Source organism: Microcoleus sp. S13_B4 (genome assembly GCF_036700885.1).
Classification (GTDB): domain Bacteria; phylum Cyanobacteriota; class Cyanobacteriia; order Cyanobacteriales; family Microcoleaceae; genus Microcoleus.
Genome location: NZ_JAUBPU010000020.1, coordinates 1 through 50602, shown reverse-complemented (window position 1 = coordinate 50602; position 50602 = coordinate 1). Strand labels below are relative to the sequence as shown.

Here is a 50602-nt window from a genome sequence, read left to right as displayed (position 1 = left end):
CGATCGCCTACCTATTTTCACAGCTTGCAAATACAGCGGTTCCGCTTCCGAGTACCTTCCTTGGGATTGATAAAGTTTGGCTAAATTGTTGAGGTAAATAGCTAAATCGGGATGGTCTTGAGGAAGCGATCGCCTACCTATTTTCACAGCTTGCAAATACAGCGGTTCCGCTTCCGAGTACCTTCCTTGGGATTGATAAAGTTGGGCTAAATTGTTGAGGTGATCAGCTAAATCGGGATGGTCTTGAGGAAGCGAGCGCCTGTCTATTTCCACAGCTTGCAAATACAGCGGTTCCGCTTCCGAGTACCTTCCTTGGGATTCATAAAGTCCGGCGAGGTAATTCAAGCTACTTGATAATTCCGCTTCCACATCTAACTCTTGTTGAAAGGCGATCGCCTTTTTAAAATAGTCGATGGCCAATTCATACTCTTGCTGAAAATTTTCGCACTCTCCCGACTCTATCCTTCTGTCATAAATCTTCCCCATACTGGCATAAAGACTTGCCAAACTGGGGTCTTGGAGTCCTTTTTTCTGTTCCGTTCGCGCGATTAAATCTTGCAAATCTTCCAGCGGAATCAAACTCGGCGGTTCGCGATCGTCCTCTTCAACTAGGGATCGAAACGGTTCAAATTCAGTTTTGGGAACAGCCGCAGTTTTTTTAGTATCAAAGCGAAACACACCTTTCCGCCAACTCCAAAAATCAGGAGACTCATTACTAATCAGAATTTCAATTTGTCGCGTCACCCACAAGACAATCGAAAACGGAAACTCCCGCAATGCTTCCCGCGTCCATTGCAAATAGCCAAAAAACACTTCTTGTTCCGATCGACTTTCGCCCAATTGTTTAAAAAACCGCAGTTTCTCCACACCCGTCACCGTGATAACGGCTTTTCCCCCCTGCTGCAAATATGCTTCTTGTTCGACTAAATTGGCGATCGCCGATCGCAAACTCGGTTCACCCCTCGCCAATTCTACGCGATAGCGGCGGATATCCGGTTCGAGTTGTGCTTCATAATCCGAAATCAGGCGATCGCGACAGTCGCTATCATCGCAAACTGCGATTAGCAAGTTGAGAATATCTTTACCCGCTTCAATTGACACGAGTAAATCTTCATAATTATCTTGGTTTTGAATGTTGAGATTCGACATAATTAATTGTCATTTGTATCGAAGTCTCGATCCCCCTAAATCCCCCTTAATAAGGGGGACTTTGAGAATACTCTTGTCCCCCCCTTATTAAGGGGGACTTTGAGAACACTCTTGTCCCCCCCTTATTAAGGGGGGTTAGGGGGGATCGACTTTGGACTCAGACATTACCTTAGTCGGCGTAGCCCGACTTTGTTTGTGTTCTCGCGTTGCTAAGGGTTTCAACCGCCCTTTTAACGCCGAGTTTAATTGTTGAGTATAAAAGAAATTATTCACGCGGAAAATCATCTCGCTGCTTTAACAATTCTAGCACGATCGGGTGAATGTCGTACCACAAAACAGCATTGCGATATTCCAAAACATATAACCCATGCAGCAAGTCCAAAAAGCCTTGTGCTTTCGGGTCAGCAGGTTTAAAATCTCTGTAAGTTGCTATCAACATCTCATAATCAGTTGTTCCTAAACGGGTATCAAAATCGATCCGCAATTTATTAATCGCTTCCTCAAACACCTCGGCATTAATTGTAATCGCAGCTTCTGGATTCCGTCGCACCAACCGCAAACAAATGCGGCAGCATTCGTTCGCAATTCTAATCAATTCTCGCAATACTCCACCGCTGTATGCAACAAGGCGATCGAGTGTTTCCGGTTCGATCAATTCGCTTCCCAAGCGTTTAGCTAAAATCTCTTTCAATCTCGCCGCCGGTTCCGCCATTGCAACAGCATCAGCATTCCGGCTTTCCCCGCGTTTAAACAGCTTTGTGACTGGCATGAACACGATTTGATCGTTAGTTTCCGTTTCCACGGTAGCGGCCAAAGAGACATCTCGCAGCGCGGAAATAGGAGTTGTTAAAATCATCCTAAAATTCGGCAAAAACAGCGCTTTGATATGTTCTTGATAAACTTGGCGAACGACACCTAAATCCAACTTGTCCAGGTCATCAATGACTACAATTACGTCTTTTTTCGCGCCTTCTCGAACTACGGCAGCAATCTCGTTAATTGTCGCCACCAAATCAGAAACTTTGCGAATAAATTCTTGTTTTATTTCTTCACGAATCGTTGCATCAGCTTTTAACTTGCCTGTAATCATCTTAAACAAGTTAAAACCGACCGATCCGCTGGCGCCCAATTCGTCAATTTTTGTTTTAGTTTTAGTGGCAAACCAGTTATAAAATGATTCTTTAATTGATTGTTTGATGGGAATTTCCTGTTTTTCTGCTGCATCCATCAACTGAACTGCGATCGCAAACAAGATATTGATATGATTGACATCCGACATTTCAATCAAGTCGGAAATCGAGAAAAAGACTGTAAAATAACGATCGTCCATCTGGCGGCAAAATTCCGCCAACAGTGTAGACTTGCCGCAACCGCGATGTCCGCTAAAAATAATTTTACCCCTACCGGAAGGGTCATCTTCTACTAATTGCTCTAATTGTTCGAGGACTTCCGTCCCGTATTCTACTCGGAAGTTCTCGACTTCTTTCGGAGTGATCAACGGCGATAACTCCATATTTGCATAGGCTGTCCGAAAGGATTCTAGTAATATTTTGGACATGGCACTCTGAGGCTATTATTTAATGTTCTTCATGATTATAAGCTGTCTAGCATCTAAATAGTAGATTTTTGACCCGGCTTTGGAACCCACCCCACAAGAGTTTTTAAAGCCGGAGAAGCGCCCTAGCCCCTCTTAACAAGAGGGGGACAAGATTACTCAAAGTCGGTCTTTTTAAGGGAGATTTAGGGGGCTCTGAATTTGAGGTGAAATGTTTAAGGTTTAATTAATTCCTACTTCCAGCCTAACCACCTTAACAAAGGCACAACTAAATAATGACTAACTCCCAAACAAAGCCCGATCGCACTTCCCAACAAACCAAAAAACACAATTGAGCCCCAAACTTGCAGCCAGCCGAAGGTAACGTTAGATAGTGACAAAATCCCAAAGAAACTCCCCGGAAAAATGTTCCAAGCATTCAGCAACAGAAACATTCCCGTAGAAAAAACAGCGACTACCAAAGCGTGAACTAATTGATGGCTCCGCAAACCCATTCCCACCGTCAGAGAGGCGATCGCAAAAGCTCCCAAAATAACCCCCTGCACACCACTAGAAGCTGTGGCTTCCATCCAGCACAAACCCGCCAACAAATAACCCTGAGCTCCCATCAATCCAGACAGCCAATACTGTTTTTGCTGGCGAAAACTCCCTGCATCCGTCAAACCGATCGCAGTTCCGAACCCCGCCAACCCAAACAGCAGCACTTCCGGCCCGACAGCGAAAGTCATGTTAGGCATTAATTGGTGCAAACCTTCATTCAGAAAACTGGCAATTTCCGGGCCAATAGGCGAAGCATAAGCCAAAACCAAACCGCCGATCGCCCCCGCAGTTCCTCCAACGCCACCGAGTACCATTTCCCAGCCCGTATCCAGAGAAGCTACCACGATTTGGGCGATCGCGCCGAACACAACACCAGTCAGGCTGACAGTTTTTTGCGCCCCTACCACCACTACTTGCCTGCAGAATTCTAAAATAGCTTGACCCATTGGGGCGATCGCGATTTTGCCCTTACTCCTAGCATAAATCTCCTGCAAACGCGCCCGAACATCCCCAGCCGTCGCCGGACGTTCCCGCACATTCGATCGCACCATATCGTCCAACAAATTAGCCAAAGCCGGACTCACAGATACAATGTGACGCCACCGCAACTCTCCCGTCATCGGATCTTCAATTTCCGCCGGATACTTCCCCGTCAGCAAATGAATACAAGTCCGCCCCAGGGCATAAAAATCCGTTGCCGGCACCACACCGCCTCCAACAATTTGTTCCGGCGGACTGTACCCGGGCGAAATCAACCGCGTCGAACTCCGAGAATCTTTCCCCACGGATTCGACACCGCCCATCTGTTTAACTCCCCCAAAGTCGATCGTCACCAATTGCAGTCCCCCCAAACCCTTGCTCAGCAATACTTGGGGCGATTCCGGGTCTCGCAGCATCAAATTTGAGGGTTTAATGTCGCGGTGAATAATCTGACACCTGTGCAACTCCTCTAAAATTTCCACAGCTTGACTCAGCCAACTAAACACCCATTCCTGCGGACATCCTTGAGGGTGCTCGTTGAGAACCTCTTCTAAAGTTTTGCCGTGAATCTTTTCCATTACCAAACAAGGCAGCCGCTTCGCAGCAGGATTTCCCTCGCCGCCTGCAAAATTTTGCGTTTGGACGTGAAAATAACCGTCAGGCTCGACTCTAGGGACGCCCGGGTGCCGCAAAAGTGCCAAAACCCAAGCTTCTTGCTCGAAGAGTTTCAGCGCTTTCGGGGCAGTTTCCAGCAACACTTTCAGGACGCGCTCGGTTTCAGTTTCTGTGTCCCAAACTGTGAAAATCGCTGCAAAACCCCCGGAACCGAGGCTTTCTAGAGGCACGTAGCGATTTTTTAGTCGCAGGGGAGCCCCGCAACTATGACAAAAATTGTTGCCCCAAGTCTGAGGGTAGGGCCTTGGGCAATCTGGATTGATGCAGTGAACGGCTTTTGAAGGGGGGTGAGGCACAACCAGAGTAAAAATGGGGCTAAATATCCATAGTAGACTTACGCGCAGCTAACGCAGAAACCCGGTTTTCAGCGAGGTTAAATGGCTGTAACGACGGATTTGGTTTGAGAGCACAAGTCCTGTCCATATTATGTGGTATGCTGTCGATTTTTGAGTTGACGGTCTGGAAGTCACGGGATTTTAGATTTTAGATTTTGGATTTTGGATTTTAGATTGCATACTGGATTGCAGTTGAGATCGATCTCAACTGCAATCGACAACTTTAGGTATTTCTAACTACTTAGCCCTGGCCGATTACCCATTACCAATTCTGATTTTTAAGTATTAAATTCTTTACATAAACCGTGTTGATCCGCTGTTCGGCTCGCTGCACAATATCTTTCGCTCGCTCGAAATTCCTCCCCACTCTGCGATCCCCAGCCTTTCGTCCTGCATCCTTCGCCGCTGGCATTTCATAAGATATGTTACAAATAATTGCCTAATGTAAAGCAAAATAAATAATACTTATGATGATTAAAAGAATATTAAAATTTGAGAGTGACACTTTGTTGATATATTTTTAACAGCCTGCGATCGGGCAAAAAAATTAAGCGAATACTAGGAAGCGAGATATGGCTTACGCGCAAACCCAAACTCAATCAAAGGCTGGGTATAAAGCCGGAGTTCAAGACTATAAACTAACGTATTACACGCCGGACTACACGCCGAAAGATACAGATATTTTGGCTGCCTTCCGCGTCACACCGCAGCCGGGAGTTCCCCCAGAAGAAGCAGGCGCTGCTGTGGCTGCTGAATCTTCTACAGGTACATGGACGACTGTTTGGACTGACCTCCTGACCGACCTCGACCGCTACAAAGGTCGCTGCTACGACATCGAGCCAGTTCCCGGTGAAGACAACCAATACATCTGCTTCATTGCTTATCCTTTGGATTTGTTTGAAGAAGGTTCCGTCACCAACTTGCTGACCTCTTTGGTCGGTAACGTGTTCGGTTTCAAAGCTCTGCGCGCTCTGCGGTTGGAAGACTTGCGGATTCCCATTGCTTACCTGAAAACCTTCCAAGGCCCTCCTCACGGTATTACCGTTGAGCGGGACAAATTGAACAAGTACGGCCGTCCTTTGCTGGGTTGTACAATTAAGCCCAAATTGGGTCTGTCTGCTAAGAACTACGGTCGTGCCGTTTACGAAGTTCTGCGCGGCGGTTTGGACTTCACCAAAGACGACGAAAACATCAACTCGCAACCGTTCATGCGCTGGCGCGATCGTTTCTTGTTCGTTCAAGAAGCTATTGAAAAAGCCCAAGCAGAAACCGGCGAAGTCAAGGGTCACTACCTCAACGTAACTGCCCCCACCTGCGAAGAAATGATGGAGCGGGCTGAGTTCGCTAAGGAAATCAAAACCCCCATCATCATGCACGACTACCTGACAGGTGGTTTCACTGCTAACACCACCTTGGCTAAATGGTGCCGCCGCAACGGTATCTTGCTGCACATTCACCGCGCTATGCACGCCGTGATTGACCGTCAGAAAAACCACGGTATCCACTTCCGCGTGCTTGCCAAGTGCTTGCGGATGTCCGGTGGCGACCACCTGCACTCCGGTACAGTTGTGGGTAAACTCGAAGGCGAAAAAGGCATCACGATGGGCTTCGTAGACTTGATGCGCGAAGACCACATCGAAGAAGATCGCAGCCGCGGTATTTACTTCACCCAAGATTGGGCCTCCATGCCCGGTGTCATGCCGGTTGCTTCTGGTGGTATCCACATCTGGCACATGCCGGCTTTGGTGGAAATCTTCGGCGACGACTCCTGCTTGCAGTTCGGCGGCGGCACCTTGGGCCACCCTTGGGGTAACGCACCTGGTGCAACTGCTAACCGCGTTGCTTTGGAAGCTTGCGTCCAAGCTCGTAACGAAGGCCGCAACTTGATGCGCGAAGGCGGCGACGTAATTCGCGAAGCTTGCAAATGGTCTCCTGAACTGGCTGTTGCTTGCGAACTCTGGAAAGAAATCAAGTTTGAGTTCGAGGCAATGGATACCGTTTGATGATTTTGGGTTGGAGATTTTAGGTTTTAGGTAGCAAACTTGCTGTGGAGTCTTTATCTTTGAAGAAGATTTACAAGTAAGTTTGCATCCAAAATCTAAAATCCAAAATCTAAAATTTGAGGGGGCTGGGGTCAAAATGGATCTCAAACAAGTTGCGAAAGACACCGCTAAGGTGCTGGCAAGTTACCTAACCTATCAATCCGTGCGGATGGTGGTCGCTCAGTTGAGCGAAACCAATCCTCCTTTGGCAATCTGGTTGAATGATTTTTCCACTAAGGGCAAAATCCAAGATGGAGAAGCTTACATTCAACAGTTGCTTTTGGAAAATCAAGATTTAGGATTTCGGATCATGACTGTGCGAGAGTATCTGGCTCACGATGTGACGGAATTTTTGCCAGAAATGGTTTGTACTGGCATTCAACAGGCGAATATGGAACACAGACGCCAGCATTTAGAGCGAACTACGCAACTTAATTGGTCTGTTCCTAGCAGTAATCCTGAAACATCAATAGATTCTGAACCGAATCTGGATAATTTGTCGAGTTAATCGATCGACAAGTGCGATCGAACACACACCTTAGAGATACAAAAAATGAAGACTTTACCTAAAGAGCGTCGTTACGAAACTCTGTCCTATTTGCCCCCGCTGACAGACGCCCAAATTGCCAAACAACTCCAGTACATCCTGGATCAAGGCTACATTCCCGGCGTAGAATTCAACGAAACCTCTGCTGCTGAAATGCGCTACTGGACTTTGTGGAAGTTGCCTTTGTTTGGTGCTCGCAGCGTCCAAGAAATCATGGCTGAAGTTCAAGCTTGCCGTCAGGAAAATCCTAGCTGCTACATCCGCGTCATGGGTTTTGACAACGTGAAGCAATGCCAAGTGCTGAGCTTCATCGTGCACAAGCCTAACACCAGAGGCTACTAAAAAGTATTGGCTGACTAATCTAAATTTTAGGTTAACAGTCATTACAGATTGGAGGCGGGGAATTTTCCCTGCTTCTTTTTTTATAGTTTGCAAATAGCTTTTAACACTTGCAGCAACAAAATTGAAGAGTCGGACTCCATCAGGTTTAGCAAAGGCATTAACTGATAGGTTGGGTTATTGCCCCCCACAATATTGACGAACTGATAGTGCATTCCGTTTGTTGTCAAGCCCCAGATTGTGTCCTGATATTTTAAGTTTTGATAAGCATAGGTTAGCAATTGGGATAAACCCATCAATGCGTTGATTCCAGAATTTTTACTTTCAATCACCAAAACCCAAAAATATGTATCGCTTCTGATGGGTTTTATCCTGTTGACAGCCAAGATATCAAACCGTCCTTTAACGATTGTATCTTCATCTTCAATGCTAATTTCAGCGATGTCTTGTTCTAAACTAATTTAGATCGGGCGGCGGTAAAAGCCAGCCAATCGCATTAGGGGAAAGGTAGTCAGAGCTTTTACCAGTCCTTCAGAAACTCGATCAGTTGAAATGTAGTCATCGAAGTCATCCCTAATTTGTGTAACTTCCTGCTGTTCGTGTTCTGTTATATCTTCAAGGGATAACAGAGAGGTAAATGAGTTAGTGTAGTGCTTTTCAAAGCCGAACAGACGGTGTACTTCTGCTAACGTTAGGTTTTTGGCATTAATAGTTGTCATAGTTGGATAGTTATTTAAGTTTTAGTTAGAATTCTAACATATAGCAATCATTGCATCATTTGTGAATTTCTTACTCCCGAGCGGGTTCGGGGAGGGTTGGGGTGGGGTAAAAAATTTACGACTCCTGCAAGGATTGCTATAGAGATTGCGGTAGTCAACTTGCACAAGTACCGGAATGATAAGTAGCACAAGTACCGGAATGATCAGGAGGACACCGCGCCTGGCCATTTCCCTACTCCATAATCATCAATCTTCCTTTTCTGATGTTAACCATCGCGCGATTAATTGTAGGGAAAGGGCCAGGCGCGGTGTCCAGAGTTTGGGTAATCTCTAATCTATCCTTTCCCTTTCCATCACCATCCCATCAACTATTTCATAACCCCAATAAAACTGTCGATTGGCCAACTGCTGGGCCATGTCATATTCGCCCAAATCGCAGAGTTCAACTAATGTTTGATATCCTTCATCTCTTTCTCGCTGCAACCTTTGCTGCTGGAGCTTTTCTCTTTCGATTTGTGAAGGATTCGGTCGCTCGACCCCCAGGGGATTGATATCGCTAATTGGTTGCATAGTTGTCTTATTAAAAAGGGATAGATTCTACTATTTCACCGTCAACTATTTCGTAACCCCAGTCTGGGTTAGCAGCGATTTGTTTTTCAACTATACTTCGACCGAGGGGGGTTTTGTAAGCTTTTTGCAAAGAAGAAATACTGGGAATTTCCCCCGGCGTTGGCGATTCTTTTTCTTCAATTTTTGGCGCTTCTGGAATCGGATCGTATGTGGATTGATTCAGGGCAAATTGCGGCGCGATCGCCCCTAACTTCCGCATAACGCTATCCTTGGTGATTTGCGGTTTTTCGTTGAAGGAAGACGGCAGATATGGTGTGTCAACGCCCTGGTTTTTGGCTTTGAGCGCATCGTCGGCTATGCGATCGCACTTTCGCAAAAATCCCTCCCACAAATCTTTGCCCAACACAGGGTTTCTCAAATCAGCACGGGCTTTAGAGACTGCTGCTTCTAGCGGTTCGCCTTTGTGCACGTAATACTGAATTCGCTCTTCTTCAAAAGCAGGATAAGGCACTTCCGGTTCGATTTCCCAATCTCGCTTAACTTTCTGACTTTCTCCTAAAGGAATTCCGGCGATAAATTCCTCCCAAAAAGTCGAGGTTAAGCCTTTTGTCATGCTGTCAATAATTTTAAATGCCCATCCAGAAGGATTGCCAAATCCTAAGCTGCGTTCTTGAGCATATGCTTCTAAAGCTCGCTGAAAGTTGTGCAGTTGTTCTTGAGAATTCCAAGGGCCGCTAAATCGGTAATTCGGGGTGACAGCAACGGCTATTTGCTGGCGAGGTTGCCCGAAATATTTGTCGGTTTTAACTGCCTGATTTGGGGGTGATGTTTCGCAGAAGATTTCTACAGGGGGAGTGTGAGTTTCGTGGCTTATCTGTGTTATGATATCTGGCGGATTCGGTGTCCAAAAGTTATTGAATTTTTCCTCTAAAGCGTCAATGTCCGCCCAGAGTTGTATGGTGTCCGTGTTGGGATTTGTTAATTTTTCTTTCAGGAGCGATCGCACTTTTAGCAGGCGTCTCGCGAGTTCTTGTTCTTCGTGATTCAAACCAGTGGCTTTTTCTATTTCGCTGCTGTTAGTTTTCACCCATTCGCCGGAGTTGGACTGTTGTGATTGCCATTGCAATAATTGGCAAAGAAAAATGCTGGCCGCGACTCCGCCGGTAATTGTGGCGAGTTTGGGATAGTAGATGGCGGGATTTCCTAGATTTCCTAAAAATATTCCTATTTTCATTTTGTATATTCCTAAGTCTCGTAATAGTAGGGTGCGCCGAAGAGCATCTTACCTCGACTAAACTAGCATTGAGAAACTTAAGATTTTCTTTAAGCTTCTGTCTATTCCCGACTGAATGGAGTTCCTAGAGTAAAAACGGGGATCGCTTATTCGATCGCCTGATTGACATGGCTGAGTTAAACGTAATAATAAATTATTTACTGTATCCTCCCAAAATGAATCCAGAACGCCAAGAGGCTTATTTGAACTTAATCGAGCGAGTGCTTACGTGTCCCAACGGTCAAGAACCAGAGGTTTTGAGTTCGTATTCCGATTTAATTGATGCGGGATTTGTGCAAATGCTCATCCAGATATCGGCTTCAATGGCCCGCGAAGGTGACGAAGATACTGCCAATTTTTTAGTGCAACTTGCTCGTTTGCTGGGGAAATCTTTGGGTTTGTCGCCGGATTTGAGGTCGGCTGGGTACAGTAGTGCAAAGGGGTAGAGAAGAGTAAGAGTTGCGATCGCCTCGGTATATCCTGTTTTATAGCAAATCCGCGCTAAAAATTTCTAACAGGGGGCGATTGAAATCGCTCAAGAGTCCAACTTTCGTCCAAGCGCTGGCGCGCAGCCACGCGCCTTCGCGGACTGACAATAAAGGAGATTTTTTAACCCAGATTTAGTAGGATGTTTTATAAAATGGCGGCGAGCTTAACTGTATCGATGGCTTCACAGTTTATATTCAAGAGGCTCGCAAAAATTATCCACCCCCGTTTTAAATACATAAATAATCACCGATGTCACCAAAATCTCCGGACAAATTTTTGCGGCAACTAAATCTCTAAAAGCTGCATTCAATTGTCCGTTTGTCAACTCTTCTTTAACCTCGGATTTGCAGATAGCAACGCGGCATCTTTTAGCTAATCCATCTAACCAATTTTCTGAGATATTCGGTTCTTGTCCTGCTTGAATGGCTAGAGATATCGCTGCATCTTCGATGTTACCTTCGCAATCTTCGATTGCGTCTAGGGCTTTTAGGGCTTCGGGATATTCGGCTAATTGCGAGCGAAATTGGGCAATTTGTTGGGAGGTAATAATCACCATATTATTTTCCTGTGTACTCTGGTAGCGGGATTAGTTTAGCAATTAAAGTGGATATTATAGCATTTTTTTGAGTGAGGGTGGAATTGGGCGATCGCACTTAATGACATTTTTCACTAATTTTTTGGACTTCGTAATAGTTCGCCAGGGGTTTAAACCTGTGTCAAAGCTTAAGAGATATTGCATATAAATGATGTTAAATGCAATCGATATCTGGCTTTTTGACCCTAGTCCGCCTGGGGTTTAAACCCATTTCAAAGCTTAACTGTTTTTGCAGAGGACTGATGTTAAATTAGATTATTTTCGTCATTCATTGACAAAAAGCAGCGCTAAAATAGGTTTGCAGAACTCATATTTCTAGGGAGTTGGGAAAAATGACAACCGTTACTTTAAACTTAGATACTGTTGAACTAACAGACGAACAGTTTTACCGTTTATGCCAGATGAATCGAGATTGGCAATTTGAACGGACTGCTAAAGGAGAAATTATCATTATGTCACCAGTAGGCGGAGTCAGTGGCAATCTAGAAGCCGATTTAATTACAGATTTGGGCTTGTGGAACCGTCAAACGCAGCTAGGGAGAGTGTTTAGTTCTTCCACAATTTTTCGGTTGCCTAATAATGGCGATCGATCTCCAGACGCGGCTTGGGTTAGCTTAGAAAGATGGTCTGCTTTAACAACAGAAGAACAAGAGAAATTTCCGCCAATCTGTCCTGATTTTGCCATAGAATTGCGATCGCGCACAGACCCGCTGCGGCCGCTTCAGGAGAAAATGCAAGAATATCTCAATAGCGGTTTGCGTTTGGGTTGGTTGATTAATCCTCAAGACCAAAAAGTAGAAATTTATCGCCCTTCTCGCGAAATAGAGATTGTACAATTTCCTGTGACTTTATCGGGAGAAGATGTCTTGCCCGGATTTGTTCTTAATTTGCCGATGATTTGATATTGTATCAAATTTTTCCTGTTTCCAACTGTATTTTCTTCGGACAAATATCATCATCGTACCAACCAGTCAAAGCCACCGCCAAAGCATCCGCCGCATCGTCGGGTTTCGGAATGTAACCCAACTCCAACTCGCGCGCCACGGCATCTTGCACTTCAGATTTATCCGCATTACCGCGACCGGTCAAAGCTTGCTTAATTTGAGCCGGTGTAAACTCGAACAGCGGCACTCCACACTGCGCCAATACTAGGGTCAAAACGCCCCGCGCTTGCGCTACAAGTATGGTATTTCCCATCTTGTAAAAGAACAGTTTTTCGGCAATTGCTATATCCGGTTTAATCTGTTCAATTACCTCGTGCAAATCGTCGTAAATTGTTTTCAACCGCTGTCCCATTTCCTGTTTTGGCGTTGTTTGTATGACGCCGCAATCAATCATGGAAACGCTGTTTTTATCTTGTTCGCCAGGGACAATTTGACAGGAAATTGCCCCGTAGCCAAGATTTGCTAAGCCCGGATCTAATCCTAAAATTCGTTTTTCCATTGCCAGAATTAGTAATTGGGAATGGGAATAAGGTATGAAAATTTGGGGAATGCTTCATCACCACCAATTACCCATTACCAATTACCAATTACCCATTACCCCTCAGTTGTTTCTAGGCCGAATACCCGATCGAACACTTTAGTCACTTTATAGCCCGAATCTATTGATTCTAGCGGGTCTTTCCGCAACCTGTGCCGCAAACACAGAGTCATCACCCGGCGAATATCGTCCACAGTCACCTCGGTGCGACATTCCAAAGCCGTGAAAGCTTTCGCAGCCCGATTCGTCACCAAATCGCCCCGCAGCCCGTCTACGTCCAATTCCGCGCAAACTTGGGAGATTTTTACCCGCAAATCTCGATCGATAGTTACCGATTTCAACCTTTCCTGAGCTTCCACCAACTTCTGCTGCATATCATCTTGTTCGTGCTGATATTTCGCGAGAAACTCCGGCGGATTTTGGTCAAAACTCGATCGCTGTTCGACAATTTCCACTCTTAAATTCGGGTCTTTTACAGTCCGAATTTCTGCGTGCATCCCAAATCTATCGAGCAACTGCGGCCGCAATTCTCCTTCTTCTGGATTCCCGGAACCGATTAAAATAAACTTAGCCGGGTGGCGGATCGAAATGCCTTCTCTTTCAACAGTATTCCAACCGCTGGCGGCCGAGTCGAGCAAAACATCGACTAAATGATCGTCGAGCAAATTGACTTCATCAACGTACAGAATGCCGCGGTTAGCTTTAGCTAAAAGCCCGGGTTCAAAAGCTTTAACACCTTCCGACAAAGCTTTCTCGATGTCGATCGTACCGCAAACTCGGTCTTCGGTAGCGCCCAAAGGTAAATCTACCATTTGGACTTTTTTGCGGGCGATTTTAATCTCAGTTTGAGATAAAGTGCGATCGCGCACCTCATCACTCATCAAATCTGGATCGCTGGGATGACTGTTGAAAGGATCGTCAGCCACCACCTCAATTTCCGGCAGCAAATCAGTGAGGGCGCGGATTGTGGTAGATTTACCAGTACCTCGATCGCCCATAATCATCACCCCGCCAATTTTGGGATCGATGACATTCAACAGCAGCGCCAGTTTCATCTCCTCCTGGCCAACAATCGCAGTGAAGGGAAAAACAGCGCGGCGCGCTGGGGTAGCGGTAACGGTTGGTAGAGCGCCCGCATTTAGGGTATTGCTGACTTCGGCAGTAGGACTCACAGGATAACTCAAAATATAATAATTGCTTGTTTATTGTGACATACAAGCGGACAACAGTCGATCTGCAGCCTTGAAATCCAAGTACAGAGTTTCTCTGATTCCTCTCAAAACGTCGCCAAAAACAGACTATTTCTGAGACACAGAACGCGCAAACTCTAAAATTTGTTGCTGACGTTCATCAGACAAACGTTCAACCATCGCAGCTAATAGCTCAGATACAGACAACCAACGCCTTTCTTTCGACTTCCAAACAACTAAAAACTGCTCGGTAGACAGAGTACACAAAGCTATCGTTTCGCCAGAGCTATCGCTAAATTCTACCTCGTAATTTTCATCATCATAACAATCTACAATTGCCCCTCTAACATTCTGGTGCAAATTATATTCAGGCAATGTTACTAACAATTCGACTACATCAAATAATTCTGGCACGATCGTGCTTACCTCCGAACGAATAGCGTTACCAGTCTCGCCCCATTACTACCCGGTTCTACGATCCAACCTGTACGGACAATCCCCTGCTGTCCCTGTGCGCCCACAATTTCCAAGTCTACAGTATAGCGCTGTCCGTGTTTGTCATTTAGTCCTAAAACTGCTTCAGAATCAAGAGTTTTAGCTGAAATCTGTGCTAACAGCAATTCATAGTTTTCTTGGCTAAATCCTAAACGACGCTGAAATATTACAGCTTTATCGCTACCGACTGGATTATCTAAATTAAGAGCATACTCTGTTAATTTTCGAGGATCGATAACGAGATGGCTGACAAATTCTTTCAGCTTCATGTTTGTTTACATAACACTAATTTTAGCATCCAACAGATTAAAGAGCTGTTTTGGGAACCCGATCGACTTTCAATTTTAGCTCTAACGTACAATAACTAATAACTAATAACCCACAACTACCACTGCGGCTCGGAAGCCATCAAAGCAGTCGCAGCCTCGCTCGGTAACGGCTTAGCAAAAAAATAACCCTGACCGTATTCGCAGCCGATCGACCTCAACCTAGCTAATTGTGCCGCCGTCTCCACACCCTCAGCAATCACATCCATACCCAAAGCATGAGCCAGCGCCACAATCGTCCGCACGATCGCCACATTCTCCCCCTCACTTTCGATCTCCATCCGCCCCACAAACGACTTATCAACCTTCAAAGTATCCGTAGGAAACCGACTCAAATAACTCAACGACGAATAACCCGTGCCAAAATCATCAATTCCCAAATTCACATTTAACGCTTTCATCTGCTTCAAAACCCCGATCGCCGACTCCACATCCTCCATCACCACACTCTCAGTAATCTCCAACTTCAAACTCTCGGCACTCAAACCAGTTCTTTGCAAAATCATCTGAATGCGATCGACCAAATCTGGTTGAGCAAACTGCTTCCCAGATAAATTTACACTCATAATCAAAGGTCGAGCGAAATCAAACATTTCCTCCCACAGCCGCAACTGCCGGCAAGCCTCCTCCAGCACCCACTCGCCCAGCGGCACAATTGCCCCCGTTTCCTCAGCCACCGGAATAAACTTTATCGGCGAAATCAAACCGCGCAGCGGGTGTTGCCAGCGTACCAAAGCCTCAAACCCAATAATCCTCCCGCTTGCCAAAGATACAAACGGCTGGTAGTGCAGCAAAAACTCCCCACGCTTTACGGCCATCCGCAAATCAGTCTCCAACTGCAACCTCTCCACCGCCAAAGCGTGCATCGAAGCATTAAACACCTGATACCTTCCCGTTCCCAAAGCCTTTGCCCGGTACATCGCCGTGTGGGCATCCCGTAACAAGTGTTCCGGCTGTTCCCTGACAGTAGCAGCGGGTTCGCCCCCGATGGCAATCCCGATGCTTGCCGTCACAAATACCTCCTGCCCCTTCAACTCAAAAGGCACAATTAAAGCTTGGTGAATGCGATCGGCCAAATCCACCGCACTGCCAACATCAACATTCCTCACCAAAATCGCAAAATCGTCACCCCCCACCCGCGCCACAGTATCCGCGCGACCAATACTTGCCCTCAACCGCTGCACCACCGACATCAGCAGTTCGTCCCCCGCCAAATGACCCAAAGAATCATTAATCACCTTAAACCTGTCTAAATCCAAAAACAGCACCGCAAACAGATAGCTGCGGCGGCCCCTAGTATTGGCGATCGCCCGCCCCAGACAATCCACGAACAAATCCCGGTTGGGCAAACCCGTCAGAGAATCGTGAAAAGCATCGTAAAGCTTCCTGTAAGCGCTGACGCCACCACCCGTCAACACCAAACCTAAAGCCGGCGACACCAGCGGCACCCACCCACCCCCAGTAAAAATCCCAAAACTAATTCCCAACAGACCCATCAACGCCACACCCCCAACTAATCCCGCCCTCGCAGGGTGCTGAATCCGCCAAGCCACAAACCCGCCAACCATCGCCCAAGCACTGTTCCACAAAATTTCCGCCCATTCTGGCCACACCCAAAACAGCGATCGCCCATCCAAAACCGCACTCAATATTTGGCTGAGCATTTGCGCGTGCACCAGCACCCCCGGCATTTTCGGACTTTGCTTTTTAACCGGGCTGTAGGGCGTCAAAAACAAATCTCTGGTACTCGGTGCCGTCGTCCCGATCAACACAATCTTGTCCGTTATCCAACTCGGGTCAACTTCTCCGTTCAACACCTGCCTGATACTGACTTGTCGCGCCACCTGCTTGCAAGAACGGTATTTGAGCAGAATTTGGTAGCCTCTGGCGTCAATATTTGCATAGCCACCGCTGTCAGAAGTTAAAGGCACAAATTCTGCTTTGCCCCAGTTGATTTGCTTGGGATTAATAGGGCTATTTTTTGGCAGCAGTCTGTCTTTGAGATACAACAAAGCCACTTGCATAGAAAACGAGACAGCAGTATTCTTCTCTGCTTGGGAGACGAAAAGTAAATTGCGGCGCACAACGCCGTCAGCATCGAGCACGAAGTCGTTAAAACCAACCCGATTGGGCGGTATCCCCGGAGGTGCCGGCACTCCTGGACTTTCTGAATCGCTCAATTTGGCGATCGCCACCACATTCGCTGCTTTCAGCCCGGCCAGCAATTCTTGGTGTCCCGGTGGTTGAGGCAAATCCCGGTACAAATCCAAACCGATGACTTTTGGCTGATACTTTTGCAGTTTTGTCAAGGTTTGAGCGATCGCCTTGTCGGAAATCGGAAATCTCCCCAAAGCTTGAATATCGGCCTCAGAAATTGCCACTACCAGCAGGCGCGGATCGGGGCCGGAATCTGGCTGCAAGCGCACTAACGAGTCAAAACTCGCCAATTCCAAGCTCTGCAGGCCTCCCAACTGCCGAACTCCTATATTTAGCAGCATTACAGTCGCGCCCGCAAGCATTGCAGGCAAAATCCTGACCCGTCGGTTTTGAGAACTCAGGTCGAAGCCAGTTGCGACAGACATTACAGAGCGAAGATTCCGAGAGAAGTTGGCAATCACAGAAAAAATATGTCGGTGCAAATTAGCTTTGCACAAGTCTGTTCTTACAGAATTGGGCTTAATATGAGATTGAATATAATTTTTTCAGAACTTGTGCCGCAACCGAGTTTCTTTAAGCTAATAACTCGATTTGGCAAAGTATTTCTCGGATGGGAACCGGGTTTGTGAAGATTGGCCGACAAATTCTGTCTTTAATTCCTTGTTTCCCCAAATTCCCACAAGCGTTAAAATTTAGTCGATCGAACTTTCAGGATATTTTTGAGATTATGGCGAATCAACTTCCGATTCCGGTGATTGTTAACGGTGCTGCAGGCAAGATGGGCCGCGAAGTAATTAAGGCGATCGCCCATGCGAGTGACATGACCTTATTTGGGGCTGTAGACCGCTCTCCTGAGTGCCTCAACGCCGATGCCGGGGAATTAGCCGGATGCGGCCCGTTAGAAGTTCCCATCACTGACGACTTGCAAGGAATGCTGGTATTAGCAGCTCAGGAAAAGCAGTTAGGCGTGATGGTAGATTTTACGCACCCGAAGTCTGTTTATGAAAACGTGCGATCGGCCATAGCTTACGGCATTCGCCCAGTAGTCGGCACTACCGGATTGAGCAGCAAGCAAATTGAAAACTTAGCTGAATTCGCTGATAAAGCCAGCACTGGCTGTTTGATTATACCCAATTTCTCGATCGGCATGGTTTTGCTCCAACAAGCCGCCGTCACGGCATCTCAGTATTTTGAACACGTAGAAATTATCGAGCTGCACCACAATCAAAAAGCCGACGCTCCCAGCGGCACGGCGATTCAAACTGCCCAAATGTTAGCAGAAATGGGAAAAACTTTCAATCCGCCAGAAGTTGAGGAAACCGAAAAATTAGCCGGAGCTCGGGGTTCAGTCGCCGATGAAGGGATTCGCATTCACAGCATCCGTTTACCCGGTTTAATTGCCCACCAAGAGGTAATTTTTGGCGGGGCCGGTCAAGTTTATACTTTACGACACGATACGAGCGATCGAGCTTGTTATATGCCAGGAGTGTTGCTGTCTATACGCAAAGTCCTTGAACTGCGATCGCTCGTTTACGGCTTAGAAAAGATATTGTAGGTAATTGGTAATTGGTAATTGGTAATTGGTAATTGGTAATTTGTTACTACGGCCAACTGCCAACTGCCAACTGCCCACTGCTAACTGCCAACTGCCAACTGCTAACTGCCAACTGACTAATTATGCTAATTCCCTTAACCCGCGAAACCTTTAAAGAACTAATTCCCGCCGTCGCCACGGGAGCGCAATACAAATATATCTGGGGCAAACCGCCAGATTTTTTGAGGCGAATGTTAATCTCTGCCGTCACCGTAGTTTTCGTCCTGGTAGTCTACAACTTCGTCGGTTCCGATGTCGGACCGCTAGTTTTAATCACCGGATTGATAGCTGGTTTGTACTGGCTGTGGGGGCCTATTTTGTGGGCGAGTTTGCGGAATGCAGAATGCCGCAAATATCAATACTGCGGTTTTTGGCAAGGACGAGTTTTGGATATTTACATCACAGATGAAGTCACAAGTCAAGAAGAAACTGTCAATCAAAAAGGACAACTCGTAATTGTTGACAACCTAGAACCGCGAATTAATTTAGAAGTTGGCGACAAAACCGGATTTACCACTACACTTCGAGCTCCCTTGCGGAAAGATCACCAAGGAATTGCCCCCGGCCAAGCTGCTTTAATGTTAATCATGTCAAATCAAGAAGATTTGGGCCGGATTGCCAAAGTTTCAGATATTTACATTCCCAGCCGCGACGTGTGGGTGAGTGACTATCCTTATTTACGCAGAGATTTGTTTGTCGAGATGAGTCAACAGATTAAAAAAGGCAGGAAAAAAGACCGCGATCGCACTAATCAAAGCAGAGATGTAAAAAGGCGATCGCCCGCTGATTATTAAATTATTAATAAAGCAGAGTCCCTAATCCACGTTAAAGATTGTACTCGGCGGTTGAAACCGCCCAGTCTAATAAAGAAGTTTTCAACGCGAATTTGGTATTAATTTCTGCTCGAAGGTCGAGTTTTCGGACGCCAGAAAAATTCAGACAGCTTCATTTTTGGTTGACCTAGCCGTTTGCGCCACCCTTCCATATAAGTGTAAAATACCGGAGTAAGATACAGCGTTAAAACTTGCGAAAATAGCAATCCACCGACGATCGCAATTCCCAACGGACGGCGCGATTCCGAACCGCTACCAACTCCCAGGGCGATCGGCAAAGTTCCAATTAAAGCCGCCATCGTCGTCATCATAATCGGACGGAAGCGGACGATGCAGGCTTCGTAAATGGCATCGAACGCGCTTCTGCCTTCTTTGCGCTGTTTCTCGATCGCAAAATCTACCAGCATAATACCGTTTTTCTTGACAATTCCCACCAGCAGAATAATCCCGATAAACGAATAGAGATTGAGTTCAACCTGAAAGATTACCAGCGTTAACAGTGCACCAAATCCGGCTGACGGCAAACCTGACAAAATTGTCAGCGGGTGAATGAAATCCTCGTACAAAATGCCGAGAATTAAATAAATCACCACAATAGAAACCAGCAACAACCAACCTAAATCGTTAAAAGATTGGTTGAATACTTGTGCTGCACCTTGGAAACTTGTTGTCACTGACGGCGGCAAAACATCCTTTGCAACTTTCTCGATAGCTGCGGTTGCTTGATTCAGTGATGTGCCTGGAAGAGTGTCAAAGGAGATTGTGGCAGAGGGCAATCCGGTTAGGTGATTGACGGTTAGCGGGCCGACTGTTTGGGTGACATTTGCGATCGCACTTAGCGATATCATTTGTCCGGTGTTCGATCGCACGTAAAGCATCGACAAAGCACTCGGATCGCGCTGATACTCAGGCTTGAGCTCTAACACAACCGTAAATTGATTGTTCGGGGTATAAATCGTCGAAACCTGTCCTGAACCGTAAGCTGCGCTGAGGGTTTTTTGCACTTGTTGAGCACTAACGCCGACGGTTGCGGCTTTGTCGCGATCGACTTTAACTTGAAGTTGAGGCGTGCTCAGTTGCAAATCGCTATCCACACCGCGCAATCCCGGTAGCGTTTTGACTTTAGCTAACAATTCCGGCACCGCTTGACGCAGCGCTTGCAAGTCTAAACTTTGCACCGTAAACTGATATTGTGAATTTGTTTGTTGACCGCCGATCGGAATCGCAGCAGGAGAGCGTAAAAAAGCTTGAATGCCGGGAATTCCGCGCAATTTAGGAGTCAGTTGTTGGATGATTTCGTCGGCACTGAGGCGGCGCTGCGATCGCGGTTTGAGCCTAATGGTAATGCGTCCGTTGTTAGCCGAGGCGTTCGGGCCGCTCGCACCTACGGTTGAGTTCAACGCTGCGATGTTGGGATTTTTCCGAATGATATCAACGATTTGTTGTTGGTGAAGCAGCATATCTTCAAAGGAAATATCTTGCGCTCCTTTTGTGTTAGCCATCAGTTGTCCGGTGTCTTCAGTCGGAATAAAGCCTTTCGGAACCAAAACGAATAGATAAGCCGTCAATACCAGCAGAATTACAGAACCAATCAGCGTCACAAAACGGTATTTTAAAACAGGTTTTAGCGTCCATTCATATCCTTGCAGCAACAGCTCGAATCCCCGCTCTGAAAGGTGGTAGAAGCGGTTTTGTTGCTGTTGGTGGGACGATTTGAGAAATCGACTGCACAACATCGGCGTGAGGCTCAGAGAAACAAATCCCGATACCAAAATTGCCACAGAAATAGTCACAGCAAATTCGTGAAATAACCGACCGATTAACCCGCCCATAAACATGATGGGAATAAATACGGCGACCAATGAAAGCGTCATTGAAATAATGGTAAAACCAATTTCTTTCGACCCTTTTAATGCTGCTTCTAGCGGTGCTTCTCCCATTTCTTGGTGGCGAACAATATTTTCGAGAACCACGATCGCATCATCCACCACAAACCCCACTGAAAGCGTCAGCGCCATCAGAGACAGGTTATCTAACGAGTATCCCAACTGATACATCACCGCAAACGTACCGATAATCGCCACAGGCAAAGCTAAACTCGGAATTAGCGTCGCTGTGAGGTTCCGCAAAAATAGAAAAATTACTAAGACAACCAGACACACCGATAAAACTAAGGAGAACTTCACATCATCTACAGAAGCCCGAATTGATTGAGAGCGATCGTACATAATTCCCATTTCGATCGATTGGGGAATTTGTTGTTTGAGTGCGGGTAACATTTGCACGATCGCATCGACGATTTCGACAGTATTTCCATCGGGTTGAGGCTGCACCGCCAGCAAGATGGCAGGTTGATTTGTAACATTTTTATCGGTGTACAAATTCAATACTTTGTTATTCTGCACGCCGTCAATCACGTTTCCTAAATCTTGCAGCCTCACTGCTGCGCCATTTTTGTAAGCAACGATCAGCGATCGATATTCTGCTGCCTTATTTAATTGACCGTTTACCTGAATTAAATAGCTTTTGTTATCGCCAGAAAGGCTTCCGGTTGGCAAGTTGACATTTCCTTGCGTAACTGCGGTTCTAACTTGATCTAATCCGATTCCCCTGGCGGTCAATTCTCGCGGATCGAGTTGAATCCGCACTGCATATTGTTTCTGCCCGTAAACCTGCACTTGCGCCACACCGTCGATCGCTGAGATGGGTTGTGCGATCGTCACTTCTGCGGCTTCATCCACTTCTGCAATTGGCAGGGTTTTTGAGTACAAATAAAGGTATAGAACCGGCGCAACTGAAGGGTTAACTTTGCGGTAGGTAGGCGGTTTGGGCATTCCCGATGGCAATGAACCTGCGGCGGCGGCGATCGCAGCTTGTACGTCTTTAGCAGCAGAATTCACACTGCGGCTGAAGTCGAATTGTAGGGAAATGTTCGCGCTACCGGTGGAACTGGTGGAGTTAAACGAATTGAGGCCAGCTATTTCAGTGAACTGTCTTTCTAGCGGCGCGGCAACTGAGGATGACATTGTTTCGGGAGTTGCACCGGGTAAGCTAGCAGAGACACTTACAAAGGGATATTCTACGTGAGGCAAGGCGCTAATTGGTAGCAGAAAATAACTCATCAAACCGAAGATTAGGATGCCGATTGTGACCAGTGCGGTCATTACGGGGCGGCGGATAAAAATTTCTGAAAGGTTCATAATTATGAATGAAGAAGGAAGAGGGAAGAAGTTGTAGGGTGTGTCGCCCTAGAAAATACTTAACCAAATATCGATAACCTTATGGCGACGCACCTTATACCAGGTTTACTATCCTAAAAATATCTTCGTTTATCTGTGTTTATCTGCTTGACATCTGCGGTTTATGTATCAATCAAAGACTTATGCAATCTTGTCTCTTTAGTTGGGGATCGATCGCAGGCGACGTACCCTACGATTACTCACGATGAGACAGGTGCGTCGCCCGATCGATTGTCGATATTTAGTTGGGGATTTATCGCAGGCGACGCACCCTACGAATATTTTATAAAGGTTATTTTACCATCCTCATTTAAATGAAAAAACTTGCCGAAAATTCACCTCATTGAGCTTTTTCCGCCACGATTCCATGTAGATGTAAAATACGGGCGTGAGATACAGTGTCAAAACTTGTGAAAACAAAAGTCCGCCGACAACGGCAATTCCTAACGGGCGGCGAGATTCCGAACCCGCACCAACTCCTAGGGCGATCGGCAATGTTCCCATTAAAGCTGCCATCGTAGTCATCATAATCGGTCGGAAGCGCACTAAACACGCTTGATAGATTGCTTCCGCTGGTTTTTTGCCGTCGTTGCGCTGGGTTTCGATCGCAAAATCCACCATCATAATGCCGTTTTTCTTAACAATCCCTACCAGCAAGATGATGCCGATGAATGAATAAACGTTGAGCTCAACGCCAAACAACATCAGCGTTAATAATGCGCCAAATCCCGCCGAAGGCAATCCCGACAGAATTGTAATCGGATGGATGAAATCTTCGTACAAAATACCGAGAATTAAATAGATTACCAAAATTGCCACTGCCAACAGAAACCCTAAACTCGGCAGCGAACTTTGAAATACTTGGCTCGCGCCCTTATAATTGGTAGAAATGCTGTCAGGAATTACCGATTTCACGATTTTGTCGATCGCACTATTTGCCGATCCCAGCGCCACCCCAGGAGCGAGGTTGTAGGAAATTGTCGCAGCATTCATCCGCCCGACGTGGTTGACAATTAACGGTGCAATTCCCGGAGAGATTTTGGCAAACGTTGCTAGCGGTACTTGTGTTTGACCGCCAGAAGCATCACTCGAATTACTGCCCGCTGTAGCGATGTAAAGCTGCATCAAAGCATTGGGATCTTTTTGATACTTTGGTTCTAGTTCCAAAATAACTTGATACTCGTTGCTCGCACCGTAAATCGTGGAAACTTGGTAAGCGCCATAGGCATTTCTCAGGGTATTTTCAATTTGACTGGCAGTAATTCCTAATGCTGAGGCTTTGTCGCGATCGATATCAACTTTGATTTGAGAAGTCATCTGCAAATCGCTGTTAACATCCTGAATTTCTGGCATTGCTTTCATTTTCTCAACCAGTTGCGGAACGTACTTCCGCAGCGGAATTACATCAGAACTTTGCAGCGCGAGTTGATACAATCCAGTGCTTTGTTGAGTGCCTAGCGGGATTGCCGGAGGATTTTGCAAGAAGACTTGAATGCCGGGAATCTCTGCTAGTTGCGATCGCAAATTCTGCACAATTTCATCGGCTCCCATCTGCCGCTGCGATCGCGGTTTCAGCCGAATAAACAAGCTTCCCGAATTTCCGGCAACTGCCGCCCCGCCGCCATTTGCGCTCGCTCCTGCCCCGATATTCGAGTTGACTGCTTCCACATTCGGATCTTCCCGAATCGCGCTAACAACGGCTTGCTGGTGGCGAACTAATTCATCAAAAGAGGCATCTTGTGCAGCTTGAGTAATGCCCGTGATTTGTCCGGTATCTTGACTGGGAATAAAGCCTTTGGGAACCACCACGAACAGTCCAACTGTGACAAACACCATTGCGAATGACAAAATCATCGTGGTGCGGTGATATTTTAAAACTTTCTTGAGGCTCCAATCGTATAAACTTAAAAAGCGATCGAATACATACTCTGAAGCTCGATAAAGCCGGCTTTGATTGGCGTGATTTACCGGACGTAAAAAACGGCTGCACAACATGGGTGTCAGGCTCAAAGACACAAAGCCTGAAACCAAAATTGAAACTGCAATCGTCACTGCAAATTCATGAAACAAGCGCCCCAACAACTCGCTCATAAATAACATCGGAATAAACACTGCCACCAAGGAAAGCGTCATCGATAAAATCGTAAAGCCGATTTCCCTAGATCCGTTTAGCGCCGCTTCTCGCGGGCTTTCTCCTTCTTCTATGTGGCGGACGATGTTTTCGAGCATGACGATCGCATCATCGACTACAAAGCCGACGGATAGCGTCAGCGCCATCATCGACAAGTTATCTAGCGAGTAGTTGAATAAGTGCATCACCCCAAAGGTTGCGATCAGCGAAACTGGTAGCGCTAAACTGGGAATGACTGTTGCAGACAGATTGCGTAAAAATAAGAAGATTACTAAGATAACTAGGGCGATCGTCAAAACGAGGGTAAACCGAACGTCGTCAACGGAATCGCGAATTGATTGAGACGCATCGTACATCACCCCAAGATCGATCGAACTCGGAATCTGAGTTTTTAAGTTGGGCAGTAATTTTTGAATCGTCTCTACAACTTCTACAGTATTTGTGCCCGGCTGTCTTTGAATCGTGAGGATAATTGCGCGATCGTTGTTATACCAACTAGCAAGTTGAGTATTTTCTACGCTGTCAACCACTCGCCCTAATTGTTCGAGATAAATAGGCTGTCCATTTTTATACGTCACAATTAAACGGCGGAAGGCTGCTGCATCCTGAAGCTGTCCGTTGGTTTGCACAGTAAAGTTTTTATGGCTACCGGAAAGGCTTCCTGTGGGTAAGTTGACGTTTCCTTGTTCGATCGCAGTTTGCACTTGATCGATGCCAATTTGCCGCGTCGCTAACTGCTGCGGATCGAGTTGAACTCTAGCAGCATATTTTTGAGAACCGTAAATCTGCACTTGCGCCACACCGGCGATTGTCGAAAGCTTTTGCGCTAGATAGGTTTGTGCGTATTTATCAACCTCAGAAAGCGGAAGCGTTGGTGAAGTGAGATAAAGGTAAAGAATCGGCCCGTCGGCGGGATTGACTTTGCTGTAGGTAGGCGGATTTGGCAAATCGTTGGGCATTTGGCCCGAGGCCGAGGAAATAGCCGATTCCACATCTTGCGCCGCATCGTCAATACTGTGGCTGAGATTGAACTGAAGCGTAATTTGAGTTTTGCCGCTGGTACTCGTTGAGGTTAGCGTATCGAGTCCAGCAATGCTGGAAAATTGCTTTTCTAGCGGGCGCGCTACCGATGCAGCCATCGTTTCCGGGCTAGCGCCGGGCCGGGAAGCGCTGACTTGAATCGTGGGATAATCGACGTTTGGCAAATCGCTAATCGGCAGTAAGCGATAACTCATCCAACCAAAAATCAGAATTGCCGCCATCACCAAGGTGGTCATAATTGGACGGCGAATAAACGGTTCTGAGAGATTCATTAGTTATATCAATTCCGGTTTTACCGGAATGACTGTTGACTGTTGACTGTTGACTGTTGACTGTCAGTCGCAAAACTGAATGATGGTTGACTATTTAACCTTCGACTTCGCGATCTGGCAATAACGAAACGAAGTGAAGCAATTGCAGGGGTTTGAGATTACTTTTGTCTGCCAAATAACTTTCTATAATCCAAATATAAAATCGCTCGCCCTAGGGATTCTTGCGCGATTTCCATGACTTATTTCCCGATGAATTAGAGTCGCCGCCAGATTTGACACCTGTTTCTTTGGCTCCAGATGTGTCTGAATTATTATTGCCTTTAGTGGTATCTGAATTATCTTTAGCATCTGCTTCGGTTTTAATGCGAATCTTGCTACCATCAACCAGATTTGCTTGTCCGTCGGTGACAACCTCATCACCCGCATCCAGACCTTTTTGGATGACAGTTAAGCCGTTGATTGTATTGCTGACAACTACAGGCACATTGTCCACTGTATCGTCTTCTTGGGCGACAAATACGAATTGTCCGTTCGGCCCTGTCTGTACTGCTTGTGAGGGAACAACAATCGCATTTGGTTGTTGACTTAATGTGAGAGTTGTGTTAACAAATTGACCGGGGAATAGTTTCCCATCTGCGTTATTAAAGTCGCCAATCAGTTGAATTGAGCCAGTGGCATTGTCAACCGTATTGTTCACAAATGACAAGGTTCCCGATATCGGACGATTGTTTCCAGCAAAGGTGACATCAACTTTAAGTTTGCCGTTATCCGCGTATTTTTGGATTTGTGGCAGGTTCGATTCAGGAACGGAAAAGGCAACTTGAATTGGATTAATTGTGGAGATTGTCACCAAGGGTTTGTCGGTGCTTGCTTGCACCACATTGCCGACTGTCACCAGAATATTTCCGGCACGCCCGTCGATCGGCGCATAGACCTTGGTATAGGATGATTGCACCTGAGCATTTTTCAAGGCACCGCCGTCTGCACTCAACCCTGCTTGAGAACCCTCGATCGCAGCCCGATCGCCCTCCACGACAGCCCGAGCGTTCTCAATCCCCACGAGATCGCTTTTCACCGCCGTCTGAGCATTCTCAATCCCCACGAGATCGCTTTTCACCGCCGTCTCAGCATTGGCGATCGCCACTTCATCACCTCTGACGACTGCCTCAGCATTGGCGATCCCGATGCGATCGCTCTTCACCGCCGTCTCAGCATTGGCGATCGCTTGCTTGTCCAGATCGACCGTTGCCGCAGCGGCTCGGCTGCTGGTAGCGTATTGTTGGGCTTGATCTTGACTGATTACTCCTTGTTTGTAAAGCTCTGCATACCGCTGACTTTGGGCTGCAGCATATTGTGCTTGAGCTTGATCTTTGGCCAAGGTGGCGATCGCTTGCTTAACTGCTCCTTGGTCTTTTTCCAGGGTCATTCTGGCTTGTTCGACGACTCCTTTGTCTTTAGCAAGAGTCATTCTGGCTTGCTGGACAATTCCTTGGTCTTTTTCCAGGGTCGCTTTGGCTTGCTCGACAATTCCTCGGTCTTTGTCAAGGGTTGCTCTGGCTTGTTCGACAACTCCTTGATCTTTAGAAAGGTTGGCTGTGGCTTGTTGCACCTGTGCTTGGCTTTTTGCTACGATTCCTTGAGCTTGCTGGATCGAGGCAGTTTGAGAGCGATCGTCGATCGAAAACAGCAGTTGTCCTTTCTTAACTTCTTGCCCTTTCTTGAAATAAACTCCTGTAATCCGCCCGCTAGCTTGTGGTGTCACCGAGACAGTAGAACTCGATTGCACGTTGCCGATCGCTTGCAACTGTATCGGCACAGTTTTTTTCGTTACTGTTGCCACTGTCACCGGAGTTATTTGCAGTCTGCCGCTGCGGCTCGGTTTTTCCGCTTTAGGAGCGGTCGATCGCTGCCAAACCAAAAATCCCAACCCACCCACCAGCAGCAAACCCAGCAGAAACAGCGCAATCCGCCCTTTCGCTAGCACCTTTTCCGTCTTCGGTGGTTTTGCTAGAACCTTTTCCGTCGGTTCGCTCCCCGGCAATGTTGGAGCTTCCTGAGAAACTTCAGGGAGAGCGTCTTTCGGAGTTTCACTAACAATTTCTACGTTGTGCGTCGGTTGCTCGTTCAGCTTCAGATTTTCGTCAGAAACTTTAGGGCGAGTTCCATTCCGACTTTCACTAATAACTTCCTCGATCATCACAAACCTCCTTTGTAACTAACATCTTGCACTCTTCTAAAAAACAGGCTTTCCGGTCTATTCTACAGGAGATGAATTTTCTTGTGGAACAGGCATCTTTCCTGTTCATAAAAGGCTTATTGACAATGGTGCAAAAGGTGAGCAACATCTCAGTTGTAACTAACATCTTGTATCATTTATCATTCTCAAGAACAGGCATCTTGCCTGTTCTACAACAGATCACTTTTCTTGTGGAGTAAGCCGGAGAACCCGCGCAAGTCCTGTATCAGTTTCGCCCTGCAAGTTGCCCAATCAGAACGTTATTGCGAGCTTGTTTGAGACTGCTTTTGCCCCCGAGGATAAGCAGCCTTGAGAATTTGTTTAATTTTTGTCTTTTGTTCGGCGGTGAGATTTAGCTCGGACAAAGCTTTCCGCATTCTTTCACCTCCCTTGACTTTAGTTTCTAACTGTTGTGCCTGCTCGGGCGTCAACACCGCTTCGACTTGTTTGCGAAGTTCCTCGCGTTTCTGTGCGCGTTCTGCATCCGTTGCCTTCGGTTGCGCTGAACTTGGAGTTGCAGTCGCCGCGACAGGTTGAGCCGCTTGGGAGGAAACTGAATCCGCCTTCGCTTGGTCGGAACTTACTGGATTGGCCGCCGTCGTGTCAGGTTGGGTAGCTTCAGAGGCATTGGATTGCGTACAAGCAGACAAACCGCCTACCAAAAGTGCACCGACGAGGACAAGTGCTGGTGCGATCGTTGTTCTTTTCATGATTCACTGCGCCTAATTAACCTTCACCACCAAATCTTATAGGCTAAAATCAGCCAGCGCATGACCCAAGACTCCTAAATTGACCAGTCAAAAAGCACTTTGCGGTTGTGACTTTTTTCCTAGTCCCAAATGCCAAAATCAGCCGAAAAGGCTCTAGCGCGATCCTTGGCAGATTCGCTAAGCTGCTACACATAACTTGTCTGTTCTGGCAAAAGGGGAGCGCGGGAGAGCGCAAGAGTGGGAGAATTGCTCAATGACCAATTCCCTCAACATTCCTGCGTTAAATCCCGATCGCGTGCTTCGTTGCCGAACTTCCTTCTGAACATAAGGGGGTAACGTGTTTTTTGACTCCAAGATACCTTTTACAATTAGGTCAGCGACCTTGCTTGAATCGCTCCAGCTTTTGATGGGGAAAAGTTCTATGATTCGCTTGACCTATCCGTCCTTTCGTTTATTGCTTTATTTGGAGTGGCTGCTGCTGGCGACGGCAGCCTTGATGGAAGTGCTGCATCCGTTTCAGTCGCTCTGGTCGCTGCTGTTACGGGTTGGCGCGATCGCACTTTTCGGCGCGATCGGGTTGCGTTTGCCAACCGTTCGGTTAGGTAGAAAAGTTTTATTTACAGCCCTAGAATTTGGCTTGATTTTGCTGCCAATTGTCGAGGAAGGGTTATCCAGCCGATCGAGCTTTTTGCTTTTTCTCGTGCTGCTAATGCGTAGTTGTATGATTTTCTGCCAGCCGGGGCAGGTGATTGTCTTGGGTTTAGCCCTGCTTTCCTATAGTTCGCTGTTGTTATCAAAACCAATTTTACCTGAGAAAATTCGGGCAACTGTTTGGGAATGGCGATTTAGCAATGTGTTATTATTTGGCTTGACATTAGTGTTCGCTTTATTATTAATTAATGCGTTGATTGCAGAACGCCAAAGCCGAGAGCAATTAGAAATCGCTCACGATAAATTAGCCATAACTCACGAACAACTCCGCCATTATGCACTGCGAATTGAAGACCAGGCAACTTTGCAGGAACGCAATCGGATTGCTCGTGAAATCCATGACGGACTCGGACACACACTCGCGGCTCAAACCATTCAGCTTAATAATGCCCTATTGTTCTGGAAATCCGAGGATGAGAAAGCGCTGGAGTTTCTGAAACAGGCGAAACAACTCGGATCGGAAGCTTTGTTAGAAATTCGCAAATCTGTTTCGGTGTTGCGATCGAATCCTTTGCAAGGATTGTCGCTCGAAAGTGCGATCGACAAACTTCTCCAAGACTTTCAGCGCATGACTGCGATCGAAGTTTCCAACTCGATTCGCTTACCAGTTCTGCTATCTCAGGAAATCAATACAACACTTTACAGAATTGTGCAAGAATCGCTCACAAATATTCACAAACATGCTGATGGAACGATGGTGACAGTTGGGTTGCAGCAACACGCAGGACATATTTATTTGTCGATTTCTGACAACGGCAAAGGCTTCGATCCCGCGCAAAATACGACGGGATTTGGACTCCAAGGAATGCGAGAACGAGTGGCGGCGCTAAGCGGTCTATTTGCGATTTACAGCGAGCCTGGCAACGGTTGTCGGATTTCGGTTTCTTTGCCCTCTCAAAACATATAGCAGAAGGAAGATTGTTATATGATTCGGATTTTGCTAGTGGACGATCGGCATATTATTCGCCGGGGAATCAAGAGTATGCTGGAATGCTATTCTGATATGCAGGTAATTGGTGAAGCTGAAAACGGACAGGAGGCGATCGCCCAAATCCCCATTCTACACCCCGACATTGTGCTGATGGATATTCGGATGCCCGTGATGGATGGCGTAGCAGCAACCGGGGCGATATCCAAATCTTATCCCGATACAAAAGTGCTGGTTTTAACCACATTTGATGACGATGAATATGTCAGCCAAGCAATGCGGCTGGGTGCAAAAGGCTATCTGCTCAAAGACACCGAACCCGACGAACTTGCGTTAGCGATTCGCGCTGTTTATAAAGGACACACGCAACTCGGTCCCGGATTGTTTGAGAAAGCCCTGATGACTCCTGCTGTAACTAATTCAACGGTTGTTTCTCCGCCAGAATTAGAGCAACTCACGCCCAGAGAATTAGAAGTTTTGCGTTTAATAGCTTCGGGCGCGAACAATCGAGAGATTGCTCAAACCTTATTTTTGTCGGAAAATACAGTAAAGAACTATGTAACGAATATTTTAAGCCGCTTGAATTTGCGCGATCGAACTCAAGCCGCGCTGTTGGCTCATTCACTCTTCAATTAGGGACTTGTTGAGACTTGAAAGTGGCAATCAAAGGCTTGCTCAGAGACAGATGCAGCCATTTTTTTTGACACCTCGATTTTAAAGAACCACCCATCCGCGCAAATAGCAAACTAAATTATCAACTATTGCCCTCTTGGCCGTAAGCCTGCCAAGCCAAATCCACCAACCCGTTAACAATAGCCACAGCCACCACCGCAGAGCCCTTGCGCCCCTCAATCCGAATGTGAGGAACCATCGAATCGTGCAGCCGCGACTTAGCCACGTCAACCCCCACAAACCCCGAAGGAGTCCCAATCACCAAAGCCGGTCGAATTTCCTCAGATTCAATCAAATCTACGATCGCCGACAAAGCAGTTTGAGCCTGGCCCACCACAAAAATCCCTTCAGGATAGCGTCTTGCCAAAGTTTCAATCCCCCAAGCCGCCCGCGTCCTTTCCTTTTGGGGGCGCGTCAAAGCCTCCATCGAACAGTAAACCGGATTCGCAAAGGTACTTTGGATGAGGGGTGTAATGCCCACCTGCACCATTGGCACATCTACCACGATCGTAGTCCGAGCAGCCAAAGCCGCCGCCCCAGCCTGCAAAGCCTGATCGGAAAAACTAATTAAAGACTTGTACTCAAAATCAGCAGTCGCATAAATCACGCGGCGGACTATTTCGTACTCCGCCGCGGAAAAACCGTGGTCGCCAATTTCGTTATCGATTAATCCCAGACTCTGGGCATCGCTTACGTGCCATTCCATTTGTTGGATAGCTGTCGCCTGTGAGTTGTCAGGTATCAGCTTACCAGCTTTTAGTCATTCGTTGACTGTTGAGTAAAATCTGCTTTCCTGTCAACTGCCAACTGACAACTAAGTTTCCGACGACGAAGAAGATTTGCCCAACACCGGAGTCAGGAATGCCACCAAAACTCCGATCGCAAAACCGGCCACATTCCGAACCACAGGCAACCAGTCAGAAGTCCGAGTCACCACCGGTCCAAGTCCGAAAGCAAAAAACAGAATTCCCCACAGCGGCGAAAAAATCAGCGCCCACTGCCAAGCCACAACCTGTCCCGGCTTCCGAGGCTGAGCCGCAAACCCGCAGATGACGCCGCCAAGCACCGACGTAATTAACGTCAGAACCCACTGTTCCCTCGGCAAACCGGGAACCACGCGGCATCCGCCCTGACGCAAACAGCCTTGTATCGACTCCAAAGATTCAATAATCGCTCGATCTTCCCCATTGTCCCGCACAAAAAATTGATTACCATAGCGGGTTTGCAGTTCCACCCAAAAAGTGCGCGGCAGCAGCGGATACAGCGAGTCGCCCACATTAAAATTGAGCAAATTTCCCCCTCGGGGGTCAGCAACTAGCAACACACTCTTGTTATCTAGCCCCCAATAACTTTTGACCGCCAAACCGGGCGTGCGATCGTACTGAGTCAGCACTCGCAGTTTCCAGCCGGTTTCGGCTTCAAAAGCCTTTAAATTTTTTGCCAAACCCTCTTCTTCAATATCCGTGAGGGCTTTAGCTAAATCAATGATCGGTGTCTGAGTTGACGGCAACAAATCGGGATTGTTGAAAGCGTGGGCTACTGGTGCGATCGTCCACACGGACAAAGCCAGAAAAAATGCGGCAACAGAGGCTAGAAATTTTCGCGGGAAAAGCTGTGACATAGGAACTTATAATCCGGGTCTTAATTGTGAATGCTAGCTGGCGGTCTTAACCAAAGGATAAGAGAAAACTCATATTTCTTTACAATTATTTACTTTACAGGAAGCGGAGGGGAAGCGGAAGGGTTCGGGCAAGGAAAGTTGGGAATCCCTCTTCCCTCTTCCCTCTTCCCTCTTCCCTCTTCCCTCTTCCCTCTTCCCTCTTCCCTCTTCCCTCTTCCCTCTTCCTTCTTCCTTCAGACTACAATTGAGATTTTGCCCCAACCCCCTCACAGAGACGCCGATCGCGATCGCTCACATTAGGATTAGTTCTCAGATAATCTCCCACCCAGTCACAGCCCCTCACCAGCAAATCGTCAAGATCCAAATTCCACAAAATCACCCGATTATCCCGGCCAGCAGAAGCCAGAACCTTCCCATCCGGGCTAAAACTCACGCTCATCACGCTATCCTTGTGACCCGTCAAAGTTTTCAGCAAAGTCCCGCTGCGACTCCAAAGCTTCACCTTATGATCGTAACTACCCGAAGCAACTAACAAACCATCCGGGCTAAAACCCACGCTAGTCACGCTGTCGCTAGAACCCTTCAGCAGCGTCGCCACCAAAGTCCCATCTACCTTCCACAATTTCACCGCATTGTCGTAACCAGCCGAAGCCAGCATTTTGCCATCAGGGCTAAAAGCAACCCCCAACACAAAACTGTTGTGAGCTCCTTCAAAAGTTCTTAGCAAACGACCGTCCCGATTCCAGAGTTTGAGAGTACCATCATCGCTTGCAGAAGCCAGCATCGAGCCGTCTGGACTGAAAGTCACCCCAGTCACCCAGCCTGTGTGTCCCGTCAAAGTCTTAATCAGCCTGCCGTTTCTAGTCCAGAGTTTCACAGTCTTATCCTTGCTAGCCGAAGCCAGAATCTCGCCGTCGGGGCTAAAACTCACGCTCATCACGCTGTCGGCGTGACCGTCGAGAGTGAACAGCACAGAAGGCGAACACGGGAATAGCGGAGCCGAAGGACAAGGGAGAATATTATTCATGCCATCTTCTGTCAAACTCCACACCTTCACCGTTTTGTCGTAACTCCCAGAAGCAAGTAGCTGGCCGTCGGGGCTGAAACTGACGCTGGCGACTCTCTGAGTGTGTCCTTCCAAGGTTTCCAGCAAAACTCCCGTGCGACTCCAGAGTTTGATAGTTTTGTCCGTAGAAGCAGAAGCCAGCCTTTGGCCGTCGGGGCTAAAAGTAACGCCTTGCACCCGGTTTTGGTGTCCGTCGAGGGTTTTGAGCGGCACGTCATCGAGTCGCCACAGCCTGATAGTTTTGTCAAAACTTGCCGAAGCCAAGGTTTTGCCTTCCGGGCTAAAACTCACCTGAGTAACTCGATCGGCGTGTCCCTCAAAAGTTCTCAGTAAGCGACTCTCTGGTTTAATGTTGCTAGCATCGGTTGGGCGTTTGTCGCCAACACCGGCCAGACTCCAGAGTTTGACAGTCCCGTCTGCACTTCCAGAAGCAAGTGTTTGACCGTCGGGGGAGAAACTGACACCAAATACCCACTTGCTGTGTCCCCGCAAAGTTGTTAGCAGTTCACCTTTTTTTGCTTGTGTTGAATTTTCTGTTGCTGGGTGTTTTAGTGCAGCGATGCTCCAGATTTTCACCGTTTTATCTTCACCCGCACTGGCGATCATTTCACCATCGGGGGAGAAACTGACGGTGTAAATTTTTGATGGTTGTCTGTTTTCGCTGTGCCATAAATTAGCGATTAACCTACCGTCAGAACTCCACAGTTTCACAGTACCGTCATCGCTCGCCACAGCAATTATTTTGCCGTCGTGGCTGAAGCTTAGCCAATTTACGGGAGCAAATTGTTCGATCGTTCGCAACAGCGTGCCGTCGGTTTTCCAAAGTTTGATAGTTTTGTCTGTAGATCCACTGGCGATCGTTTGACCGTCAGAACTAAAAGCAACGCTGGTAACGCTATTAGTATGCCCTTTGAAAGTTGCCAGCAAACTGCCGTCTGTTTGCCAAATTTTGACAGTTTTATCTAAACTTGCCGAGGCTATGGTTTTGTTGTCGGGACTGAACGCCACACAGGAGACGCTGTTAGTATGACCTTTGAAAGTTGCCAACAAACTGCCGTCGCGCCGCCAAAGTTTGACTGTTTTATCTACACTGGAAGAAGCTATTGTTTCGCCGTCGGGACTGAAACTAAGACCCCAAACTACATCGCCGTGTCCTTCCAAGCGGTTGCGTTCTTTGACTCCATAAACTGCCTGCTGGAGGGCAGCAGAAATCAGAATTTCGGTGTCTTTGAGAGTATACATTTGTTGGGAGCGTTCGATCTGTTTCCACTTTTTACCAGCTCTCAAACTTTCCATCATGGCGTCAAATTTGTTGTTTGAGAAATAAAGTGCTTCAGAAGCTGCTGTCAGGGTACTGATTTCGGCTCGCTGAGTTTGAGCGACAGCTAGCTGTTTTTGACCCACAGCCCGCCACCAAAAGTTTACGGCGGCGATGGTGGAACTGGTTAGCAACATGACGCCGATCACTGCTACTCCCAGCAGTTGTTTGAGAAAAGTATTGGCTCGGTAGAGCTGTGCTTGACTCATTTTTTTGTCTGCTTCTGCTTTGTGCAGTCTGGCTTCTAAGCCGAATCTTTGCCGGATTGGTCGCACTAAATAGTCGTGTACCAATTGATAGCGGTCTTCGGGCGCTTCCCGTAGCAGAAATAGCAAACCGTGACCAACTAAAATGTCTAAAATTAAGTCGAGGTTGTCGGTTTTATTTTGTCGGTTTTCAGGGTCTTTTGCGAACTGTCGCTGTAGGGAAATTCGGTTTCTGCCGATCGCCGATAATTCGGTTTCCCGGGCATCGGCTGGCTGCGGACCTGTAACTAACGAGAGTTCGTGTTTGGTTTTTATCAAACGAACACCTCTTTCATCTGTCAGGGAAAACAAGATTTTCCAAGCTGCATCTTCGTTAACCAGGCCACAGTCAGAGATGACTCCTTCGAGGGATCTTTTCACTAATTCCGCTTTGGGATTGTCACCCAATTGCTGGTATTGTGATAGACTGGTAATACCTTCTTCTTGCAGTTGCGCTCCTACTACCTGCAATTCAATTGGTCGCACTTCTTGCAGTTCGTCTGCTAAATCTTCTACGAAGGCATCGATCAGTGCCGGCTCTAAATAAAATTCCGCCCGTTCTGTTAAGTGTCCGATGACAGCCCGCGCGTCTTTCATAGAAAAACTCCGCAGTTGGTAGCGGATACTTTTGTCGAGAATATTATTGTTAATAGCGTCAAGATTTGGGAAGCGATCGCAATCTAGTAAGTAGTGCAAATAATCTTCGCGCAAGCACAGAATTATCTTGACATAAGGCAAATTCAAAAATAAACGCAAAAAATTATAAAAAAGTTGTCTTTGTGCCACTGAAGTCGAAACAAAGAAAAACTCTTCAAATTGATCGAAAATCAGCACAGTTAACAAATTATTTGTGGCATTTTCACGCAACTGCTCTATAATAAAAGAAGAGACTTCCGAGCTGCGAGAAGGAATAACCGAGCAACTTTTTTTGTGGATTTCCTGTACTCCTTTGGAGATTAATTTACTTTCCTCTTCGGCTTGTTTGTCGTACAGTGCGCTGTTCAAAGCATTTTCTAACTCCACCAGCCAGTCGGTGTAAACTTTGACTACTACGGGCAATGTATCGCGCGCGCCCGGAGTAATATTTTTCAAAGCTGGTACTAAGCCGGCATTGACTAGAGAACTTTTCCCGACTCCACTGGGCCCATGAATAATAGTTAATTTATGGTCGTCCCTGCTAATTCTTTCTAGCAAGCTATTGATATCTGTTTGGCGCGAGTAAGCTGTCATGGACGCTGCGATGGCAGCTTGGTTTTGAGCTGAGGGACCCGAAGGATTGACGGCTTGTCGCTGCTGCTGCAATTGGCTGGCTCCGATAAAAGCTCTAAATCCGTATTGATATTCGATCGACCGCTGGGTTTTTTTAATCCGAAACGCTTTCAGATACTCTCCCTGCTCGAAATAAACCGCTTGCAGTTCCGTCAAAATATCGATGTAAAGTCGGGGGTCGTACTTCGGCTCGCTTTGAGATTGAGCCAACTCCAAAGAATGAACCGCTGCTTCCCACTGGCCTAGCTGCCGCAAACTTCTGGCTAAAAGTAAAAGATACCAACTCCTGTCGGATTTAGGATGTTGGATTTTAGATTTGGGTTCGTTACTTAACTCGTTAGGGCCCACAAATTCTGGATAATTTCCCTCAAACCCCAATCTCAAATCTTCAATCAGCAATCTCAAATCATTAGGCGTTTGATCCAAAATCGCCAAAGCCAACTCAGCTAGCTGGCGGGCTTGACTCCACCTCGACTGTTGCAGGGCAACTTCAGCCAAAAAGCCGTAATCTTGAGCTAGTTGGCTGGGAGTACCGTAAGTGAAGTGCAACTGCAAAGAATTTTCAGCTAATGCTTGCAACTCTCCCCACGCTTTCAGGCGCTGCAGCACTTCTCCGAGGTGGGCTGTCACCTCAGCTACCAACTCGGGGCGTGAGGCAAGGGAGAAAGCGTTTCTAGATTGTTCCAGGCTAATCCAAGCTTGTTCCCAGTGCTGGCGATTGGCTACCGGATTTCTGGCTGCTTGCAAGCGGTGACACAGGGCTATGTGAAATAGCACTATCCCTTCTCTCTCTAAAAATAGGATGTTGGGGACAGGATTCGACAATGAGCAGGAGAGGGTTTCTGGGTTTTCGGAATTTTCCCAGTTTGCGAGTTCCCAGTTGCCAGTTTGATGCTGCCAAAATACTAAGCTTTCTTGGTAGTGAATTAAGGCGGTTTCGGTTTGGTCGCTGACATAGTAATCTCGACCGAGAACGAATTGCAGGCTGGCTTTGAGGGCGGGTTCTAATTCTTGACCGCGATTTTGTAAATCTCTTAAAGCTAATTCTAATTCTCGGCGTGGCAAAGAGCCGATCGCCAAATCGAAGGTATTGCCCGGACTCAATGGCGAATAGGAGTGGACATCTGATTGTCGTCGGTTTTGGGGCCCTGAGTTAAAAGTTAGAAAGCGTTCTCCAGGGCTGATTTCGCGCTCCAGGCCGCGTTTTTCGCACGGAGTTTCGCAGGTCTCACAATTAGCGATGGTGCTGACGTTGCTGCTGGCGAGTTCTTGATTGAGTTCGCCTATTTTAAATATAGTATCTGCCCGCTTAGCGAGGAAATTAATTAATTCGTCAACGCCCATTTCAAATTTAATTGTGGCGGCGGCCCAACTTTTGAAATCCGGGGCCAGACGAATCATTTTGGTCACGATGTCATCTGTTACCCACAAAATCACTGGGCAGGAAAAATTTTTGCGAAATTCGTCTCGCACTTGATTGGTAGAAGCCATCAATTCGTCGATCGCTACTACTGTTTCTAAACCAAATACCATTAAAGCCGAGGCAGAAACCACAGGCGAGTACCCCTCCTGGAGAGTGCTTGCCTGCAGCGTAGTGTAAAGGGTTTTGACTGAAGCTGGGAGGACGAGATCTTGAATGGCAACTGGGGACACTTCTCGCAGCCGCTGCGCTATTTGCTGGCGCAACTGATCGTAGTTGCAGCGCACCAAAATTAGCGAGAATTGGTGTTGAGACATTGTGATTGACCTGACCAGAGTTTTGAGCGATCGCTCGTTGTAGTTAGCCGTTTCTTGTACCTTAATTAGATCTGTCATGCGTGCACCTCTTTTGCATAAATCAATTACCTAACTCTCGCCAATCGTGACTGAAAGCGTATCTACTTAGATATAGCCGTCTCGGTCTGACGCCTTATCTCTGTATAAATACGTAGTTTTCCGTACTTGTCTTATCAATACTTACATAGTTATTAGAGCCAATGTAAAGATATCATACCTCTCAATCTCAGAGAATGCTAGACTTCCCAATAAAAATTTAAGGTCATCTTATATTTTTTGATTCAGCTATATATAAAGGACTACAGATCATAAATAGCCAACCGCTAAGTTCATGAGCATACCGACGACTAGCTATTAGTAAACAACTCCGATATATCTGTAGCAGGCATTTAACACAACAGAAAAAAAAATGTCCTTCGGGATGGGATTAGTTGAAATTAAGAGCAACAGGTAAAAACAGATATAGGGGGTCTGGCATTGCAGATATGAGAGTTGAGAGTGGGCAAAGTCCTTAGTGGCGGCAAAGTTTTACACGACAATAACATTCACCGCCTATAGCCAGCATTCAACAGAAATCAGCCAGTGGCCAAAACCGCTGACTGATTTCTGTATTGGATGGTAAGATTTCGGAGTTGTGAGCGATGAATTTTCAGTTAAATACTTTCTAAGTTCCTCGTGGTTAAGGGTTCTTAGAGTCACGAAGCTATCTCAAAAATCCCAACTATTTTGCTTCACAGCGCTGTAGCCACTCCTTATATTTTCTGGTTTCTGCTAAGGCTGGATTAATCCCAAACCAACGACCTTCTTGATCGCGGTATTCAAAGACAAACATACTTCGCAACAAGATTTGAGACTCTTCTTCGCCGGTTACACTTTGTCGGTTGACAACTTGAAACAGCAATTCCCATTCCATGTCATTGATGGCTGACAAAAGGTCATCGCGATATTCTTGAATGACGCTTTCGAGGCATTCGCGAGAGAAGGGAGGGTCTTCGTGCTGCAAACAGCTATACAAAAGCATCAGTAGATTGCGAACGTGACCGCCACTAATCCGGCAAAGCCGGTCTAAAGTTTCGGGAGAGTCAAACACCTGGGAAATCAAATCTATGCGTTGATGGGGAGCAACTTTCGGGAAAGCTCTAGCTAATACTAGCTGGCGCAGCAGTGCCATTCCTTCGAGGTGGTCGTCCCCCGATCGCATTTGCACCGGTACCATCGGCATCACCTTGGGCTTGACTCCAAATCGACTGGCGAGGCGGCCGAAGTCGTTGGAAAAAATCAAAGTCAGGGGAATCGTGTAGACAACATGGCAATTAAGTTTTTTCAACTGTTCGCCACGGTCTAAAAACAAGTATTCTGGCTGGGTGCGTCCGCTGGGTTTGAGGGAGGCGTCGAGGCGATCGAGGTTGTCAACGATGACTGCGAGTCCTTTTTTCCCTTGCTGCTTGAGTTCGGCGTTAGCTTTGTTGAGGAGTTCTTCGTTGATCGACTGCAAAATGCTGTTGGTGCGGGGTTCGAGATATTGCCTGAGTTGCGATCGCAGTTTGGGAGAGTCTTTAGTTTTAGCCGTAACTTTAGCAATGCCTATAGATAACTCGGCTTCCGCTGACAAATCTATGGGAGTCTGCAAAAATTCTGCCACTTCTGCAAACAGATTGGTAAAATAGCTCGGTCTGAGTTTGATTTTAGCGGATTCCATAGTTTCGCTGACTTGGCGCGCAATGCTCAGCAAAATATCGCTAATGTCTACATCACCCATGTCTAAGTCTTGGGAAGACTCGAAGTAGACGACGCAAAAACCCTCTTGCTCTAACTCAGCTTTTAGTCGAAACAATTCCGTAGATTTGCCACACCCGATATGTCCTGTAAATAGCTGACAGGTTGGCTGGTCAGGGGAGATGCGGGTAATGGTTCGCTGTAAAGATTCAATGATTTTGCCGCCACGCACGGAACCAAAATCAATGTAGTATTGATAATCTCCGGGGTCTCCCGCAACAAGGGTCTTGCTGGGGTTGCAGGCTTTATAGAATCTGTCTAATTCGAGTGGGATCACAATTGAAGCCGAATAAGAGTTAAAAAGTTAATCGAAAGTCTAAACTTTCTTTAGTTGAGTTTAGTTTGATTTGTAACCTTTTGCCCTGTGGGGTAATGCCCTAAATACCCAAAGAACCTTGATCGGGTAAGGGGTTTTCCCGGCGCTGGAATTGGGAATTTTTAATTAATAGTTTTTTATTACTTAGCGGGATCAGTGATATTACTGATATTGGCAGGACTCTGGGTAAATTTGCGGGGATCTGGTTAAATGGTAGGGGAAAACAGGGTTCAAGAGAGAGAGATTAAACGGTTTTGAATTTGTGCTAATCCTTAATTACTATATTGTCAAGACGTAGATGGCTAGTTTTGGAGCGGTTTCTCAAACAGAGTTAGGGCGCAGGCGCCAAAAGTTGCGGCAGCAGAGGCGCGCTCGATTGGCGGCTGTTGTGTGGCAAATGCTGGCAGCGAGTGCAATGGCTGGAGGTTTGCTGTGGTGGATTGCTCAGCCGGCTTGGTTGATTGCCCGATCGGAACAAGTGAAGGTGGAAGGCAATCAGTGGCTGTCGGACAAGGCGGTGCGGTCTTTGGTGCCGCTGTCTTACCCGCAGTCACTGTGGGGGATTCAACCGCAGGCCCTGGCCGAAAAGCTGGAGTCAACTGGGCCGATCGCCAAAGCGAAGGTGACTCGTAACTTGTTCCCGCCGAGTTTGACTATAGAAGTGGCAGAACGGCTGCCGGTGGCGGTGGCGCAGCCGACTGCGGTGTTGAGATCGAACAGTGACAAGGAAAAAGGGGGGTGGCTGGACGCTCGCGGAGGTTGGATGCCGTCGGATAGTTATACTGCTGTACGATCGCAGAATAGTTCGATCGGGTCCGGCAGCAGTCAGGGAACGCAGCCTCAGCGTTCTTTGCCCACTTTAAAAGTCATCGGACCTTTGGAACAGTACCGCGCCTCTTGGCCGAAGTTTTACCAAGGACTCAGCGGCTTGACGGTGAAAGTGTTTGAGATTAATTGGCAAGACCCGAACAACTTGATCTTGAAAACAGAGATCGGTACCGTACACTTGGGGCCGTACAGTTCCAAGACTGCGGAGCAACTTAAGGTTTTAGACCGAATGCGACAATTGCCAAAACAGCTAGATTCAAGCAAAATAGCCTACATTGACTTGAAAAATCCTGCTTCGCCGATCGTCCACTTGCCACAACTCCCCGGCAGTTTGGAGAGTTCAACTCCCGCACCAACTCGCACCCAGAATTGATCCTCTGTCAACAGAAGGTAGAAGGTATCGATCGGCTTGCAGAATTTTTACCCCTCCTGAGCAATACGCAGGGCTTGAAATAAGGAGAGTTTTTTGATATCCCTCCGCGTCTGGTAAAAACAATCAGATTGTTCTTTCCATACCGATGCGGGACCGCCTAGTATCCCTTTTTTTTCCTTCTGCGTTGCGTACAAGTGCCTTGATAGCGTCAAGCACCTTGATGGCGTCAAGCGAGGTCTGGGCTAGCGAGACCGATCAAATCCGAGATTGCTAACATTAAGCATTGATCAATGTTAGTTTTTCGCGCAACTTAGCCTATAGTTGATCGTGAATTGGCGTTTAGTTAACAATTTGGCGCCCTCGTCCCCCACACTAATTTGGTAATCCCTATCGGTGGGGGGATATAAGGTAGTTATAAACGAAACGCCCTGCGCTCAATATTTACTACAAGCAAGTGGGGGAATAAGGCTGTTAACTCTATCACAATTTCTCCAGTTTTCTAAGAAAATTGTAAATTCTGTTAGAATTCGATGGGAGGTTGCACAATGCTCAGTTTGACGTACACATACCGAATTTATCCAGATGCCAGTCAAGAAGCCAAAATGCTTGCTTGGATGGAGATTTGTCGCAAAGTTTATAATTACGCTTTGCGAGAGCGAAAAGACTCGATTGCATCGCGTAAGTGTGCGATAGACGCTTGCAGTATTCATTCTGAGTACATCATTCCATCTGACGCAGCGTATCCTGACTATTACAAACAACAGAACGCCCTGACAAGAGCAAAAAAAGTAAATCCTGAACTCAAAGAGGTTCACTCCCAAGTTTTACAAGATGCCTTGAAGCGACTCGATCGGGCTTTCAAGTTTATGAAAGAACGTGGTTTTGGGTTTCCTAGATTCAAAAAGTTAGGTGCGTATCGGTCGTTTACTTTCCCTCAGTTCAAAGACTATCCATTGATAGGAGTACAAATAAAGCTGCCTAAGATTGGAGCAGTGCCAATTAATTTGCACCGCCCTATCCCAGATGGGTTTGTCATTAAACAAGTGAGGGTAATCAACAAAGCATCAGGATGGTACACTCAATTGATTTTGCAGTGTGATGTCTCTGTTCCCGAGCTCAGGCCTCATGGTTTGTCTATTGGCATCGATCTGGGATTGGAGAAATTCTTGGCTGTATCTAACGGTAAGTTACTCTCAAGACCACGTTTCTTTGTAGACTTGGAAAGCAAGCTTAAATGGCTGCAACGCAAGCTGAGAAACAAAACTAAGGGTTCTGCTAACTACCGCAAGATTCAACACAAAGTCCGCCTTCTGCACGAGCGCATTCATGATATCCGTAAAGAGTTTCATTTCAAAACAGCTCATGCTTTATGCGATTTGGGAGTGGGAATGATTTTTGCTGAGGAGTTGAATCTCAAAATGATGAGTCGCGGGATGCTAGCAAAACACTGTCTTGATGCTAGTTGGGGCGGATTCCTCGATATCCTATCTTGGGTTTGCTGGAAACGTGGCGTGTACTTTGCTAAAGTTGACCCGAATGGCACTAGCCAAACTTGTCCTCAGTGTTCCACTCATACAGGAAAGAAAAAGCTGTCCGATCGCATTCATGCTTGTCATGAGTGTGGATACACAACAGACCGCGATGTTGCTGCTGCAATGGTAGTAGAACAAAGGGGTCTTGCCGCTGCGGGACTCGCAGTCAAGTTGCCTGTGGAGGTATCGTTATCGGGGACTTCGGTCTAGATACGACCAATGAAGCAGGAATGCCCATCTGTGAATTTGGGAAGCCTACACGCTCATTTGGTACTCCAAATCGGTGTAGGGAGGATGTCACCAAGCTGTAATCTACTACCCCCAACTGTAATGAAGCTTAATAATAGACAGGGGTCTGACCAAGACAGTCCCCCTTCGGAAGAAGTAAAAAATTTTCCGGTGGCTGCAGATTCCGCCAATCCCTTTAGACGCAAGTCTGGTTATGTAAATGTAGATAGTATTGATATCGATCCTATGGTCAATCCCAAAGACATAATGCCCAGCAGTGCCGCCAAAATCAAAGTAATTGGCGTCGGCGGTGGTGGGGGCAACGCCGTTAACCGGATGATTGCTAGCGAGGTTTCTGGTGTCGAGTTTTGGTGCGTGAATACAGATTCCCAAGCTCTGGTTCTCTCAAATGCTCCGAAACGCTTGCAAGTCGGACAGAAGTTGACGCGCGGTTTGGGCGCGGGGGGCAATCCGGCGATCGGCCAAAAGGCTGCGGAGGAATCTCGCGACGAGGTTGCTAATGCTCTGAATCATGCGGATTTGGTATTTATCACAGCCGGCATGGGCGGCGGTACGGGCACGGGCGCGGCTCCGATCGTGGCTGAGGTCGCTAAGGAAATGGGCGCATTGACTGTGGGCATAGTGACGCGGCCTTTTACGTTTGAGGGACGGCGGCGCACCAGCCAAGCTGAGGAAGGGATTGCGGCTTTGCAAACCCGGGTGGATACGCTGATCGTGATTCCTAACGACAAGCTGCTGTCTGTGATTTCGGAACAAATGCCGGTGCAAGAGGCTTTTCGAGTTGCTGACGATATCCTGCGCCAAGGGGTTCAGGGTATTTCTGACATTATTACTATTCCCGGTTTGGTGAATGTTGACTTTGCTGACGTGCGGGCAGTAATGGCGGATGCGGGTTCGGCTTTGATGGGCATCGGCGTGGGTTCTGGCAAGTCGCGGGCTAGGGAGGCTGCGATGCAGGCTATTTCTTCGCCTCTGCTGGAAGCTTCGTCTATTGAGGGCGCTAGAGGTGTGGTGTTTAACATCACTGGCGGTACTGACATGACGTTGCACGAGGTGAATGCGGCGGCTGAGACGATTTACGAGGTTGTCGATCCGAATGCCAATATTATTTTTGGAGCTGTGATTGACGAGCGGCTTCAGGGCGAAATTAAGATTACTGTGATCGCTACTGGTTTTTCGGGAGAAGTTCCGTCGCCTCCGGCTCCGGGGCGGACGCAAAATGTTAATGCTCCTTGGCGGGCTGCCACTGTGCCGACGACTCCTGCTCAACAGACGCCCGATCCGAAAGCGAAACCGCCGCAGGATTTGGGATTGGATATTCCTGAGTTTTTGCGTAACCGTCGCCCGCCTAGATAAATGTGGATTTGGGATTTTGGATGGCGGATTAAATCTCAAATCTCAAATCTCAAATCTCAAATTTCTAGGGTTTGGCCTGGTTCGGGTTCGAGGAGTTGGGTGGATAGTCCCGATTTTGCTAGTAAATCGCGAAATTCGGGGATGCTGCCGACCGATCGCACTAACTTTGGTAAAATGCCTGTGGCTCGGATGTCTCCCGCCGCTGTAGGCAGGAAAAACCGAGGTTTGAGTGTTTGGGCGAGGCTGAGGGCTTCCGCAGGGCCGATGATGACTTGTCCGAGAAATGGGAAGATTTGACCGATGACTGGGGCGATGGCTACGTCTACTGTGTCTATTTTCTGTTTGACTTTTTCTAATGGTGGCAGGTGCGGTTCGTAATAAAGTGTCTCGCCGCTGCTTAAATCTTTAAGCAAATAGCCGTTTTCTTCTTGTCCCGGCCCGATTTCGGCTCCGGGTACGGCAGTAATTTGTAACTTTTCTTGATAATTAAATTCTTGCCAATTTGCTAAAGATGTGATATTGGTGTAGCCTAAACTGCTGAGGACTTTGGCGGCGGTGGGTGAGGCGATCGCGGGAATTGTGCGATCGAGCTGTTCGAGTGTTGGTCTGTGACAGTGGTCGTCTAATCCTTGGGAAATCAGGATGAGGTCGATCGGCGGTAAGGTGCTGGGAGTGAAGGCGACGGGGGTGTTGTGGTAGGCGGTGAACAACCAGGGTTGACCGTAAAATACGAGCGGATCGATTAGCCAGGGATCGACGAGGATGGTTTGGCCTGCGATGTGGAAGATCCAAGAGTTGAGGTCGATTCGGGTGATTTTCACAGTTGTTTGCAATAATTCTTTACATTTGTTTTAATCATAGCTAATTTTGTGGGGACATTTTAACCGCAGATGAGGGCGGATGAGCGCTGATGAAGGCGGATATGATGGGATTTATCTGCGTTTGTTTGCGTTTATCTGCGGTTGAAAAAGATGATTAAATCGAAGATTCCTGTGGCTTTGACTGTGGCTGGTTCCGATAGTGGCGGTGGGGCTGGGATTCAGGCGGATTTGCGGACTTTTGCGTTTCACTGCGTGCACGGTACGAGTGCTTTGACTTGTGTGACCGCTCAAAATACTTTGGGTGTGACGCGGGTGGATGCTTTGTCTGCGGAGGCTGTGGCGGCTCAAATTGAGGCGGTAGTTGGGGATATTGGGGTGGATGCTGTGAAGACTGGGATGCTGCTGAATCTGGAAATTATGGCGGCGGTGGCTACACAGGTGGAAGCTTTGGGAATAGGGAATTTGGTTGTCGATCCGGTGATGGTGTCACGATCGGGCGATCGATTGATTGACGATGGGGCGATCGCATTTTTGCGGGATGTTTTGATTCCAATGGCCGTTGTCGTGACTCCGAATCGCTTTGAAGCTCAGATTTTGAGCGGTTTACAGATTGATTCTGTGGATGATATGCGATCGGCGGCGCAGCAGATTTATCGATCGGGTGCGAAAGCTGTTTTGGTGAAAGGTGGCGGGATGAAAGGAGATTTACGCGGAATTGATGTTTGGTTTGACGGTACGCGGTTGGATGTGTTGAAGACTGAAAATGTTGATACTCCCAATACTCACGGGAGTGGTTGTACTTTGAGCGCTGCGATCGCCGCTAATTTAGCATTAGGTAAAGATTTATTTACAGCGGTGACATTGGCTAAGGATTATGTTACCACTGCTCTCCAATATGCTTTGGATATTGGGGAAGGTCAAGGGCCAGTAGGGCATTTTTTCCCGCTTTTACTGAAGTAAATTGTCAACTCATCCCTTCTCTTCCCTTCTTCCTTCGCGTCCTTTGCGTCTTCGCGGTTCGTTTAATTTCTTAATTTTTCAGGCGATAAAGCGATCGCCACCAAGTCTTCGATTTTCTTAATATTCGGATCGCCGGCCAAATAACCAATTCCTCGGTGCAAGTGCAGGCGAAACTGTTTGGCTAGAGTTTCTTTTTCCGTGCCTAAATTATCTTGGTGACACCGCTGCTTGAGGGCCATTATCAAGATATCTGCCATGTCACCGCCGAAGACATCCCAGCTTAATTCGACGTTGCTGTCGCTGGGGATTGGTACTGGCGATGGGATGCTGGGTTCGGCGAGCGATCGGCAAAATCCCCACCTGCATAGAATATTCCACTGATCGATTTTGGTCGATCGTTTCAGTTTTGATAGTTGGTCTTTGCCTGTTTGGGAGAGGCGGATGCGATCGACTGGTGGTTCCATAGGTTGATAATTTTGTTACCGCAGATGAGGGCAGATGAACACGGATGAACGCAGATAATAGCATGAGATTGTATCTGCGGTTTAGAAATTATTGACTATTCGTTGAATTTCAACTTTAGGGTTGCCGAAGTTGATGAGCAAGCAGACGGTTAGTTTTGTAGCTTTTATGACATTTAGACACTGTGCCATTTCTCTTTCCCCCAGTGATTTGATAGCTTTGAGTTCTACAAGCACGGATCTTTCCACCAAAACATCTGGTACGAATTTCCCAACGATTATATCTTCATAATGGACATAAATGACAAACTGAGGTTCAACCAGCATCCCTGTTTTGCGAAGTTCATAAACCAAAGAATTCTGATAAACTTGCTCCAAAAATCCACAACCTAAAGTATTTCCTACCTTAAAAGCACAACCAATAATTTTTTCCGTAATCCCATTCAATTCCAATCTGCGTTCATCCGTGTTCATCTGCCCTCATCTGCGGTAACAAAAATCCCACATCCCAAACTATACCAAAAATCCCCATGCCATCCAATCCAATCTGCGTTCATCCGTGTTCATCTGCCCTAATCTGCGGTTCATTCCCAGAAGTAACCTTTTTCGACGGTGGTTTGGTGTTTGGCGGAGTCGTATTTGAGGAGGTAGCTGTGGGCGATCGCCTCTAATTCTTGGAGTTTTTCGTATTCTTCTTTTCTAATCTCCGTGTCGGTAGAAAGCAGGATGACTTGGTGGCTAGCCGAGGGGAAATAGCGTTCGACTAGGTTATTTCTGTGGGAGGAGTCGAGGCGGCCCAAGGGAGTGTCGATCGCCACTGGCAATTGTCTCCCGGATACTCTAGCCAATCCCCACAAAAAGGCGATCGCCAGCAATTGTTTTTCCCCGGCTGAAAGTCGGTGTTTGGGTACCGGTTTGCCTTCTGGATCGTAAATGGAGAGGCTAAATGTTTGAGTGTCGATCGCAACTCTGTGTACGAGGTCGGTTTTGTGCAACAGGTAGCGGAAACAGTCGGTAATTTCTATTTCGAGTTTGTTAAGTTTTTTGAGGGTGAGTTTTTCTTTAAAGAGTTTCAGGGTGGCTTGGGCTTTGGCGATGGAGGCGATGACGTGTTGGCTGTTTCTGATGGTGATGAATTCGCTGCTGTAGCTTTCTAGTTCTTTTTGGTTTTTGGCTAATTCTCTCTCTAATTCATCGACGCGGCGGTTGGCTGATTCGCAGGCAGCGGCTGCGATAGCGACTGCCTTTTGGGCTTTCCTAACCTCTTCTTCTAGTTTTTCGTAGGCTTCGGGGGAAGCTGCGGCTGCGAGTTGTCTGTCTGTAAAGTCGATTTCTGCTTCGATACTTTTGATTTCTTCTATTTGGTCGTTGGCTAGAATTTGTTGGGCTTTGATTTGGTAGCTAAGGAGGTTTTCTAGTTGCTGGATGCTGTTGTTGTCGGCGTTCATCCAGGGCGGGGAGTCTGTTGCCGCTTGCTGTTCGAGTTCTTGGTTTTCTTGGCGGATAAAGTCTTGAATTTTATCTAGCTGTTGGGGATTTAACGAGATTTCCGCGATGTAGTTGAGAAGGCGATCGCTTCTTTGTTTGATAACATTTTGGGCAATCTTTGCTTGCTGCTGGCTGGCTTCTGTTTCGGCTTGAATTTTTGCTTCACTTAGCAAGGGCGAAATTAAGGCTAGTGGTAGCGTATTTGAGGCTACTTCCATCATGGCTTGACGGGTTTTTTCTGCCTGATTTCTGTAGTCGTTTAGCTGTCTGTCTAGCTGACTGCGATCGGCGGCAATTTTCCCGCCTTCATAAATAAACTTGTCTGATGCTTGTTGCTGATTTTTTTGAGCTTTATCTAATTCGTTTTTAAAGCTGGCTTGTTCTTGCTTAGCTGAGTCTATTTCCTCACTAATTTTCTTAAAAGTTTCTTCGATTTTCTCTAAAGCAGCCAAGTCTTTTTTGCCAGCAATTTCTTTCCGCTTGCGGCCGGCTAATATTTCTAAATCGACGGCGAGGCGTTCTGCTAATTCTAAACCTAAAAGAGATTTAATCGCCCCGACGACAAACTCCGGCGGTGTTTCGAGTTCTGCGAGTTCTTTTACTTGTTCGCCGTCAAACAGAAATAGGTTGGATATTCCGACTGGCAAAAGGGTTTCGATGTATTCGTCCCAGGTGTTAGTAATTGCTTTGTCCGACCACCAATCGCTGACAATCTCGCTGTAGATGAGAATGCTTAAGTTGTCTTTAATATCTAATTTTTTCCAGTATCTAACTATTTTGAATTGAGCTAATTTGTCATCTTGGACTTGTTCAAATGTTAGTTCGACGCGGGTATCTTCTAATGGGGGTGTGTGGCGGTTGACGCATTGATTGAGAAAGTCGCTGTAGCTTAAATTGCCTCTGGTGGAACATTGGGCGCGGCCGCCGTAGAGGGCGAGGCGAATGGCGTCCATGAGGGTGGTTTTGCCGCCGCCATTCATGCCGCCAAATAAAATAACTGGGCAGGGATTTCCGTCTTTTTCGGGGCGGAGATTGATGGTTTGGATGCCTGCATAGGGGCCGAAGTTTTTGAGGACGAGTTCGAGGAATTGCATTGTAGATGTAGATGTTGTTGGTTGGTGGGGGGGGCGGTTAGCCACGGATTTGGTAGCGGATTTAACGGATGGGTGATTGGTGGGGGGCGATTAGCAACGGATTTAACGGATGGGTGGTTGGTGGGGGGACGGTTAGCAGCGAATTTAACGGATAGGTGGTTGGTGGGGGGCGATTAGCAACGGATTTAACGGATGGGTGGTTGGTGGGGGCGATTAGCAGCGGATTTGGTAATCACCCACTAATCATCCGTTACATCCGTTACAAAATCCGTGGCTAACCGTCCCCCCCCTTGCTACCAATCAATCACATCGGTTGCATCTTCCTCCTGGTTCTGAGGTCTAATGCTGGGAGGTAAGGGGAGTTCCGCATCTGTTTCTTCATAGGTTCCTGAACTTCCTCTTGTCCAACCCCTGCCACTTGTTTTCGGCGTCCACAAGTATGGTTGAATGTGTTTCTGCCAACCTTGTACAGATTTTGGTGGGAGGATGCGGTGATATTCTAATTTGCTGCGTCCAAAGTTTATAAATAAACCTACTTGCGCTCCTGTAGCTGCTACGTAAGCTATTATTTGAGCTTTATCTTTATCGGTCATTGGATAATTTACGGCTTTATCCTCTACTACAATACCTTCATTCACCCAATGGTCTAGAGGGTGCATCTCACTTTGGCAAATACATCAAATTGAAAGTTGACCGTTGAGATAAGCACAGCGAAGAGAAAGGATAGA

39 protein-coding genes are annotated in these 50602 nt (G+C 47.0%); 13 read left to right on the top strand and 26 right to left on the bottom strand.

Annotated elements, in window-relative coordinates; genetic code table 11:
- The 3 genes from QT994_RS13610 to QT994_RS13600 all read right to left on the bottom strand — a co-directional run.
- The coding region (locus tag QT994_RS13610; RefSeq protein WP_333175298.1) for a tetratricopeptide repeat protein at nt 1–1149 on the bottom strand (1149 nt) is incomplete at its 3' end.
- A gap of 265 nt (nt 1150–1414) precedes the next feature.
- Complete coding sequence (locus QT994_RS13605) at nt 1415–2707, bottom strand: ATP-binding protein (protein WP_333175295.1); 1293 nt, start codon at nt 2705–2707, stop codon at nt 1415–1417.
- Between the two features lie 230 nt (nt 2708–2937).
- Nucleotides 2938–4695: a serine/threonine-protein kinase gene (locus QT994_RS13600; protein WP_333175292.1), complete on the bottom strand. Its 1758-nt coding sequence runs from the start codon at nt 4693–4695 to the stop codon at nt 2938–2940.
- A 611-nt stretch (nt 4696–5306) separates the two neighbouring features.
- Between QT994_RS13600 and QT994_RS13595 the strand changes: the two genes are divergently transcribed.
- From QT994_RS13595 to QT994_RS13585, 3 genes are all read left to right on the top strand, one after another.
- Complete coding sequence (locus QT994_RS13595; protein ID WP_333130555.1) at nt 5307–6737, top strand: form I ribulose bisphosphate carboxylase large subunit; 1431 nt, start codon at nt 5307–5309, stop codon at nt 6735–6737.
- Nucleotides 6738–6873: 136 nt separating this feature from the next.
- A complete protein-coding gene (rcbX, locus tag QT994_RS13590) occupies nt 6874–7284 on the top strand; it encodes a RuBisCO chaperone RbcX (RefSeq protein ID WP_333045236.1) in 411 nt (136 codons plus the stop codon).
- A gap of 45 nt (nt 7285–7329) precedes the next feature.
- Complete coding sequence (locus QT994_RS13585) at nt 7330–7665, top strand: ribulose bisphosphate carboxylase small subunit (protein WP_190745620.1); 336 nt, start codon at nt 7330–7332, stop codon at nt 7663–7665.
- An 80-nt stretch (nt 7666–7745) separates the two neighbouring features.
- Here the strand turns inward: QT994_RS13585 and QT994_RS27845 are convergent, their stop codons facing one another.
- The 4 genes from QT994_RS27845 to QT994_RS13570 form a co-directional block, all read right to left on the bottom strand.
- Nucleotides 7746–8048 (bottom strand): hypothetical protein, encoded by a 303-nt coding sequence (locus tag QT994_RS27845; RefSeq protein WP_445243907.1) that lies wholly within the window; start codon nt 8046–8048, stop codon nt 7746–7748.
- 75 nt (nt 8049–8123) lie between these two features.
- Nucleotides 8124–8381, bottom strand: a complete 258-nt coding sequence (locus QT994_RS27840; protein WP_445243906.1) for a hypothetical protein — start codon at nt 8379–8381, stop codon at nt 8124–8126.
- Between the two features lie 330 nt (nt 8382–8711).
- Nucleotides 8712–8951, bottom strand: a complete 240-nt coding sequence (locus tag QT994_RS13575) for a hypothetical protein (protein ID WP_333175289.1) — start codon at nt 8949–8951, stop codon at nt 8712–8714.
- Nucleotides 8952–8961: 10 nt separating this feature from the next.
- A complete protein-coding gene (locus QT994_RS13570; protein ID WP_333175286.1) occupies nt 8962–10185 on the bottom strand; it encodes a hypothetical protein in 1224 nt (407 codons plus the stop codon).
- A 167-nt stretch (nt 10186–10352) separates the two neighbouring features.
- Between QT994_RS13570 and QT994_RS13565 the strand changes: the two genes are divergently transcribed.
- Nucleotides 10353–10670, top strand: a complete 318-nt coding sequence (locus tag QT994_RS13565) for a hypothetical protein (RefSeq protein ID WP_333175284.1) — start codon at nt 10353–10355, stop codon at nt 10668–10670.
- A 224-nt stretch (nt 10671–10894) separates the two neighbouring features.
- Here QT994_RS13565 and QT994_RS13560 read toward each other — a convergent pair whose 3' ends face one another.
- On the bottom strand, nt 10895–11269 hold the full coding sequence (locus QT994_RS13560) for a hypothetical protein (RefSeq protein ID WP_333045230.1): 375 nt from the start codon (nt 11267–11269) through the stop codon (nt 10895–10897).
- Between the two features lie 371 nt (nt 11270–11640).
- Here QT994_RS13560 and QT994_RS13555 point away from each other — a divergent pair, with 371 nt between their 5' ends.
- Nucleotides 11641–12210, top strand: a complete 570-nt coding sequence (locus QT994_RS13555; protein ID WP_333175281.1) for a Uma2 family endonuclease — start codon at nt 11641–11643, stop codon at nt 12208–12210.
- A gap of 7 nt (nt 12211–12217) precedes the next feature.
- Here QT994_RS13555 and ruvC read toward each other — a convergent pair whose 3' ends face one another.
- The 5 genes from ruvC to QT994_RS13530 form a co-directional block, all read right to left on the bottom strand.
- Nucleotides 12218–12751 carry a crossover junction endodeoxyribonuclease RuvC gene (gene ruvC, locus QT994_RS13550; protein ID WP_333175279.1) on the bottom strand — a complete coding sequence of 178 codons (534 nt, stop codon included), beginning with the start codon at nt 12749–12751 and terminating at the stop codon, nt 12218–12220.
- Nucleotides 12752–12846: 95 nt separating this feature from the next.
- Nucleotides 12847–13962 carry a magnesium chelatase ATPase subunit I gene (bchI, locus tag QT994_RS13545; RefSeq protein WP_333175275.1) on the bottom strand — a complete coding sequence of 372 codons (1116 nt, stop codon included), beginning with the start codon at nt 13960–13962 and terminating at the stop codon, nt 12847–12849.
- A 126-nt stretch (nt 13963–14088) separates the two neighbouring features.
- Nucleotides 14089–14394: a DUF4926 domain-containing protein gene (locus QT994_RS13540; protein WP_333045225.1), complete on the bottom strand. Its 306-nt coding sequence runs from the start codon at nt 14392–14394 to the stop codon at nt 14089–14091.
- Nucleotides 14395–14402: 8 nt separating this feature from the next.
- Nucleotides 14403–14744 (bottom strand): DUF6883 domain-containing protein, encoded by a 342-nt coding sequence (locus tag QT994_RS13535; RefSeq protein ID WP_333175273.1) that lies wholly within the window; start codon nt 14742–14744, stop codon nt 14403–14405.
- Between the two features lie 116 nt (nt 14745–14860).
- Nucleotides 14861–17383: an EAL domain-containing protein gene (locus QT994_RS13530; RefSeq protein ID WP_333175271.1), complete on the bottom strand. Its 2523-nt coding sequence runs from the start codon at nt 17381–17383 to the stop codon at nt 14861–14863.
- Nucleotides 17384–17685: 302 nt separating this feature from the next.
- Between QT994_RS13530 and dapB the strand changes: the two genes are divergently transcribed.
- On the top strand, nt 17686–18513 hold the full coding sequence (dapB, locus tag QT994_RS13525; RefSeq protein WP_333175373.1) for a 4-hydroxy-tetrahydrodipicolinate reductase: 828 nt from the start codon (nt 17686–17688) through the stop codon (nt 18511–18513).
- Between the two features lie 122 nt (nt 18514–18635).
- Nucleotides 18636–19346 (top strand): phosphate ABC transporter permease, encoded by a 711-nt coding sequence (locus QT994_RS13520; protein WP_333175269.1) that lies wholly within the window; start codon nt 18636–18638, stop codon nt 19344–19346.
- 98 nt (nt 19347–19444) lie between these two features.
- Here QT994_RS13520 and QT994_RS13515 read toward each other — a convergent pair whose 3' ends face one another.
- The 4 genes from QT994_RS13515 to QT994_RS13500 all read right to left on the bottom strand — a co-directional run bounded on the left by QT994_RS13515 (nt 19445) and on the right by QT994_RS13500 (nt 29014).
- Complete coding sequence (locus tag QT994_RS13515; protein WP_333175267.1) at nt 19445–22585, bottom strand: efflux RND transporter permease subunit; 3141 nt, start codon at nt 22583–22585, stop codon at nt 19445–19447.
- A gap of 345 nt (nt 22586–22930) precedes the next feature.
- Entirely contained in the window at nt 22931–26068 is a 3138-nt protein-coding gene (locus QT994_RS13510; RefSeq protein WP_333175264.1) for an efflux RND transporter permease subunit, read from the bottom strand.
- 211 nt (nt 26069–26279) lie between these two features.
- Complete coding sequence (locus QT994_RS13505; RefSeq protein ID WP_333175259.1) at nt 26280–28265, bottom strand: efflux RND transporter periplasmic adaptor subunit; 1986 nt, start codon at nt 28263–28265, stop codon at nt 26280–26282.
- A gap of 299 nt (nt 28266–28564) precedes the next feature.
- Nucleotides 28565–29014, bottom strand: a complete 450-nt coding sequence (locus QT994_RS13500) for a hypothetical protein (protein ID WP_333175256.1) — start codon at nt 29012–29014, stop codon at nt 28565–28567.
- A 421-nt stretch (nt 29015–29435) separates the two neighbouring features.
- Here QT994_RS13500 and QT994_RS13495 point away from each other — a divergent pair, with 421 nt between their 5' ends.
- Together QT994_RS13495 and QT994_RS13490 are read left to right on the top strand one after the other, a co-directional pair.
- Nucleotides 29436–30632, top strand: a complete 1197-nt coding sequence (locus QT994_RS13495; protein WP_333175254.1) for a sensor histidine kinase — start codon at nt 29436–29438, stop codon at nt 30630–30632.
- Between the two features lie 18 nt (nt 30633–30650).
- A complete protein-coding gene (locus QT994_RS13490; RefSeq protein ID WP_333045211.1) occupies nt 30651–31289 on the top strand; it encodes a response regulator transcription factor in 639 nt (212 codons plus the stop codon).
- A 118-nt stretch (nt 31290–31407) separates the two neighbouring features.
- Here QT994_RS13490 and QT994_RS13485 read toward each other — a convergent pair whose 3' ends face one another.
- The 4 genes from QT994_RS13485 to QT994_RS13470 form a co-directional block, all read right to left on the bottom strand.
- Nucleotides 31408–32031: a precorrin-8X methylmutase gene (locus QT994_RS13485; RefSeq protein WP_172191877.1), complete on the bottom strand. Its 624-nt coding sequence runs from the start codon at nt 32029–32031 to the stop codon at nt 31408–31410.
- A gap of 108 nt (nt 32032–32139) precedes the next feature.
- A complete protein-coding gene (locus tag QT994_RS13480; RefSeq protein WP_333045209.1) occupies nt 32140–32946 on the bottom strand; it encodes a TPM domain-containing protein in 807 nt (268 codons plus the stop codon).
- A 238-nt stretch (nt 32947–33184) separates the two neighbouring features.
- Complete coding sequence (locus QT994_RS13475; protein WP_333175251.1) at nt 33185–38659, bottom strand: WD40 domain-containing protein; 5475 nt, start codon at nt 38657–38659, stop codon at nt 33185–33187.
- Nucleotides 38660–39341: 682 nt separating this feature from the next.
- The gene (locus QT994_RS13470) at nt 39342–40673 is read right to left on the bottom strand and encodes a P-loop NTPase fold protein (protein WP_333175248.1); all 1332 of its coding nucleotides are present in this window, start codon (nt 40671–40673) and stop codon (nt 39342–39344) included.
- 337 nt (nt 40674–41010) lie between these two features.
- Between QT994_RS13470 and QT994_RS13465 the strand changes: the two genes are divergently transcribed.
- The 3 genes from QT994_RS13465 to ftsZ all read left to right on the top strand — a co-directional run bounded on the left by QT994_RS13465 (nt 41011) and on the right by ftsZ (nt 45050).
- Nucleotides 41011–41913, top strand: a complete 903-nt coding sequence (locus QT994_RS13465) for an FtsQ-type POTRA domain-containing protein (protein ID WP_333175245.1) — start codon at nt 41011–41013, stop codon at nt 41911–41913.
- A 545-nt stretch (nt 41914–42458) separates the two neighbouring features.
- On the top strand, nt 42459–43655 hold the full coding sequence (locus QT994_RS13460) for a transposase (protein ID WP_333175243.1): 1197 nt from the start codon (nt 42459–42461) through the stop codon (nt 43653–43655).
- A 120-nt stretch (nt 43656–43775) separates the two neighbouring features.
- Complete coding sequence (gene ftsZ, locus QT994_RS13455) at nt 43776–45050, top strand: cell division protein FtsZ (protein WP_333027130.1); 1275 nt, start codon at nt 43776–43778, stop codon at nt 45048–45050.
- 56 nt (nt 45051–45106) lie between these two features.
- On the opposite strand, the gene QT994_RS13450 is transcribed toward ftsZ, so the two are convergent.
- Complete coding sequence (locus tag QT994_RS13450) at nt 45107–45871, bottom strand: MBL fold metallo-hydrolase (protein WP_333175240.1); 765 nt, start codon at nt 45869–45871, stop codon at nt 45107–45109.
- Between the two features lie 150 nt (nt 45872–46021).
- On the opposite strand from QT994_RS13450, the gene thiD reads away from it, so the two are divergent.
- Nucleotides 46022–46831 (top strand): bifunctional hydroxymethylpyrimidine kinase/phosphomethylpyrimidine kinase, encoded by an 810-nt coding sequence (gene thiD, locus QT994_RS13445; protein WP_333175237.1) that lies wholly within the window; start codon nt 46022–46024, stop codon nt 46829–46831.
- A gap of 62 nt (nt 46832–46893) precedes the next feature.
- Here the strand turns inward: thiD and dndE are convergent, their stop codons facing one another.
- The 4 genes from dndE to QT994_RS13425 form a co-directional block, all read right to left on the bottom strand.
- A complete protein-coding gene (gene dndE, locus QT994_RS13440) occupies nt 46894–47295 on the bottom strand; it encodes a DNA sulfur modification protein DndE (protein WP_015179042.1) in 402 nt (133 codons plus the stop codon).
- A gap of 81 nt (nt 47296–47376) precedes the next feature.
- Nucleotides 47377–47766 (bottom strand): GxxExxY protein, encoded by a 390-nt coding sequence (locus QT994_RS13435; RefSeq protein WP_333040677.1) that lies wholly within the window; start codon nt 47764–47766, stop codon nt 47377–47379.
- A 110-nt stretch (nt 47767–47876) separates the two neighbouring features.
- Nucleotides 47877–49874 (bottom strand): DNA sulfur modification protein DndD, encoded by a 1998-nt coding sequence (dndD, locus tag QT994_RS13430; RefSeq protein WP_333175370.1) that lies wholly within the window; start codon nt 49872–49874, stop codon nt 47877–47879.
- A gap of 293 nt (nt 49875–50167) precedes the next feature.
- Entirely contained in the window at nt 50168–50533 is a 366-nt protein-coding gene (locus tag QT994_RS13425; RefSeq protein WP_333175234.1) for a GxxExxY protein, read from the bottom strand.
- Between the last annotated feature and the right edge of the window lie 69 nt (nt 50534–50602).

What these genes read in the sequence shown, in the direction of transcription:
- QT994_RS13560 (WP_333045230.1), bottom strand. Translation starts at nt 11,269, where the DNA reads ATGGTGATTATTACCTCCCAACAAATTGCCCAATTTCGCTCGCAATTA.
- QT994_RS13505 (WP_333175259.1), bottom strand. Translation starts at nt 28,265, where the DNA reads ATGATCGAGGAAGTTATTAGTGAAAGTCGGAATGGAACTCGCCCTAAA.
- QT994_RS13510 (WP_333175264.1), bottom strand. Translation starts at nt 26,068, where the DNA reads ATGAATCTCTCAGAACCGTTTATTCGCCGTCCAATTATGACCACCTTG.
- QT994_RS13485 (WP_172191877.1), bottom strand. Translation starts at nt 32,031, where the DNA reads ATGGAATGGCACGTAAGCGATGCCCAGAGTCTGGGATTAATCGATAAC.
- dndD (WP_333175370.1), bottom strand. Translation starts at nt 49,874, where the DNA reads ATGCAATTCCTCGAACTCGTCCTCAAAAACTTCGGCCCCTATGCAGGC.
- QT994_RS13500 (WP_333175256.1), bottom strand. Translation starts at nt 29,014, where the DNA reads ATGAAAAGAACAACGATCGCACCAGCACTTGTCCTCGTCGGTGCACTT.
- QT994_RS13605 (WP_333175295.1), bottom strand. Translation starts at nt 2,707, where the DNA reads ATGTCCAAAATATTACTAGAATCCTTTCGGACAGCCTATGCAAATATG.
- QT994_RS13425 (WP_333175234.1), bottom strand. Translation starts at nt 50,533, where the DNA reads ATGCACCCTCTAGACCATTGGGTGAATGAAGGTATTGTAGTAGAGGAT.
- QT994_RS13475 (WP_333175251.1), bottom strand. Translation starts at nt 38,659, where the DNA reads ATGACAGATCTAATTAAGGTACAAGAAACGGCTAACTACAACGAGCGA.
- rcbX (WP_333045236.1), top strand. Translation starts at nt 6,874, where the DNA reads ATGGATCTCAAACAAGTTGCGAAAGACACCGCTAAGGTGCTGGCAAGT.
- dapB (WP_333175373.1), top strand. Translation starts at nt 17,686, where the DNA reads ATGGCGAATCAACTTCCGATTCCGGTGATTGTTAACGGTGCTGCAGGC.
- QT994_RS13555 (WP_333175281.1), top strand. Translation starts at nt 11,641, where the DNA reads ATGACAACCGTTACTTTAAACTTAGATACTGTTGAACTAACAGACGAA.
- QT994_RS13570 (WP_333175286.1), bottom strand. Translation starts at nt 10,185, where the DNA reads ATGAAAATAGGAATATTTTTAGGAAATCTAGGAAATCCCGCCATCTAC.
- ftsZ (WP_333027130.1), top strand. Translation starts at nt 43,776, where the DNA reads ATGAAGCTTAATAATAGACAGGGGTCTGACCAAGACAGTCCCCCTTCG.
- thiD (WP_333175237.1), top strand. Translation starts at nt 46,022, where the DNA reads ATGATTAAATCGAAGATTCCTGTGGCTTTGACTGTGGCTGGTTCCGAT.
- QT994_RS13515 (WP_333175267.1), bottom strand. Translation starts at nt 22,585, where the DNA reads ATGAACCTTTCAGAAATTTTTATCCGCCGCCCCGTAATGACCGCACTG.
- ruvC (WP_333175279.1), bottom strand. Translation starts at nt 12,751, where the DNA reads ATGGAAAAACGAATTTTAGGATTAGATCCGGGCTTAGCAAATCTTGGC.
- QT994_RS13495 (WP_333175254.1), top strand. Translation starts at nt 29,436, where the DNA reads ATGATTCGCTTGACCTATCCGTCCTTTCGTTTATTGCTTTATTTGGAG.
- QT994_RS13595 (WP_333130555.1), top strand. Translation starts at nt 5,307, where the DNA reads ATGGCTTACGCGCAAACCCAAACTCAATCAAAGGCTGGGTATAAAGCC.
- QT994_RS13520 (WP_333175269.1), top strand. Translation starts at nt 18,636, where the DNA reads ATGCTAATTCCCTTAACCCGCGAAACCTTTAAAGAACTAATTCCCGCC.
- QT994_RS13575 (WP_333175289.1), bottom strand. Translation starts at nt 8,951, where the DNA reads ATGCAACCAATTAGCGATATCAATCCCCTGGGGGTCGAGCGACCGAAT.
- QT994_RS13585 (WP_190745620.1), top strand. Translation starts at nt 7,330, where the DNA reads ATGAAGACTTTACCTAAAGAGCGTCGTTACGAAACTCTGTCCTATTTG.
- QT994_RS13480 (WP_333045209.1), bottom strand. Translation starts at nt 32,946, where the DNA reads ATGTCACAGCTTTTCCCGCGAAAATTTCTAGCCTCTGTTGCCGCATTT.
- dndE (WP_015179042.1), bottom strand. Translation starts at nt 47,295, where the DNA reads ATGGAACCACCAGTCGATCGCATCCGCCTCTCCCAAACAGGCAAAGAC.
- QT994_RS27840 (WP_445243906.1), bottom strand. Translation starts at nt 8,381, where the DNA reads ATGACAACTATTAATGCCAAAAACCTAACGTTAGCAGAAGTACACCGT.
- QT994_RS13435 (WP_333040677.1), bottom strand. Translation starts at nt 47,766, where the DNA reads ATGAACACGGATGAACGCAGATTGGAATTGAATGGGATTACGGAAAAA.
- QT994_RS13535 (WP_333175273.1), bottom strand. Translation starts at nt 14,744, where the DNA reads ATGAAGCTGAAAGAATTTGTCAGCCATCTCGTTATCGATCCTCGAAAA.
- QT994_RS13530 (WP_333175271.1), bottom strand. Translation starts at nt 17,383, where the DNA reads ATGTCTGTCGCAACTGGCTTCGACCTGAGTTCTCAAAACCGACGGGTC.
- QT994_RS13565 (WP_333175284.1), top strand. Translation starts at nt 10,353, where the DNA reads ATGGCTGAGTTAAACGTAATAATAAATTATTTACTGTATCCTCCCAAA.
- QT994_RS13490 (WP_333045211.1), top strand. Translation starts at nt 30,651, where the DNA reads ATGATTCGGATTTTGCTAGTGGACGATCGGCATATTATTCGCCGGGGA.
- QT994_RS13460 (WP_333175243.1), top strand. Translation starts at nt 42,459, where the DNA reads ATGCTCAGTTTGACGTACACATACCGAATTTATCCAGATGCCAGTCAA.
- QT994_RS13465 (WP_333175245.1), top strand. Translation starts at nt 41,011, where the DNA reads ATGGCTAGTTTTGGAGCGGTTTCTCAAACAGAGTTAGGGCGCAGGCGC.